Source organism: Halalkalibacillus halophilus DSM 18494 (genome assembly GCF_000423105.1).
GTDB lineage: Bacteria > Bacillota > Bacilli > Bacillales > Alkalibacillaceae > Halalkalibacillus > Halalkalibacillus halophilus.
In genome coordinates this window covers 1-57,671 of record NZ_AUHI01000005.1, presented here as the reverse complement: position 1 = coordinate 57,671, position 57,671 = coordinate 1, and the positions used below count along the sequence as shown (strand labels likewise).

The 57,671-nt window shown below is 36.0% G+C and carries 60 protein-coding genes, 1 tRNA gene and 2 riboswitches (1 of these 63 running past the window's edge); of the genes, 47 read left to right on the top strand and 14 right to left on the bottom strand.

Annotated elements, in window-relative coordinates:
- On the top strand, window positions 1-431 hold the 3' portion of the coding sequence (locus G532_RS0102830; protein WP_027963437.1) for an ABC transporter permease. 352 nt of this gene lie to the left of the window's left edge; 431 of the gene's 783 nt are visible here — the last part of the coding sequence; its start codon lies off the left edge, out of view; it ends in the stop codon at window positions 429-431.
- A gap of 68 nt (window positions 432-499) precedes the next feature.
- Here the strand turns inward: G532_RS0102830 and G532_RS0102825 are convergent, their stop codons facing one another.
- Window positions 500-688 carry a DUF2759 domain-containing protein gene (locus G532_RS0102825; protein WP_027963436.1) on the bottom strand — a complete coding sequence of 63 codons (189 nt, stop codon included), beginning with the start codon at window positions 686-688 and terminating at the stop codon, window positions 500-502.
- Between the two features lie 155 nt (window positions 689-843).
- Between G532_RS0102825 and G532_RS0102820 the strand changes: the two genes are divergently transcribed.
- Complete coding sequence (locus G532_RS0102820; RefSeq protein WP_027963435.1) at window positions 844-1,464, top strand: MBL fold metallo-hydrolase; 621 nt, start codon at window positions 844-846, stop codon at window positions 1,462-1,464.
- A 95-nt stretch (window positions 1,465-1,559) separates the two neighbouring features.
- Here the strand turns inward: G532_RS0102820 and G532_RS0102815 are convergent, their stop codons facing one another.
- The 8 genes from G532_RS0102815 to comGA form a co-directional block, all read right to left on the bottom strand.
- On the bottom strand, window positions 1,560-1,802 hold the full coding sequence (locus G532_RS0102815) for a DUF2626 family protein (RefSeq protein WP_027963434.1): 243 nt from the start codon (window positions 1,800-1,802) through the stop codon (window positions 1,560-1,562).
- Between the two features lie 124 nt (window positions 1,803-1,926).
- A tRNA-Gln gene (locus G532_RS0102810) sits at window positions 1,927-1,998 on the bottom strand.
- A gap of 35 nt (window positions 1,999-2,033) precedes the next feature.
- Window positions 2,034-2,414: a hypothetical protein gene (locus tag G532_RS0102805; protein WP_027963433.1), complete on the bottom strand. Its 381-nt coding sequence runs from the start codon at window positions 2,412-2,414 to the stop codon at window positions 2,034-2,036.
- Entirely contained in the window at window positions 2,386-2,817 is a 432-nt protein-coding gene (locus G532_RS0102800; RefSeq protein WP_027963432.1) for a ComGF family competence protein, read from the bottom strand. The genes G532_RS0102805 and G532_RS0102800 overlap by 29 nt, the downstream gene beginning before the upstream one ends.
- A 296-nt stretch (window positions 2,818-3,113) precedes the next feature.
- Window positions 3,114-3,563, bottom strand: a complete 450-nt coding sequence (gene comGD / locus G532_RS0102790; protein WP_027963430.1) for a competence type IV pilus minor pilin ComGD — start codon at window positions 3,561-3,563, stop codon at window positions 3,114-3,116.
- A complete protein-coding gene (gene comGC, locus G532_RS0102785) occupies window positions 3,553-3,855 on the bottom strand; it encodes a competence type IV pilus major pilin ComGC (RefSeq protein ID WP_027963429.1) in 303 nt (100 codons plus the stop codon). Before comGC ends, comGD begins: the two co-directional genes overlap by 11 nt.
- Before the next feature lie 16 nt (window positions 3,856-3,871).
- Window positions 3,872-4,897, bottom strand: a complete 1,026-nt coding sequence (locus G532_RS0102780; RefSeq protein ID WP_027963428.1) for a type II secretion system F family protein — start codon at window positions 4,895-4,897, stop codon at window positions 3,872-3,874.
- Window positions 4,884-5,891 (bottom strand): competence type IV pilus ATPase ComGA, encoded by a 1,008-nt coding sequence (gene comGA / locus G532_RS0102775; RefSeq protein WP_027963427.1) that lies wholly within the window; start codon window positions 5,889-5,891, stop codon window positions 4,884-4,886. The genes G532_RS0102780 and comGA overlap by 14 nt, the downstream gene beginning before the upstream one ends.
- Before the next feature lie 32 nt (window positions 5,892-5,923).
- Here comGA and G532_RS0102770 point away from each other — a divergent pair, with 32 nt between their 5' ends.
- Window positions 5,924-6,421, top strand: a complete 498-nt coding sequence (locus tag G532_RS0102770) for a shikimate kinase (protein WP_027963426.1) — start codon at window positions 5,924-5,926, stop codon at window positions 6,419-6,421.
- Window positions 6,422-6,545: 124 nt separating this feature from the next.
- Here G532_RS0102770 and G532_RS0102765 read toward each other — a convergent pair whose 3' ends face one another.
- Together G532_RS0102765 and G532_RS0102760 are read right to left on the bottom strand one after the other, a co-directional pair.
- Entirely contained in the window at window positions 6,546-7,349 is an 804-nt protein-coding gene (locus G532_RS0102765) for a YqhG family protein (protein ID WP_027963425.1), read from the bottom strand.
- Window positions 7,336-8,925, bottom strand: coding sequence for a DEAD/DEAH box helicase (locus G532_RS0102760; RefSeq protein ID WP_027963424.1), 1,590 nt, complete (start codon window positions 8,923-8,925; stop codon window positions 7,336-7,338). The genes G532_RS0102765 and G532_RS0102760 overlap by 14 nt, the downstream gene beginning before the upstream one ends.
- A gap of 122 nt (window positions 8,926-9,047) precedes the next feature.
- Window positions 9,048-9,137, top strand: a riboswitch (glycine riboswitch).
- A 3-nt stretch (window positions 9,138-9,140) separates the two neighbouring features.
- A riboswitch (glycine riboswitch) is annotated at window positions 9,141-9,223 on the top strand.
- Window positions 9,224-9,281: 58 nt separating this feature from the next.
- Between G532_RS0102760 and gcvT the strand changes: the two genes are divergently transcribed.
- The 3 genes from gcvT to gcvPB are packed head-to-tail and all read left to right on the top strand — an operon-like array spanning window position 9,282 to window position 13,210.
- Entirely contained in the window at window positions 9,282-10,385 is a 1,104-nt protein-coding gene (gene gcvT, locus G532_RS0102755) for a glycine cleavage system aminomethyltransferase GcvT (RefSeq protein WP_027963423.1), read from the top strand.
- A 13-nt stretch (window positions 10,386-10,398) separates the two neighbouring features.
- Complete coding sequence (gene gcvPA, locus G532_RS0102750) at window positions 10,399-11,748, top strand: aminomethyl-transferring glycine dehydrogenase subunit GcvPA (RefSeq protein ID WP_027963422.1); 1,350 nt, start codon at window positions 10,399-10,401, stop codon at window positions 11,746-11,748.
- On the top strand, window positions 11,741-13,210 hold the full coding sequence (gene gcvPB / locus G532_RS0102745; RefSeq protein WP_027963421.1) for an aminomethyl-transferring glycine dehydrogenase subunit GcvPB: 1,470 nt from the start codon (window positions 11,741-11,743) through the stop codon (window positions 13,208-13,210). Before gcvPA ends, gcvPB begins: the two co-directional genes overlap by 8 nt.
- A gap of 127 nt (window positions 13,211-13,337) precedes the next feature.
- Here the strand turns inward: gcvPB and G532_RS0102740 are convergent, their stop codons facing one another.
- Window positions 13,338-13,730, bottom strand: a complete 393-nt coding sequence (locus G532_RS0102740) for a rhodanese-like domain-containing protein (protein WP_027963420.1) — start codon at window positions 13,728-13,730, stop codon at window positions 13,338-13,340.
- 297 nt (window positions 13,731-14,027) lie between these two features.
- Between G532_RS0102740 and G532_RS15775 the strand changes: the two genes are divergently transcribed.
- Together G532_RS15775 and G532_RS0102730 are read left to right on the top strand one after the other, a co-directional pair.
- Window positions 14,028-17,714 (top strand): vitamin B12-dependent ribonucleotide reductase, encoded by a 3,687-nt coding sequence (locus G532_RS15775; RefSeq protein ID WP_084500507.1) that lies wholly within the window; start codon window positions 14,028-14,030, stop codon window positions 17,712-17,714.
- A gap of 102 nt (window positions 17,715-17,816) precedes the next feature.
- Entirely contained in the window at window positions 17,817-18,722 is a 906-nt protein-coding gene (locus tag G532_RS0102730) for a patatin-like phospholipase family protein (protein ID WP_027963419.1), read from the top strand.
- A 16-nt stretch (window positions 18,723-18,738) separates the two neighbouring features.
- On the opposite strand, the gene G532_RS0102725 is transcribed toward G532_RS0102730, so the two are convergent.
- Entirely contained in the window at window positions 18,739-19,083 is a 345-nt protein-coding gene (locus tag G532_RS0102725; protein WP_027963418.1) for an SA1362 family protein, read from the bottom strand.
- Between the two features lie 193 nt (window positions 19,084-19,276).
- Here G532_RS0102725 and G532_RS14615 point away from each other — a divergent pair, with 193 nt between their 5' ends.
- The 30 genes from G532_RS14615 (at window position 19,277) to G532_RS0102565 (ending at window position 46,281) form a co-directional block, all read left to right on the top strand.
- Window positions 19,277-19,756 (top strand): YqhR family membrane protein, encoded by a 480-nt coding sequence (locus G532_RS14615; protein ID WP_051189029.1) that lies wholly within the window; start codon window positions 19,277-19,279, stop codon window positions 19,754-19,756.
- Window positions 19,757-19,800: 44 nt separating this feature from the next.
- Window positions 19,801-20,256, top strand: a complete 456-nt coding sequence (gene aroQ, locus G532_RS0102715) for a type II 3-dehydroquinate dehydratase (RefSeq protein WP_027963417.1) — start codon at window positions 19,801-19,803, stop codon at window positions 20,254-20,256.
- A gap of 2 nt (window positions 20,257-20,258) precedes the next feature.
- Window positions 20,259-21,320 carry a M24 family metallopeptidase gene (locus G532_RS0102710; protein ID WP_027963416.1) on the top strand — a complete coding sequence of 354 codons (1,062 nt, stop codon included), beginning with the start codon at window positions 20,259-20,261 and terminating at the stop codon, window positions 21,318-21,320.
- Between the two features lie 38 nt (window positions 21,321-21,358).
- Window positions 21,359-21,916, top strand: coding sequence for an elongation factor P (efp, locus tag G532_RS0102705; protein WP_027963415.1), 558 nt, complete (start codon window positions 21,359-21,361; stop codon window positions 21,914-21,916).
- A gap of 100 nt (window positions 21,917-22,016) precedes the next feature.
- Window positions 22,017-23,027: a stage III sporulation protein AA gene (gene spoIIIAA / locus G532_RS14610; protein WP_051189028.1), complete on the top strand. Its 1,011-nt coding sequence runs from the start codon at window positions 22,017-22,019 to the stop codon at window positions 23,025-23,027.
- Complete coding sequence (spoIIIAB, locus tag G532_RS0102695; protein WP_027963414.1) at window positions 22,942-23,454, top strand: stage III sporulation protein SpoIIIAB; 513 nt, start codon at window positions 22,942-22,944, stop codon at window positions 23,452-23,454. Before spoIIIAA ends, spoIIIAB begins: the two co-directional genes overlap by 86 nt.
- A gap of 12 nt (window positions 23,455-23,466) precedes the next feature.
- Window positions 23,467-23,676: a stage III sporulation protein AC gene (spoIIIAC, locus tag G532_RS0102690; protein WP_027963413.1), complete on the top strand. Its 210-nt coding sequence runs from the start codon at window positions 23,467-23,469 to the stop codon at window positions 23,674-23,676.
- Window positions 23,677-23,689: 13 nt separating this feature from the next.
- Window positions 23,690-24,079, top strand: coding sequence for a stage III sporulation protein AD (spoIIIAD, locus tag G532_RS0102685; RefSeq protein WP_027963412.1), 390 nt, complete (start codon window positions 23,690-23,692; stop codon window positions 24,077-24,079).
- 32 nt (window positions 24,080-24,111) lie between these two features.
- Window positions 24,112-25,296: a stage III sporulation protein AE gene (gene spoIIIAE / locus G532_RS0102680; RefSeq protein ID WP_027963411.1), complete on the top strand. Its 1,185-nt coding sequence runs from the start codon at window positions 24,112-24,114 to the stop codon at window positions 25,294-25,296.
- Between the two features lie 12 nt (window positions 25,297-25,308).
- Window positions 25,309-25,899 (top strand): stage III sporulation protein AF, encoded by a 591-nt coding sequence (gene spoIIIAF, locus G532_RS0102675; RefSeq protein ID WP_027963410.1) that lies wholly within the window; start codon window positions 25,309-25,311, stop codon window positions 25,897-25,899.
- Window position 25,900: 1 nt separating this feature from the next.
- Complete coding sequence (gene spoIIIAG, locus G532_RS0102670; protein WP_035512448.1) at window positions 25,901-26,527, top strand: stage III sporulation protein AG; 627 nt, start codon at window positions 25,901-25,903, stop codon at window positions 26,525-26,527.
- A gap of 1 nt (window position 26,528) precedes the next feature.
- Window positions 26,529-27,092 carry a SpoIIIAH-like family protein gene (locus G532_RS0102665; protein ID WP_027963408.1) on the top strand — a complete coding sequence of 188 codons (564 nt, stop codon included), beginning with the start codon at window positions 26,529-26,531 and terminating at the stop codon, window positions 27,090-27,092.
- A 208-nt stretch (window positions 27,093-27,300) separates the two neighbouring features.
- The gene (gene accB / locus G532_RS0102660; protein ID WP_027963407.1) at window positions 27,301-27,807 is read left to right on the top strand and encodes an acetyl-CoA carboxylase biotin carboxyl carrier protein; all 507 of its coding nucleotides are present in this window, start codon (window positions 27,301-27,303) and stop codon (window positions 27,805-27,807) included.
- 12 nt (window positions 27,808-27,819) lie between these two features.
- The gene (accC, locus tag G532_RS0102655; RefSeq protein WP_027963406.1) at window positions 27,820-29,172 is read left to right on the top strand and encodes an acetyl-CoA carboxylase biotin carboxylase subunit; all 1,353 of its coding nucleotides are present in this window, start codon (window positions 27,820-27,822) and stop codon (window positions 29,170-29,172) included.
- Between the two features lie 20 nt (window positions 29,173-29,192).
- On the top strand, window positions 29,193-29,594 hold the full coding sequence (locus G532_RS0102650) for an Asp23/Gls24 family envelope stress response protein (protein WP_027963405.1): 402 nt from the start codon (window positions 29,193-29,195) through the stop codon (window positions 29,592-29,594).
- 165 nt (window positions 29,595-29,759) lie between these two features.
- The gene (gene nusB / locus G532_RS0102645) at window positions 29,760-30,134 is read left to right on the top strand and encodes a transcription antitermination factor NusB (protein ID WP_027963404.1); all 375 of its coding nucleotides are present in this window, start codon (window positions 29,760-29,762) and stop codon (window positions 30,132-30,134) included.
- 19 nt (window positions 30,135-30,153) lie between these two features.
- Entirely contained in the window at window positions 30,154-31,011 is an 858-nt protein-coding gene (locus tag G532_RS0102640; RefSeq protein WP_027963403.1) for a bifunctional 5,10-methylenetetrahydrofolate dehydrogenase/5,10-methenyltetrahydrofolate cyclohydrolase, read from the top strand.
- A gap of 2 nt (window positions 31,012-31,013) precedes the next feature.
- The gene (gene xseA / locus G532_RS0102635; RefSeq protein WP_027963402.1) at window positions 31,014-32,372 is read left to right on the top strand and encodes an exodeoxyribonuclease VII large subunit; all 1,359 of its coding nucleotides are present in this window, start codon (window positions 31,014-31,016) and stop codon (window positions 32,370-32,372) included.
- Entirely contained in the window at window positions 32,359-32,598 is a 240-nt protein-coding gene (gene xseB, locus G532_RS0102630) for an exodeoxyribonuclease VII small subunit (RefSeq protein WP_027963401.1), read from the top strand. The genes xseA and xseB overlap by 14 nt, the downstream gene beginning before the upstream one ends.
- Before the next feature lie 2 nt (window positions 32,599-32,600).
- Window positions 32,601-33,476 (top strand): polyprenyl synthetase family protein, encoded by an 876-nt coding sequence (locus tag G532_RS0102625; protein WP_156882519.1) that lies wholly within the window; start codon window positions 32,601-32,603, stop codon window positions 33,474-33,476.
- A 701-nt stretch (window positions 33,477-34,177) separates the two neighbouring features.
- The gene (locus G532_RS0102615; RefSeq protein ID WP_027963399.1) at window positions 34,178-34,804 is read left to right on the top strand and encodes a hypothetical protein; all 627 of its coding nucleotides are present in this window, start codon (window positions 34,178-34,180) and stop codon (window positions 34,802-34,804) included.
- Window positions 34,805-34,810: 6 nt separating this feature from the next.
- Window positions 34,811-36,703, top strand: coding sequence for a 1-deoxy-D-xylulose-5-phosphate synthase (dxs, locus tag G532_RS0102610; RefSeq protein WP_027963398.1), 1,893 nt, complete (start codon window positions 34,811-34,813; stop codon window positions 36,701-36,703).
- A gap of 2 nt (window positions 36,704-36,705) precedes the next feature.
- Window positions 36,706-37,536: a TlyA family RNA methyltransferase gene (locus tag G532_RS0102605; RefSeq protein ID WP_027963397.1), complete on the top strand. Its 831-nt coding sequence runs from the start codon at window positions 36,706-36,708 to the stop codon at window positions 37,534-37,536.
- 17 nt (window positions 37,537-37,553) lie between these two features.
- Window positions 37,554-38,003, top strand: a complete 450-nt coding sequence (gene ahrC, locus G532_RS0102600; RefSeq protein WP_027963396.1) for a transcriptional regulator AhrC/ArgR — start codon at window positions 37,554-37,556, stop codon at window positions 38,001-38,003.
- Window positions 38,004-38,023: 20 nt separating this feature from the next.
- On the top strand, window positions 38,024-39,742 hold the full coding sequence (gene recN, locus G532_RS0102595) for a DNA repair protein RecN (RefSeq protein WP_027963395.1): 1,719 nt from the start codon (window positions 38,024-38,026) through the stop codon (window positions 39,740-39,742).
- A 186-nt stretch (window positions 39,743-39,928) separates the two neighbouring features.
- Entirely contained in the window at window positions 39,929-40,990 is a 1,062-nt protein-coding gene (gene spoIVB / locus G532_RS14605) for a SpoIVB peptidase (RefSeq protein ID WP_051189025.1), read from the top strand.
- Window positions 40,991-41,173: 183 nt separating this feature from the next.
- Window positions 41,174-41,953 carry a sporulation transcription factor Spo0A gene (spo0A, locus tag G532_RS0102585; RefSeq protein WP_027963394.1) on the top strand — a complete coding sequence of 260 codons (780 nt, stop codon included), beginning with the start codon at window positions 41,174-41,176 and terminating at the stop codon, window positions 41,951-41,953.
- A 101-nt stretch (window positions 41,954-42,054) separates the two neighbouring features.
- Window positions 42,055-43,407 (top strand): aspartate kinase, encoded by a 1,353-nt coding sequence (locus tag G532_RS0102580; protein WP_027963393.1) that lies wholly within the window; start codon window positions 42,055-42,057, stop codon window positions 43,405-43,407.
- Window positions 43,408-43,672: 265 nt separating this feature from the next.
- Entirely contained in the window at window positions 43,673-45,193 is a 1,521-nt protein-coding gene (putP, locus tag G532_RS0102570) for a sodium/proline symporter PutP (protein ID WP_035512446.1), read from the top strand.
- A gap of 137 nt (window positions 45,194-45,330) precedes the next feature.
- Complete coding sequence (locus tag G532_RS0102565) at window positions 45,331-46,281, top strand: agmatinase family protein (protein ID WP_027963391.1); 951 nt, start codon at window positions 45,331-45,333, stop codon at window positions 46,279-46,281.
- Window positions 46,282-46,326: 45 nt separating this feature from the next.
- Here the strand turns inward: G532_RS0102565 and G532_RS0102560 are convergent, their stop codons facing one another.
- A complete protein-coding gene (locus G532_RS0102560; RefSeq protein ID WP_027963390.1) occupies window positions 46,327-46,563 on the bottom strand; it encodes a DUF2627 domain-containing protein in 237 nt (78 codons plus the stop codon).
- Between the two features lie 136 nt (window positions 46,564-46,699).
- Between G532_RS0102560 and G532_RS0102555 the strand changes: the two genes are divergently transcribed.
- The 9 genes from G532_RS0102555 to G532_RS0102515 all read left to right on the top strand — a co-directional run bounded on the left by G532_RS0102555 (window position 46,700) and on the right by G532_RS0102515 (window position 57,247).
- A complete protein-coding gene (locus tag G532_RS0102555; RefSeq protein ID WP_027963389.1) occupies window positions 46,700-48,754 on the top strand; it encodes a sigma-54-dependent Fis family transcriptional regulator in 2,055 nt (684 codons plus the stop codon).
- 38 nt (window positions 48,755-48,792) lie between these two features.
- Window positions 48,793-49,692 (top strand): phosphate butyryltransferase, encoded by a 900-nt coding sequence (yqiS, locus tag G532_RS0102550; protein WP_027963388.1) that lies wholly within the window; start codon window positions 48,793-48,795, stop codon window positions 49,690-49,692.
- Window positions 49,693-49,711: 19 nt separating this feature from the next.
- Window positions 49,712-50,812: a Leu/Phe/Val dehydrogenase gene (locus G532_RS0102545; RefSeq protein ID WP_027963387.1), complete on the top strand. Its 1,101-nt coding sequence runs from the start codon at window positions 49,712-49,714 to the stop codon at window positions 50,810-50,812.
- 15 nt (window positions 50,813-50,827) lie between these two features.
- Window positions 50,828-51,916: a butyrate kinase gene (gene buk, locus G532_RS0102540; RefSeq protein ID WP_027963386.1), complete on the top strand. Its 1,089-nt coding sequence runs from the start codon at window positions 50,828-50,830 to the stop codon at window positions 51,914-51,916.
- A gap of 17 nt (window positions 51,917-51,933) precedes the next feature.
- A complete protein-coding gene (gene lpdA, locus G532_RS0102535) occupies window positions 51,934-53,355 on the top strand; it encodes a dihydrolipoyl dehydrogenase (protein WP_027963385.1) in 1,422 nt (473 codons plus the stop codon).
- An 18-nt stretch (window positions 53,356-53,373) separates the two neighbouring features.
- Complete coding sequence (locus G532_RS0102530) at window positions 53,374-54,384, top strand: thiamine pyrophosphate-dependent dehydrogenase E1 component subunit alpha (protein ID WP_027963384.1); 1,011 nt, start codon at window positions 53,374-53,376, stop codon at window positions 54,382-54,384.
- A gap of 1 nt (window position 54,385) precedes the next feature.
- Window positions 54,386-55,369, top strand: coding sequence for an alpha-ketoacid dehydrogenase subunit beta (locus tag G532_RS0102525; protein ID WP_027963383.1), 984 nt, complete (start codon window positions 54,386-54,388; stop codon window positions 55,367-55,369).
- 29 nt (window positions 55,370-55,398) lie between these two features.
- Entirely contained in the window at window positions 55,399-56,691 is a 1,293-nt protein-coding gene (locus tag G532_RS0102520; protein ID WP_027963382.1) for a dihydrolipoamide acetyltransferase family protein, read from the top strand.
- Window positions 56,692-56,815: 124 nt separating this feature from the next.
- Window positions 56,816-57,247: a BrxA/BrxB family bacilliredoxin gene (locus G532_RS0102515; protein WP_027963381.1), complete on the top strand. Its 432-nt coding sequence runs from the start codon at window positions 56,816-56,818 to the stop codon at window positions 57,245-57,247.
- Window positions 57,248-57,671 lie beyond the last annotated feature (424 nt).

Below are 57,671 nucleotides of genomic sequence, written 5' to 3'. Positions count from 1 at the left end.
CCCCTGAAGAAGTGATCCCCATGAGTGGAATGGTAATAGGTAACAGTATGGTTGCTATGGGGCTTGTGTTAGAACGGATGAAATCTGAGTTTGAACAAAGTAGGGGGAAGATATTGGCTGCTTTATCACTAGGAGCAACACCTAGCCAAGCTTCTCATATTACTGTAAGAAAAACATTGAATGCTGCGCTTATACCGAATATTGATCAGCTAAAAACCATAGGACTAGTTCAGTTACCTGGTATGATGACTGGTTTAATTTTAGGTGGTGTATCACCAATTGTGGCTATTAAATATCAATTAGTGATTTCTATTAGTATCTTTTCAACCGTTTCTTTAAGCGCAATAATAATTTCATTAATAATGTATCGCTATTTTTATAATAACCAAATGCAATTATTAACTTTGGAAGAAATAAAAAAGAGCAGTTAACATTTAACATGTTAACTGCTCTTCTGTTTAGTACGAGAATGAAATAATATGTATCTCGCACTTTTGATTTAGCCCATAAGGTTACCAAATTGGCTTATTATTGTAGCAATAGAAAACCATCCGAATAAAACCAATGATAAACCAGCAAACCCTAAAGAAAAGAAATTGCGCTTTTTTAATTCTCTAGGAATCGCAATTGCACTTAGAATAGCAACTAAAAGCATTAATACTGCGAATATAAACTCTCCGACTACCATTTTGTGTATTCCTCCTTGAATCAAAAAATCACTCTTTGATATGATTACAGTATTGATTTATTATTAAGCATAATGATTTCTTCTATATTTTATAAAAAAAACGTAACAATGTCGAGTCATTTCATTAAAAATAAAAAGAAAAGGTGGAACGTTTTGTGAACATTTATACTTATCCTTTAGGTTTATTAGGTACCAATTGCTATTTAATAGAAGAGAATGGGGCGGTAATAATAGTTGATCCTGGTGGTGAAGCAAGTGAGGTAATACGGTTTATAGAAGAAAGATCCTTTCAAGTGGAAGCAATTTTATTAACACATGCACACTTTGACCATATCGGTGGGGTGGATCAAGTAAGAGGTCATTTCAACGTTCCTGTATATATACACGCTGAAGAAGCAGATTGGCTTACGACACCTGAGTTAAATGGTTCAAAAAAGTTTCAAGTAGGTGAAGTGAAGACGTCAGTGGGGGCAGACCATTATATTCAGGAAGGAAAGACAAGTATTGGCCAATTTTCTTTTGAAGTATTGTATACACCGGGTCATTCACCTGGTAGTATTAGCTTCTTCTTTGAAAATAATTCGACTTTAATTGCAGGGGATACTTTGTTCCAAGGAGGTATTGGTCGTACAGATCTTCCTTTTGGTGATCATCACACATTAATTAGTAGTATTAAAACAAAAATAATGAATTTACCAGAAGATACACAAGTTTACCCTGGTCATGGTCCTAAAACAAGTGTTCAAAAAGAAGTTAACAATCCATTCTTAGTTTAACTACAAAAAGAGGTTGTTCCTTATTGGAACAACCTCTTTGATTTTATATTTAAACACTTCTAAAGAGTTAAATATAAAAGCTTGTTTCTTGATTTCTAGTGTGCAAATGATGGTTCTAATAGGAATGTTACATAGTACGTAAAGCCTACCATAAATACAGTTAAATACGCTCCAAAAATATACATATAAAGACGCTCTGATAGGTTTAAGTAACCAATTCCAAAGAAAAAGATCGTTTGTGCTAAGAATAATAAGGACATTTGATACATTTCACCTACGTAAAACATGACTGAAAAGATTGCTGTCCAAAATGCAATGACACGAAACATACGACCCATGTGATTTCCTCCTTTGTGCAGGAACTTGTCAAAAATTATTATATACGATGGGATACATAATGTAAATGAACATTTTATGTACTTAAAGTATATTTCATGCGTAGGACAAAAATCAACTAAAAAATTGGGTTACCAGGATTCGAACCTGGGCATGACGAGACCAAAACCCGTTGCCTTACCGCTTGGCTATAACCCAAATTACATAACTATTATGAACCAAATAATACTGTTTTATACTTCTAAAAAAGTTAGATACTCATATTTATTTTTTTCCACATGAATAGTCATATGAATATTTAATAGTTCCGGAGATTCTAATGAATAAACTAAAGTCACCGTGCCGGTTTGATAATGATAAGTGACTGTGTCTTGTTCAGAGTTGTGTTCACTATCCTCAAATGCCCTTTTGAGGTCATAAAGTGCCGTCATTTTTAAATTGCTGATCACATTGAGTGTTTCAGTAACTTCTATTTGTTCTTTTAAGTACACCGTATCTTGTACTTTTAACAGGGTGATGGCACTAACTACAATTAATATAAATAAGACGTATGGAAATACCATTCCATGTTGATTTTTATATATTTTAGTTATTATACGGAAGCTGGATTGCAAAGGCCTCACCATCCTCAAACTCTAATCTAAATTCTAGCCATTGTTCAGCGGTCCTTGCTACTTTAAAATACTCCACTCCATAAGCAATCACTTCATGTCCACTGCTATTTACTCTTCTACGAAGAAGGTTATTATATTTTTCATAAGTAATACGATCATTATTGTATCTAATAAAGGTAATACTATCGCCATTTAGTATTACCTCTTTTGCTTTATACAGTTCAAATGACATGTGAAAACCAACCTGATGGTATTCAAGTTTTGACTGATAAGTACTTGGTTCGATTGTTGTAATGGTTTGAATACTTATCGTTAGAAATGGCGTAATCAGGATGATAATGGATAGAGAGAGGAGAGCATTTAATAAGGTAAAACCTTTTTGGTTAGTCAGAAGGATGGACATAACGACAAATTCTCTTTTCTACGGTATTTGAAGGGAGCCAGGTGATACATATAAACCACTTTTGATCAAAATAATCAACTGTGAGATCGTAGGGGCTAGGTAAAGAGTGTATTTGGTTCGAGTGTGAATAATCGATTAATACCTCCATTTGTTCTTGTAAGAATACATAAGCGTCAAGCTGCAACTGCATATCGTAGTTATCATTATAAATTTTTTGAACAACAGGGAGGATAAAAATCCCCAACGTAAGAAGGCAACTCAATGCCAATAAAGTGTCATGAAGAAAAAATCCTTGTTTAGACTTCAGATACATAATACCTACCCTTTCCGAAAGGGAACGTTATTTTATATTGAGTGTTTCCAATCTCAACATGAAAGCTGTGCGGCTGAACAACAGTTCCAGTAGCATTAAAACGAATGGAGTGTTCAATGGAGGCAGTCCTAAATTTCACATCTTGAAAGGAACGATCAATAATTGGAGGCTGTAATGTATTTTCATAAATTCGATACCGGTTTTCATTAGGGACAAAATACAATGTCAAACGCTTTTGTTCCAGCATAGTATGCTGTTGTATGAAAAATACATCTTGATTAAATTGATGAAAAAATAGCTGGGTCTTTCTTTCTGTAATATTCCATTGAAAGAATTGAATCGTTGATAGTGTTACGATGATCAAAATCGATAAAACAATTAATAATTCGATTAAGGTAAATCCACGATCCTTCTGCCAATAATTAAGAACCAACTTCAACTAATCCTTCGTTATTAAGTGTTAACTCTCGGTTGTCAGGACAAGAAGTGTTTTTAATGTAACCTTCTTCAGAAAGATTGGAAATAGATTCTGGATATTCATTATGATCTAGCTTGTACATTTGTACTTGGGATTGAACAAGTTCAATATATGCATCGCATCCTTTTTCATCTACAACTGAATTATGTTTAATGACATTAGGAATAGTTATAAGGAGCAAAACAGAGATGATGAGCAAAACTATTAACATTTCGATTAGAGTGAATCCTCTTTCATTTAACTTCATTTATTATTCCACCTTTTTATAAGTTGTTTATCATTTGAAACATGGGAAAGAGCGTTAGTACATAAATTGTTATGATAATAATTCCTAATAAGCAATAGATAAGAGGTTGAACAAATAGAATCATTTTCTTCGTTTGGCCTTCTAATGATTCCGTAACTAATAAGGCATAAGCGTTTAAATCCTTACGTAAAGTTCCTTGTTCTACACTTCTTAACACAAGTATTTTCATTTCACCTTCAATTAAGACTAGGGGAGCAAAACCTTGAGTTATTGGCTGACCTTTGCTTAAATACTCTAGTATGATTTCTGCATAATGTTTCAATATGGGGAGGTCACTTTGAGATCTAATTATGTCTAATGAGTCTTTAATAGTTCGCCCGTTGCTTAAAAGAGCAGCTAAATGATAGGAAAAGTGTGACGTGGTAGTGAGTCTTAAGAAGCGGTTGTAAATTGGGATTTTATTTAATAATTCAATCCGTCCCTCTATATCTATATTTTTTAATAGGAAGTATAGAGAAATGAAGGTGATTGCAAACAAAATACCTAACCCCAAAATCCCATACTGAATAATGTATATTATAAGTTGGAACCAAAAGACAGATTGGTCATTTCCGAGATTGCTATAGCTATTGTGGTATAAGGGGATAAGGAAAGTACTAATAGAGAAGAAAATAATGATACTAAAAAAGAGTAAAATCATCGGATAACGAAGGACTTCATTTAATTTTTTAACTAAGTTGTGTTTCATTTGTAAGGCGCGAGTACAATTTACAATATGCTCACTGAAATTACCTGATTGTTTTGATACAAAAAGAAAAGCGACAACGATCGAGTGAAACTGATTGTCTCTAAAACAACTTTCAATAGATTTTCCTTGTTTTAAATGAATTACAAATCGCTCAGCTAGCTCATAAAATTCAGGATCGTGTGTCATTAGTTCCAGTGCTCTTTTGAAGGAAAAATTTTGATCTAGCAACTTTCCTAGTCTGTCTAGAAAATCAATTTGTTTTTTTAATGTAAGTTTCTTCTTAAAGTTCTGCATGGATATAACCTAGCGCATGAGCTTTTTTTCTTAATTGATCAAAACTTGTAAAATTTTTAGCTTGATTAATTGGTAAGCCATGTAATGCCCGGTTAAGGTAATCATCAGTCAGGGTTTCGCAAACTGCCGCTCTCCCTTTTAGTCTCTTTTGTTTTTCAGAAGGCAACAGAGTTACTAGTTGTTGAGAAGCTATTCCTATTATGGATTGTTGAAGGTCGACAGTAGACAAACCCATTTCCTTTAGACGGTCTAATGTGCCATAAGCATTTTTTGCATGAACAGTTGAGAGTACTAAGTGACCGGTTAGAGCAGCACGAAAGGCAAATTTTGCAGTGTGATGATCTCTTATTTCACCGACCATAATAATGTCCGGATCATGACGTAAAGCAGCTTTTAACCCTATGTCGTAATCAAAACCAGCTTTTTCATTTACTTGCACTTGTAATATGTGTTCAACAGATTGTTCAACCGGATCTTCAAGTGATATAGTTTGTAAACCGAATTTTTTAGTAGCTTCTCTCATCAGTGCATACATAGTAGTGGACTTGCCACATCCGGTTGAACCGGTAAATAAAATTATACCTGCTGGTTTTTGAATCCAGTTGAGTAATTGATCAGCTTGGTCAGGAAATAAGAATAATTGGTTTAAATCGGGAGCTGCTGTACGTGGAAGCAGTCTTATTACCAAACTTTCACTATATGGAAGCGGTAGTGTAGAGAGTCTTAAATCGTAGTATGTGGAATTCCACACAAACGGTTGTGTACCATCTTGTGGGATGCGTTGTTCTGCAATATCCATGCCAGATGAAAATTTATAGTAGCTGAGTAGTTTATGGTATGCTTGGATTGATATTTTTCGATATAGCAAGCGATAACCGTCTACTCTGAAATGGATGGAAACATCTTTTTCTCCAGGGGAAAAATGAATGTCTGTAGCATCTCTTTTTAACGCCTCTGTTAATGTAGAGAACGAATCTTGTTCCATCTTGTTCATAGTAAACCTCCTAATAGAAAGTGGGAACATTTATGAAGAATATAGTAATTGTAGGTTTTATGGGTTCCGGAAAGTCGGTAATTGGTGAATTAGTGGCGAATGATCTTCATATGCCATTTGTTGATATGGATTTATTAATTGAGAAACAAGAAAAGAAAACAATAAGTGAGATTTTTCGTATTCATGGGGAAGCATATTTTAGAGGGTTAGAGACACAATTGTTAAAGGACTTGAGTGATTCAAAATCTGTCATATCGACTGGTGGTGGAATAGTTGAAAGATCTGAGAATAAAGAGATCTTAACCACATTTGATCAGGTTTGCTTTTTGAAATGCAGTTTTGCAACAATTAAGACACGCTTGCGTTATGATGATTCTAGACCTTTATGGAAAAGATCTGGTAAGGAACAGTTAGCGCTTTTTCAAAAGAGGGAATTGTTATATGAAGAAGTTGCGTCTTTCGTTGTAGAGACGGATAACCTGTCTGCAGAAGAGGTTACAGAGAAAGTGATCAACTATTATCAGTTATAATCTATCTGAATCATCTAGTCAATCCCTTCAAAAATAAGGATTTTTACAGTAATTTATTCTTGTGCGTTTTTTTGTACAAATTGATCTTAATTGCCTTATTAATTTACTTAATAACGATAAAAATTTATACAGAAAGAATTTTTCGAGTAGTAGATTTACTAAGGTATATTAATCCATTGTTAATAAGATTCAAATTTGCTGACGGGTATAGTCGTTCTTCTATTTGTTTGGTTACATGCTGATAAGTGGTATCTGTTTGTTGATCAGATTGATGAAGTCGATTAGATAACTGCATTTCATTTTCATAGAGTTTCAAAGACTCTTTGCTATAGAGTTCATGTCCGTTTATGATTCGTTGTTCTAACTCTGTAATAATCCAATTCTTAGCACGTTCTTTTGAAATGATCGACGGAACAGTATATACATAATTATTTAATTCTTGTTGCAATCTCAAAGAATCGATTGCTTCCATCATTTCAAATCGCATGGAACCAGTGGTTAATAAGATTCCAATACTAAAAGTAATCTCTTTTTGCTGCCAACCTTGAAGTTGAGCGTGAATATTTAGTACATACCAAGGAAGTAATGGGGAATGCACTTCATCTGTATGAATTTTTTCATATAATATTGTATTTCTACCCTCCTGTTGAATAATACGAAAAATGTCTTGTATTATTTTTGACCCGATATGCACAAATTGACCTTCTGAAGCATTATATTCTTTGTTAGTGATAAGGGAGAGAGTAAGAGGCTCACCAGGTATATTCATTGCTTCCCGATATTGCCAGTAGAACGGACGATTCATTAATTGAATATCTAATTCTTTGGTCAATCTTATTTTTATAAAATGATCATTATGTTCTTCTAAGGTTGCATTTCTAGTTGTGAAAAAATCAATCAGGAATGAATGTAAATTAACTTGATTCATGAATATACCCCCTCTTTTGTTCAAGTTCAACAATAGACAATAAGTTATTTATTTTAACTTCTGCTTCCTCATCAGATTTCGATTCCGCTATTATATCAGTGAGTTCTTTTTCCGTATTTGAAATGCCGTACGAACTTAAAATTTGATCAATTTCGCCCATGACGTTTCTGAAGGCATCTAATTTTTTATATAAAATATTCATTATGCGAGTATCGATTGTATCTTCCATGTACAAATAAAATATGGATACGTTTTCTTTTTGTCCGTATCGATCTATTCTTCCAATCCTTTGTTCCAGTTTCATTGGATTCCAAGGTAAATCATAATGTATCATATTGTGACAGAATTGCAGATTTAACCCTTCAGCAAGTGCGTCTGTTGCTATTAGGACATCGCCTTTATTTCTAAAACATTCAATCATCCAACTTTTTTTGCTTTTCTTAAATTTGCCGTTATAAGGAACTGCTATTAAATTGTGTTGTTGACACAACCACTGTAAATATAATTGAGTAGATTTATATTCAGTAAATAAGATAACTTTTTGATTAAGCTGTTTGATCAGTTCGATAGCTTTAAGTGCTTTAGAGTGATCAGGTAGGTTTGCAATGGAGTTGCTTATCTCCTCACAATTAGTTTCATTTAATTTCTTTAATGATACATAACAAGCTTCTCTACTAGAACAAAATTCACGAAGTAAAGTAGTCTGTGTGAATGGGTGTGAGAAATCGGCACCTTCTAGTTCGCGATAGATACACATTTCAGCATCGTTAAAATGAACAGATATTGATTCAATGCTTCTATTCGCATTTGTCCCTTGTATATCTTTCTTTCGATGGCGAACCATTGACTGGTAGAGGAGAGTTTTGATTGAGTCATAAGATTCTTTTTGTACCATTTTCTTAAACTCTATTTGATCACCGAGTAAGCCTGGTCTTACTATTTGCATTAAGTTATAAATCTCTTCAATTTTATTTTGAATAGGCGTGGCAGTTAGTAATAAACAATAGGTGCTCTTAAGTTCTTTAACTAATTGATAGCTAATTGTTTTATCGTTCTTTAGTCGATGTGCTTCGTCCACAATTAGTAAGTCATAGTCTTGTTTAAGTAAGTCTGTCTTATGAGGGTCTTTCTTTGCTAAATCAATAGATGTTACAACAATATCATAGCTTTCCCATGGATAAGATTTGTGTTTCGCCTTTGCAGGAATTAAAAATTTCTCATTTAGTTCTGCCACCCACTGTTGGACTAAAGAAGCGGGAACTAAAATCAAAACCTTTTTAACAACTCCTTTCATCATCCATTCTTTTAATGCAACAGCAGCCTCAATCGTTTTACCAAGACCAACTTCATCAGCTAAAATAGCTCTTCCATGCATTTGAAAAACAATTTTTTCTACAGCTTCAAGTTGGTGCGGCAATAGCTTTAAATCAGGCAAGTATTTAAGAGCAGCCAACTCGCCCACATTAGACAAACTATCTTTCTTCAATCTATAAGCCATAGAAAATATATCCCATGAACAATTTATTTCTCTCGCTTGATCAATCTGTTCCATCAAATAATTGGATTTTACTCTCATTCAGATGTTTCTCTCCTTCCAAATTTAACTATGGGGACGCTTACACAAGATAGGAAATTGTGCTATAATGTCGTATAGATTATAGCTTTATTATGTACATAAATTTGAATACTATAAGGCGAATGAACACAAGGGGAGAGACCACTAGCTGGCGCCGACGGAGCAAATACTTCATGTATGAATCTCTCAGGCAAAAAGACTCTTGTAGGACGCACCTCTGGAGAGAGCTCAGTATTTTAGCGGGCCACCAAAGATGAAAGCAATATTTATTGTGAAACTTTCAGGTGTCAGGACAGAGAATTCCAAAAGATTATTTGGTATTCTCTTTTTTATGCTTAAAATTAGGAGGCGAAAAAATGACTGAAGTGAAACGCACCCCTTTATTTCCGGAATATGAAAAACTAGGAGCAAAAACCGTCGATTTCGGTGGATGGGATTTACCTGTTCAATTTTCAAGTATTAAAGAAGAACATCATGCTACAAGAGAAAGCGCTGGATTATTTGATGTTTCCCATATGGGTGAAATTGATGTCAAAGGTTCAGACAGTGAAGCGTACTTACAAAAAATGATTACGAATGATCTTAGTAAGGTGAAGGTAGGACAAGCTCAATACACTGCTATGTGTTATGAAGATGGTGGCACTGTTGATGACTTTCTTGTATACAAATTGAAAGAAGATCATTTTCTGCTAGTTGTAAATGCTGCAAATACCCAGAAAGATTTTGATTGGCTTCAAGAACATGTGGAGGGAGAGGTTACATTAACCAATATCTCTAATGATCTTGTTCAATTAGCTCTGCAAGGTCCAAAAGCAGAAAAAATACTACAAAAACTCACAGATGATGATCTTTCTAAAATTAAATTTTTCCGCTTTAAAGAAAGAGTTGTCTTTGATGGAATCGAAAACCCAGCTCTCGTTTCACGTACAGGATATACAGGAGAAGATGGTTTTGAAATTTATTTGAATAAAAACTCCGGTAGTGATTTATGGCAAGCGATTTTAGAAACAGGAAAAAATGATGGATTACTTCCTGTTGGTTTAGGTGCTAGAGATACTTTGAGATTTGAAGCAAATTTAGCACTTTATGGACAAGAGCTCACAAAAAACATTACCCCGATTGAAGCTGGGCTGAATTTTGCTGTTAAAGTTAAAAAAGATGTTGAATTCATTGGTAAAGAAGTATTAAAGCAACAAAAAGAAGAGGGACCTTCTAGAAAGTTGATTGGTCTTGAAATGGTTGATAAAGGAATTCCACGAAATGGTTATGAAGTTTTAAAAAATGGTGAGGTAGTAGGGTTTATTACTTCAGGTACACAATCGCCGTCATTAGGTAAGAACCTAGGACTTGCAATTGTTGATACAGCATACACAAATGTTGGTGAAACACTAACTGTACAGGTGAGAAAAAAGCAATTGGAAGCAAAAGTGATTGAACGACCATTTTATAAAAAATCTTAAAGGAGTGAGCTTCATGCAACATCGATATATTCCCATGACTGATTCTGATCAAAAAGAAATGCTTAAAACTATCGGAGTTGAGCATTCAGATGAACTTTTTCAGGATATACCAGAAAAAGTTCGTTTTAAAGGCGACTTAAATATTAAGCCTGCAAAGTCTGAGTATGAATTAACTAAAGAGTTATCAGCTCTTGCAGGTCAAAATAGTAATCTTCAATCACATACATCTTTCTTGGGTGCTGGTGTTTATCACCATTACATACCTTCACTCGTTGATCATGTGATTTCTCGCTCAGAATTTTACACTGCGTACACTCCTTATCAACCTGAAATTTCTCAGGGTGAATTACAAGCGATCTTTGAATTCCAAACAATGATTTGTGAAATTACAGGGATGGAGGTAGCAAATTCCTCCATGTATGATGGTGGAACTGCTTTAGCAGAAGCAGTTAATTTGAGTGCAGGTCAAACGAAACGTAAAAAAATCCTTGTCTCAAAAGCAATTCACCCAGAATCATTAGAAGTGATCTACACCTACGCTAGAGGTTTCAACTTAAACATCGTGGAGATTGATCACGAAGATGGATTAACAGACTTACAACAGCTTCAGTCTGAGTTAGACGAAGATACTGCGAGTGTTGTTATGCAGTACCCTAACTTCTTTGGCCAAGTAGAACCATTAAAGGAAGTAGAGACTATACTTGAGGACCAAAAGAAAACGATGATGATTGTTTCTAGTAATCCCCTTTCTTTAGGATATTTAACACCACCTGGGGAATTTGGTGCGGATATTGTTGTAGGTGATACGCAAGTATTTGGCATACCAGCACAATTCGGTGGTCCACACTGTGGTTATTTTGCTACGACGAAGAAACTAATGCGTAAAGTACCAGGACGGCTAGTTGGTCAAACAGTTGATGAGAATGGCCATAGAGGTTTTGTGTTAACTTTACAAGCTAGAGAACAACATATTAGACGTGACAAAGCTACTTCTAACATTTGTTCAAACCAGGCATTAAATGCTTTAGCTACATCTGTTGCATTAACAACCCTTGGAAAACAAGGGCTTACAGAAATGGCTGAGCTAAATATGAAAAAAGCGCGATATGCAAAGCAAGCATTTGAAAAAGCAGGATTCGAAACAGTATATAGCAATAAATTCTTTAATGAATTTGTTGTTAAGACGAAGCAGAGTGTATCTTCTATAAATGAATCTTTATTATCAAAAGGTTTCATTGGGGGTTATGATCTTGGACAGTTTAACGAAAAACTGAACAATCATATGCTTGTTGCTGTAACAGAGATTCGCTCCAAAGAAGAAATTGATAACTTTGTACAGGAAGTAGGTGCGATTAATGGCTAAACAAACAGATTTTCCGGTAATTTTTGAGTTAAGTCAAGAGGGTAGAAAAGGGTATCAACTTCCTGATCTAGATGTACCTGATGTGGATCTGGACGCGGAATTTGCGTCAGATTATATTCGTACAGAACAAGCGGATCTTCCCGAAGTGAGTGAGCTTCAAATTATGCGTCATTATACTGCTTTGTCTACTAGAAACCACGGTGTAGACTCAGGTTTTTATCCACTTGGCTCTTGTACAATGAAATATAATCCAAAAGTCAATGAAGACGTAGCTCGCTATCCAGGGTTCAGTATGGTTCACCCTTATCAACAAGTTTCATCGATCCAGGGTGCTTTAGGTTTAATGTATGACTTACAAGAATCACTATGTGAAATCACTGGTATGGATGCAGTGACTCTTCAATCTGCAGCTGGAGCACAAGGAGAATGGACGGGATTAATGATGATTCGTGCGTTACATGAAGCGAATGGGGATCATCACCGTACAAAAGTAATTGTTCCAGATTCAGCGCACGGTACTAACCCAGCATCTGCTACAGTTGCAGGATTTGAAGCTGTGACAGTCAAATCAAATAATGAAGGGTTAGTAGACTTAGATGACCTAAGACGTGTGGTGGATGAGAATACAGCGGCTCTCATGTTAACGAATCCAAATACTTTAGGTTTATTCGAAGAGCACATCTTAGAAATGGCAAGTATTATTCATGAGGCAGGTGGACGCTTGTATTATGATGGAGCTAACCTGAATGCGATTATGGGTTATACACGACCGGGAGATATGGGCTTTGATGTTGTTCACTTAAACCTTCATAAGACATTCACCGGCCCTCATGGTGGTGGTGGTCCAGGTTCCGGACCAGTTGGGGTAACAGAAGAGTTAGCTAAATTCTTACCAAAACCATTGATTTCTAAGAATCAAGATGGATTTTATTTTGATAGTGATCGACCATCCTCTATTGGTAGAATCAAACCATATTATGGGAACTTTGGAATTAATGTTCGCGCCTACACTTATATCCGTTCGATGGGTCCAGATGGATTAAAACAAGTAAGTGAAAATGCTGTTGTGAATGCGAATTATATGATGCGTAGATTACAAGAAGAATTCCATTTACCGTTTACACAACACTGTAAGCATGAGTTTGTACTATCAGGAAAAAATCAGAAGAAAATGGGCGTTCGCACATTAGATATCGCAAAACGATTACTTGACTTTGGCTATCACCCACCAACTATTTACTTCCCGATTAATGTGGAAGAAGCGTTAATGGTAGAGCCAACTGAAACAGAATCAAAAGAAACATTAGATGAATTTATTGACGCGATGATTCAAATTTCTGAGGAAGCAAAAGATGATCCAGAAATAGTACAAGAGGCACCTCATAGCACAGTAGTAGGGCGTATGGACGAGACGCAGGCTGCAAGAAAACCAGTGCTAAGGTATTACCGCGAAGAATCGTAAGTTGATAGTTAATAAAAAATAAACAAAGGTCCAGTGCAAATTACATTGCGCTGGACCTTTCTAATCATTATAGGATAGAAGCTACATTCACTGTATTTTAACCGAAAACGATTGATGTACTTAAATTTTAATAACCTTTTTTCTTTACTTTAATCTTGCCATTCCATTTACTGAATCCACCTTTAAGTTGATACAGTTCTTTATATCCCTTTTTACGAAGGAAATTTGCAGCTCTTAATGATCTTGAACCTCTTTGGCAATATAAATATACAGGCTTGTCTTTTCTGATTTCAGCATTTCGCTGTTTCATTTGTGACATAGGTATATTTCTTGCCCCAAGAATATGGCCACGATCGTATTCCTTTGGTTCACGAACATCGATTAGTTCTGCTTTTCTATAACCTTCTTTAAATTGTTCTTCGGATAATGTTTTCAAATATTTTTGTGTGCGCATATTTTTAAATACTGCAAATAGTATAAAACCTGCTAACACAAGTAAGATAATTAACAATACTTCCATTGGGTTCCCCTCTTTCTAGTATAACTTTCCCTATTTCATTATATGTATGATTGCTAGTAGTTTCAAAGGTTTTCTTTAAATAGTTTAACCGAAAATTATGTAGGTCAAAGAAAAATAAGTCTAAGTTCCCTGTTGACTTTTGACATTATTTATGAGTGATAATCTATATATAGATATTTTTTTAAATTATAAATACTATATATTGATTTACTTGTCGGAGTTTGCTATATTGGATTCAGACGAAATACGTAACTAGCATCGTACAACGATTCTATCTTACGCGAAGGAGGTAAGGGAATGCAAGATATTCAAACGAGAGAATTTGTATTAGATACAAAACAGTTAAATGAGGATATTAAACAGTTTCCACAAGTACATCCAATCACCTCTGAAATGGTGTTAACTCACAAAGGTGTATCAAGACTTGTTATGTTAGATCGGTATGCGTTCAAAGACACAGAAAAAAGAACGTTAAAGAAAGGTGACTTTGTCGTCTTAACGATCAAGGAAGACCCTAAATTTCCAGCGAGGGGAACAGGGTTCATAAAGTCGGTTGATATATCCACAGGGAAAGCTATTGTTAAAGTGGAAAATGACTATCAACATGTACTAGAAAATGAAACGGAGCAGGAAACAGGACTAATTGAGCGTAGCATTAGTGTTATAGATAAACCATTAGAAGTGTACTACGAGCAAATTGCAGCTAGAAATGCAACTGGTCTTGCAGCAGTAGAAACTACCCCTGAAAAGAAACAAAAGGCTTATAATGACTTTTATCAAGAGTTATCTAATTTAAATTTTGTACCTGCTGGAAGAGTATTATATGGTGCTGGTTCTAATACAGATGTTACTTACTTTAATTGTTATGTAATGCCATTTGTAAGAGATTCAAGAGAAGGTATTAGTGATCATCGTAAACAAGTGATGGAGATCATGTCACGAGGCGGTGGTGTTGGTACAAATGGATCGACGTTAAGGCCCAAGAATTCTTTAGCGCGTGGGGTCAACGGAAAATCATCTGGTTCTGTAAGTTGGTTAGATGATATTGCCAAGTTGACTCACCTAGTAGAACAAGGTGGTTCTAGACGTGGTGCTCAGATGATCATGTTAAATGACTGGCATCCGGACTTACTTGATTTCATAATTTCGAAAATGCAAAACCCTAGGATCTTAAGATACTTAATTGAAAATATTGAGGATGAAACGGTTCAGCAAATTGCAAAAGATAAATTAAAATTCACACCATTGAGTCTGAATGAAATTCAAATGTATCAAGGGATTGTTAATTATAAGCATATCCCTGGTCAAGGCGGATTTTCAGATGAAAATATTCGTGATGCAGAAAATAAATTAAGAGATGAAGGAACGTATAGTGTTCACAATCCAGACTTCTTAACAGGCGCAAATATTTCTGTATGTATTACGGATGATTTCATGAAAGCAGTAGAAAATGATGAAATGTATGAGTTGAGATTTCCAGATGTTGAAAATTATACTGCAGAAGAGATGGAAGCTTACAACAAAAACTGGCATGAAGTTGGAGACGTTCGAGAATGGGAAAAGCTAGGCTATGGTGTCAAAGTTTATCAGACTATTCCAGCAAATGAACTTTGGAATCTGATCAATATTTGTGCAACCTATTCTGCTGAACCAGGAATTTTCTTTATCGATAATGCAAATAGAGAAACGAATGCGACATCATATGGCCAAAAGGTAGTAGCGACTAACCCATGTTTCCATCCAAATACAAGAATTAGTACAGAATTTGGTCTTATTACGATTGAAGACCTATATAAACAGCAGGGAGATAGAGCTTTTAAAACTGCAACAGACTTGCGCTTAAAAGAGCAAGTGCAAGTGGTAAATGGTCGAACGTATGAGATGCCTGGTGTAGCAATGAGAAATGCAACTGTTTTTCCAACTGGCGAAAGAAAAACATTAAAAATTCAGTTGAAGAACGGAATGCAGTTAAACGTAACTCCAGATCATAGAGTATATACAAATTCTGGTTGGAAAGAAGCTAAAGATCTCACACAAGAGGATGATGTTTACATTCAATCTGGAGCCGGAAACTTCTCCATTCATGATGATCTTTCTGAAGAAAGCGCACTTTTCTTAGGGTGGTTAACTGGAGATGGATGGTTAGCGAAAGATGGAAGAGTTGGACTTGTGTTTGGTCAAGATGATTCAAGTATTATTCCTTCTTTACTTGAAGCTGGTGAAAGTTTATCTGGACTTAAGGCTAAAGTTCACGAGCGTAAAAATGGTACATTCCAAGTAATGTATAACCGAAAATCATTTACAGAGCAATTAGAACAAATGGGTGTAAAACGAACAAAAGCACATTTAAAAAGAGTTCCAGATAAGATATTTACAGCTACGAAAGAAAATGTAGTGACGTTTTTAAGAGCACTTTTTTCTGCAGATGGTACGGTATATACTTCGGATCCAAATCATAGAACTGCAAGGCTAACATCGAGTTCCCAGGAATTATTGCGTGATGTTCAATTGCTGCTATTAAACTTGGGAATTCATGCGAAAATATATGACCGTCATAAGAAAAATCAGGCACAGTTCACTTATACTACTGTGGATGGAGAAGAAAAAACATATGAGAGCCGTCCATTTTATGAATTAATTATTTCAGGAAAGAATTTAAATCTCTTTAAAGAAGATGTCGGTTTCCTATACCATACTGAGAAAGAGGAGAAATTATCTGATCTCAATTCAAATCCGAGAAAAAGAGAGTATTTTATAAGTAAAGTTGACACGATCGAAGAAGGCGAATACACAACAGTATATGATATCACGGAACCAGAAACACATTCGTTAATAGCAAATGGCTTCGTTGCTCATAACTGCGGAGAGCAGCCCTTAGCTCCTTATTCTGTATGTAATCTTGCAGCGGTGAATTTAGCATCTATTGCTGATAAAGATAACAAGAAACCTGACTTTGAAAAGTTAGAGCAAACGGTGGCAACTGGGGTTAGAATGCAAGATAACGTCATCGACTCAACACCTTATTTCCTTGAAGAGAATAGAAAACAAGCATTAGGCGAACGAAGAGTTGGTCTCGGTGTTATGGGTCTACATGACTTATTGATTTATTGTGAAACGGAGTATGGCTCAACTGATGGAGATCAGCTTGTGGATAAGATCTTTGAAACAATTGCAACTACAGCTTATAGGACGAGCATAGAGCTAGCAAAAGAAAAGGGAAGTTTTCCATTTTTAGTGGGGGAAAATGAAGCAGAGACGAAGTTGTTAAGAGAACGCTTTATTGGAACAGGCTACATGCAAAAGATGCCTGAAGATATAAAGCAAGGTGTTCTTGACTATGGCATCCGTAATTCTCACTTACTAACAGTAGCTCCAACAGGTTCAACTGGAACGATGGTGGGTGTATCAACAGGTCTTGAACCATACTTCTCCTTCACTTACTACCGCAGTGGACGATTAGGTAAATTTATTGAAGTGAAAGCGGATATTGTTCAAGAATACTATGATCGTCATCCAGAAGCATCTCAAGAGGAATTACCTGAGTGGTTTGTGACTGCAATGAGTTTATCTCCTGAGGCGCATGCGGATACACAGTGTGTTATCCAAAAATGGGTAGATAGCTCCATATCAAAAACAGTGAATGCTCCAAAAGGCTATAGTGTGGAACAAGTAGAGCAAGTATACAGAAGACTTTATAATGGTGGAGCTAAAGGTGGAACGGTTTATGTAGATGGAAGCCGTGACACGCAAGTTCTCTCCTTGAAAGCAGAAGAAAATGATTTCTCTGAGCAAACGAAACTTTTTGAAGATGAAGAGAAAAAAGTTGTCTTAATGGATACAGTATCAGAATTAGATAAAACAAATGTGAATGTTGGTTCTGAAGTGGGAGATACATGCCCTGTCTGTAGACAAGGAAACATTGAAGACGTAGGTGGTTGTAACACCTGTACAAACTGTGGCGCACAGTTAAAATGTGGATTATAAATGAATATTTTAGAGGCTAAACGGAACTAAGTTTAGCCTCTTTTTTATAGACTTCTACTAAAAAAGGAGTCTCCTCCATACAATTTATAAAGGGGGGAGTCTGTGAATGTAGATGGTGTATTTTCTGGTGGAGGAGTTAAGGCTTATGCCTACTTAGGAGCCCTTTCAATTTGCGAAGAAAAAGGTATTCAATTCAAAAGATTAGCAGGTACGTCTGCAGGTGCCTTAGTAGCCGCATTATTGGCTTCAGGTTATAAAGCAAGTGAATTAGAGAAGATATTTACTGACTTACAACCGAATCAAATTTTGCAAGAAAGCTTTGTAAATAAAAAAATCCCACTAATCAAATGGATGAATGTTTACTTTCGTTTAGGAATATATGGTGGTGATCACTTTGAAGAGTGGTTAACTAATGTCTTAAAGAAAAAAGGAGTATATTCTTTTAATGACTTACCAAAGGATAAACTTCATATCATTTGCACGGATCTTACGAACGCAAGGATCTCCATGTTTCCTAGAGATTTAGAATCCTATTATGATGTTTCTATAGAAGACTTCCCAGTAGCGAAAGCAGTACGTATGAGTATAAGTATTCCATATATTTTTCAACCGGATACAATTCTTACAAAGAGAAGATATAAGAGCTATTTAGTAGATGGAGGGGTTTTAAGTAATTTCCCTTACTGGGTATTCAGTGAAGATGAGAAGCCGTTACGTCCAATAATTGGTATGAAATTAGCTGCTGGCTCCCCTGTATTGCCAAAAAAACCTTTAAATAATGCAGTTCAAATGCTGGAAGCGATTACGCACACGATGATGCAGGCTCATGATGCTAGATACATTTCCGAAGCGGATGCTAAACAGATAATTTTCATACCGACTGAGGGTGTGAGTGCTACTGAATTTGATTTAACGGACTTACAAAAACAATACTTAATTGAAACTGGACGCAGGAAGGCTGCTGCTTTTTTCAAAAGGTGGCAGGGTGATCTAAAAATAACGCAATAGGCGAATTGCCTTTGCGTTATTTTTTATTGCCCTTGATTACTTTTAAATGTTTTGATTGCTTAGATTTTTTACGTTCCAACTTAACAGGTTTTTTAATATGGTTGTTATTACGCAGTTTAGGGTCCGCAGAACCATACCTTTGTTTTGATTGTTTCACAGCTTTTCGGTAATTTGGATTGCCTGCAGTTCGCTTTCGGATTAATAAGAAATAGACAAGTAATCCAATAACTGCTGCTATTCCTATCATCGTGAAAATACTTTGAAGAAATCCTAAAGGATTTGTGATTAGATTACCAAATAGGCCAATTACTGCCAATATACCAATTATAATAATAATCCAACTAATCTTAGAGCTGCGCATTTAAATCCCCTCTCCACATGTTCTATCTTACTTAAGTGTATCTTATTTTTAAAAAAACGTATAGAAGTATGAAAGACATGATTTAGCACATCTTAATTAAAAATACTAAAAAAGTTTGTTGGTTATAAGAGAATATATATTCCTATTGGGGTAGTACTAAACACAAACTTGTTTAACGAAGAGGTGTATGTTTATGGAAAATCATTCTTCCATCATAATGAAAAGTATCATAACTGGTATGTTTGGAGCTTTTATCTTTGGATCGATATTTTCCTTCACGTATTTTTTAACTTTTACAGACTTGTCACATGCTTCATTTACTTTAAGGCCATTTATACAAGATAGTTGGGTAGACCAGTTTTGGGGAGAGATAGTGAGTCTAATTATTATAATATTATTAGGGGCTATACCTGGTTATCTATATTATGCTACTTTGAAAAAGCTTACAGGTTGGCTTCCTGGGTTTGTTTATGGACTAGTTATTTGGGGCATTGTTTATATTGGTATTGGTTTGTTGCTACCTAATATTCCACCTTTAAATGAACTAGGAAGTGATACCATTGTTACATCCGTGTGTTTAGCTGTATTATACGGTGTATTTGTCGGCTATACCATCTCTTACGATTACCATGGAGAAAGATTGGACCGTAAAATGTCACAAAACAATGAATAATTATGATAAACTGTACTAGAAAAGCCTTTAGGTGGTGAATGCATATGACAAAATTTCTTCTGTTAAATGGACCGAACCTTAATTTTTTAGAGAAAAGGGATTCTAGACAATATGGTAGTCATACATTAGATCAGATTGAAAATGATTTAAGAGATTTCTTGATGAATCATGGTTTGTCATTAGAAAGTAAGCAATCAAACCATGAGGGAGAATTGATTGACATACTTCAACAAACCTCCTTGGATCAAGAATTCGCTGGCGTGATTTTTAATCCTGGAGCATACACCCATACAAGTATTGCCTTAAGGGATGCGATTGAAGCTATAAATCTCCCAGTGATCGAAGTGCACATTTCAAACATACATAACCGAGAGTCTTTTCGAAATCAATCCTACATTAGTGCAGTAGCTTCTGGACAAGTTGTAGGATTTGGTGTAGCTGGATATCAGATAGCAGCATACGGACTAATTCAATTAATGAATGAAAAAGGGGAGAGATAAGCATGGAAAAAATAAATAGACTAAGAAACAAAATTGCTTCTGAAGATTTAGACGGATTGCTAATCACGAGTGGTCAGAACCGCCGTTATATGACTGGATTTACAGGCACTGCAGGAGTTGTACTTATTACAGGTGAGGATGCAAAATTTATTACCGATTTTCGCTATACTGTACAAGCTAAAGAACAAGTAGAAGGATTTGAGTTAATTGAACATCGTGGCCCTATTCAAGATGAAGTGGCAGCTCAAGTGGAAGCGCTTGGTATAAAACGATTAGGTTTCGAAAAAGAACACCTAACTTATCAAACTTTCGAAACATATCAAAAAGTATTGAAAGCTGAATTTATACCAGCAGCAGGTATGGTAGAGGAGCTTCGTTTAATTAAGAGCGATCAAGAAATTGCTATCTTAAAAGATGCAGCGAAAATTGCCGATGATACGTTTGAATATATTCAAACGGTTATTAAGCCAGGTGTAAGAGAAATCGACGTCTCCAATGAACTAGAGTTTTTTATGAGAAAACAAGGGGCGGTTTCGTCTTCTTTTGATATTATTGTAGCTTCTGGTTATCGTTCCGCATTACCACATGGCGTAGCTTCAGAAAAAAAGATTGAATCAGGGGAATTAGTAACTCTTGATTTCGGGGCGTTATATAAAGGGTATTGTTCAGACATGACACGTACGTTTGCTGTCGGTGAAATTAGCGATCAGCTAAAAGAAATTTATGACACCGTTTTACAAGCCCAATTACGTGGAATGGAAGGTACAAAAGCCGGGATTACAGGTAAGGAAGCTGATGCATTAACTAGAGATTATATAAAAGAAAAAGGTTACGGGGATTATTTTGGGCATTCTACTGGACACGGACTTGGTATGGATGTTCATGAAGGACCAGCACTCTCGTTCAAAAGTGATAAAGTACTAGAGCCTGGCATGGTAGTAACAGTGGAACCTGGAATTTATGTGCCGAACGTAGGTGGTTGTAGAATAGAGGATGACACAGTCATTACTGAAAATGGAAACCAAAGACTAACCCATTCCACTAAAGAGTTAATAACGTTATAATAAAAAAAGCATCTTCGATTGATTAGAGGAGGAAGATTATGATTTCAGTAAACGACTTTAAGACAGGATTAACGATCGAATTAGATAATTCCATTTGGCAAGTATTAGAATTTCAACATGTGAAACCAGGAAAAGGTGCAGCATTTGTCCGTTCTAAACTTAGAAATCTTGAAAATGGTAGTATTCAAGAAAAAACATTCCGTGGTGGAGAAAAAGTAAACAGAGCGCACTTGGAACGTAATAATATGCAATATTTATATGCGACTGGGCCAGCGCACACTTTTATGGATACACAAACATTTGATCAAATTGAAATTCCCGAAAAAACAATCAAAAATGAACTGAATTACTTGAAAGAAGGCTTGGAAGTTCAAGTTTTAATCTATGATGGAGATACTTTAGGAATTGAACTTCCTAATAACGTTGATTTAGAAGTTGTAGAAACAGAACCAGGCATAAAAGGGGATACAGCAAGCGGAGGTACGAAGCCTGCAACATTAGAAACAGGTTTAATCGTACAAGTTCCATTCTTTATTAATAAAGGTGAAGTTCTAACTATTAGCACTTCAGAAGGTAAATATGTTTCTAGAGCTTAATGAATTAAATACTTAAGAGCATTCGCACTCAAGCGAATGCTCTTTTTTTGGTTATATCAGATACTTAAAATCATAGACTCTAATAAAGGAGTGAATAGTCATGGAGGAAGTCACACAGTACTTACCCTATAAACTTAAATTATGGATGGATCAGCATATTACTCCTAAGGAAGAAAAATCGATTGAAGAAATTAGGCTAAGAGTTGGACAAGCGCCACAAATTATTTTTCATACACATGAACAATTTGTTGAGAAGTATATTTTTTCGAGTATGGATGCCACTGCTTTACTGACTAAAATAAGTGAGCACTCGGTATATCGATTAGAAGAAGAGTTACAGAAAGGTTATATCACGATTCAAGGTGGTCACCGAATAGGCATCAGTGGAAAAGTGACTATTCACAATGGAAGTGTACAAGCGATTACACACGTCTCTTCATTTAATATACGAATAGCCAAGGCTAAAATTGGTATTTCCCAAGCTTTATTACCCAATATTTATGATGGAAAAATAAAAAACACATTATTAGTTGGCCCACCAAAAAGCGGTAAAACAACACTACTTCGTGATTTGATTAGAACATTTAGCGATGGTCACTATTATGTTCATGGTACGCGGGTTGGCTTGGTTGATGAAAGAAGTGAAATAGCAGCGTGCTATCAGGGAGTTCCACAACATGATTTGGGAAGAAGAACGGATGTCCTTTCTGATTGTCCGAAAGCAGAGGGAATGATGATGCTAATTCGTTCTATGTCTCCACAGCTATTGGTAGCTGATGAGATTGGAAATGAGGATGACTGTGAAAGTGTATTAGAAGCCGTGTATGCAGGGGTTAATGTTTTTTGTAGTATTCATGGTTTCTCTTTTGAGGATATACAAAAGCGACCTTCCATGACACAAATTATGAAACGGAAAGCTTTTGACAGAATTGTTATATTAGCTTCTAATCCGAGTCCAGGTCGAGTATTAACGATATATGATAGCGATGGAAATCGAATTCATAAACAAGTAAGGGGAATAAGGAATGAAATGGATCGGGGCAATTCTAATTCTTTTAACGTGCACGTGGGTGGGAATCGATCTGGCCAAACGATATACCCAAAGACCTAAAGAAATTCGAGAATTGATACACGCTCTTCAATTAATGGAATCAGAAATGACATATTCCAAAGAGCCTCTTCATCAAATATTGTTAAATATATCAAAGCAAGTAAATGCACCAATTTCATTTCTTTTTTATGATACTTATGAGGAATTGGTCCATTCAGATCAATCCGTTTCTGAAATCACCTCTCTAACTATAAAAAAAAATCTTCATAAGCTCGCTTTAAAACAAAAAGAAATAGAATTGCTTCTGCAGTTCACTCAAACACTTGGTTCTCACAATTTATCACAACAGCTAAAACAGATCTCATTAGTATTGGTTCACTTACATCATGAGTTATCTGATGCACTTGCGGAAGAGAAACGATTCGCTAGTTTGTTTCGGTCGTTAGGTGTGTTAACTGGGTTGCTCCTCGTGTTAATTCTCATTTAAGGGGGTTAGGTAATGTCAGATATCTATTTACTATTTCAGGTGGCAGGAATAGGCATAGTCGTAGCAATGATTCATACGATTTTAAAGCAAATGGGAAAAGAGGATATGGCGCAGTGGGCAACTTTGTTAGGGTTTATCTTGGTTTTAGTAATTGTAATAGAATATGTGTCCAAACTGTTTCAAGAAATCAGAAGTGTATTTTTATTACAAATGTTAATGTAAAGGGTTCTTCCTAATGGCGTTCTTACAAATAATTTCTGTCATTATTGTAGCGGCAATATTAATTATTTTAGTAAAAGAAAAAAACACCTCTATTGCCTACTTACTTTCTATCCTCACAGGTACTTTCGTATTCTTATTTGTTTTAATGCAATTGAATGAGGTGTTTAACGCTTTTCAACAACTAACTACTCAAATAAATTTATCGCTTTTACACTTGGATACGATTTTCAAAGTTATTGGCGTAGCATACATAACAGAATTTACTTCTCAGTTACTTCGTGACGCAAATCTGAACGCGATCGCTTTAAAAGTTGAGATTGTAGGTAAATTATTTATTCTTCTAATTGCTCTACCGATCTTAATTGCTGTAATGGAAGTATTAATAGCTTTTGTACCTTCATAAGATCAACGTTAATGAGTTGAAGGGGTCCCATAATGAATAAAACAATGTTGCGAATTATGATACTTACAATCTGTATATTAATTTTTCCTAAAACCTTAGTTGCTGAAGAGGAACTTCCAGAACAGGACGAACACGAGGTAGAAGAAACACTCTATGAGTTTGTAAAAGTGGACGAGTTAGAGAATCAATGGAAAGAAACCTTAAATGAGTACAGGAACTACCTCCCATTAGATCATCAAACAACCTGGAGGGATTTCGTAGAAGGCGCGTCCTTGCTTTCATTATCAGATTGGGGAAAAGGATTTGTACTATTTTTCTTAGAGGAATGGGTAAACAACGGGAAAACGATTGGCATTCTAATATTTTTAACTTTATTAAGCGTCTTTTTGAAGTTACTCATTGAGTCATTTGAACGTGATGCAGTAGCTAATGTAAGTTATATGGTTATCTTTGGAGTCTTAATTACGGTGGCGATTGCAAGTTTCAATCAGGCAATCTCATATGCAACAACAACAATAGATACGATGGGGCAATTTATGATTGCTCTATTACCTTTATATTTAAGTTTAATGGCTGCGTTTGGAAACATAACTTCTGTTGGTTTTTTTCAACCATTCTTATTGTTTTTCACTCAATTCAGTAGTCTATTTATTTCAAAATTAATCATTCCTTTATTTTTTCTATCTGCAATTTTACATATCGCAAACGAGATGAATCAAACGCATGACATCTCAAAGCTTGCTTATTTATTTCGTCAGATCGCTTTTTGGTTAATGGGAGGATTTTTATCTATATTTATGTTTGTTATTTCACTTCAAGGTGGCGCAGCAGCTACTGCAGATGGATTAGCAATCAGGGCGGCTAAATTTGTTACTAGCAATTTTATTCCCGTCATAGGAAGGGTATTTACTGAAGCCACAGATACCGTGCTGTCGACATCTATATTATTAAAAAACGCAATTGGACTCGCTAGTGTGGTCATGATTATTATTATAACTATTTTCCCAGCTATAAAAATTCTTGTACTTGGCCTAATGTTCCGTGTAACAGCGGCTTTATTACAACCAGTGGCTGACGGACCTGTAATTGCAGTTATTGATTGGATGGGAAAACATATACTTTATATTTTAGTTGCTTTATTGATTGTGTCTATCATGTTTTTCTTTGCAATTGTCATCTTAATCATTGTAGGAAACGCAACACTAATGATCAGGTAAGGAAGGGTGCGAATGGGATATTTAATTGACTGGGTAACACAAATAGTTATTTTTATGTTCGTAGCCACGATTTTGGCTCTACTAATTCCTCAATCGAAACAAGCTGCTACGTTAAAAGTTGTACTAGGATTAATTATTCTTTTAATATTCCTACACCCGTTAACTAAAATATTTAATGTAAACCCTTCAAATATAATAGCTGAACTCGATTATTTTGAAGGGGCATTTGAATTAGACGAGATGGATCAAATCGTGGAATCTAAAAAAAGTGAAATACAAGAAGGACAAGATGCATATATATTAAAACAGTTAGAAGAACAAACTCACTCAATGCTAGAAAAGGAGTTGATGGATGAATATGGTTTAACGGTTCATTCCATTAAGTTTCAAATGCAATATGAGGAGGGGGCGATGTTAGAGGATATTGAACATATGGAAATTTATATTGGAGAATCAGAAGAAGTGATTAAGGAAGTGAAAACTGTACAAATTCCTAATCATACTGTAAGTCAGACAAGAGATATAGAAGAGGTTAAGGGTTTTATAGCATCACAACTAGAAGTAACTAGTGATAGAATCATGATCGTTTGGGATGGTGAATAACATGCATTGGTTGAAGAAATGGTTATCTTCAGGAAGCGAAGAAAATCGACCCAGTAAACGTTCTTACATCCTATTAATTGGATTAATCGGTTTATTGTTTTTGATTGTGTCCAACATATTTGGAGGACAAGCTGATTCGAATGAAATAGATCCGTCGGAAGAACAAGAGGTATGGTTGAATAAGGATCAAGAGAAACAAGAAGAAGGAATTCAATCGATGGAATCTTTTCAGAACGCACTTCAAGAAGAATTAACTTTTGCGTTAAATCGTATGGATGGTATTTCAAATGTAGAGGTTAACTTGCAATTAGAAGCTTCAGCACTAAAAATTTATGAACAAAATACAATTACTGGCTATCAAAAAACCGACGAAAATGATCAAAGTGGTGGAACGAGACAAGTAGAAGACGAAACAATTGAACATCAAACAGTATTAACTAGAGAAAATAATATAGAAAAACCTTTATTAATACAGACACAAAGTCCGGCTGTAAAAGGCGTACTTGTGATTGCAGAAGGTGTCGATCAAATTCAGAACAAGCAAATGGTTATTGAAGCAGTATCACGTTTATTGGACGTATCAACCCATCGTATTGCAGTAATGCCTAAAAGTAGGGAGGAAGAATAAAATGGTTTTAAAGAAGCAAACAGTTTGGTTAATTACAATGTTAAGTTTATTAATTGTACTCAGTGTGTATTATATTTTATCTCCAGGTGGTGATCAGGTTGCTTTAATACCTGATGACGAAGAAGAAAGGGAGGAACAAGAAGATAGAGAAGATAGTGAGGAGCCTGAAGATTCCTCAGTTGTTGGAGAAGTAGAGTATTCTAATTTATCAAATGATGAATTATTTACAGCTATTCGAATGGATAAAGAGGATCATAGAAGTGAAGTGAAAGAACAGTTATCAGCAATTGTAGCTTCGAGTAACGCTTCAACTGAAGAAAAAAATGAAGCTATAGAAGAGATGACAGCTTTACAAACAGTGGCTCAAAAAGAAACAATTTTAGAAAGAATGATTCAACAAGATAAAGAGTATCGTGATGTTTTAGTAAGACAGGAAGAAGATTTTATTAATATTACTGTCATTGCAAATGAGTTGTCATCTACTGATGCGAATCACTTAATGCAACTAGCAAGGGATGAATTCGGACCAATGGAAGTTCGAGTCAAATTACAATCAGAAGAGTAATAGCAACCCATACCTAGTTATAGGTGTGGGTTATTTTTTTGTGTTAAACGATAAAATCGGTTCATTTACATGCTTGAAAATAGAGAAATTTCTGTTTAAAAGTTCTGTGGATTAAAAGATAAAGTTGAAGATTGTATCAATTTTATCGTACAATGATTAATAGGAAATATTAGTACCTGTTATTAAATGAAGAAGGAGTGCAAAACTCATGTTGAAAGTACAAGAGATCCGCGAACTGATTAAATTAATCGATGATTCATCCATTTCAGAATTCACTTATGAAGCTGATGGTGCTACAGTATCAATGAAAAAACAGGGAGAACAAGTTGTGCAAACTGCTCCTAAACCAACCGAGCAACCAGTTACACCTCAGCCAGTAGAACAAGAACAGTCAGTACCAGAAAAAGTTACTACGGAGCCATCTGCGAAAGAAGAGGAAGAGAATCAATCAAACGCCAGTATGAGTACTGATTATGATACTGAAATCACCTCTCCAATGGTGGGTACCTTTTATGAAGCACCAACTCCAGAAGATCCAGCTTATATTCAGGTAGGAGACCAAGTGAAGAGTCAGTCTGTTGTCTGTATCGTAGAAGCAATGAAACTATTTAATGAGATCGAAGCAGAAGTTGATGGTGAAATTGTTGAAATTCTAGTTCAAAATGGAGAACTAGTAGAGTACGGACAACCATTATTTCGAGTGAAGAATAAATAGGAGGGATTGTCCGTGATTCAAAAAGTACTCGTCGCCAATAGAGGCGAAATCGCCGTAAGAATAATTCGTGCTTGTAAAGAACTAGGTATTGAAACCGTCGCAATATTCTCAGAAGCGGATGAAGAGTCCTTGCATGTTCAATTAGCGGATGAAGCGTATTGTGTTGGGCCAATCTTAAGTAAAGATAGCTATTTGAATAAAACAAATGTAATGAGTTTAGCTAAATTGACCGATTGTGATGCGATTCACCCCGGTTATGGATTTTTATCAGAGAATGCTGACTTTGCGGAAATGTGTGAAGAGTGCAACGTGATTTTCATTGGTCCAAGTGCAGATGCCATTTCAAGAATGGGGACGAAGGACGTAGCACGTGAAACAATGAAAGAAGCGGGTGTACCAATTGTTCCTGGTTCTGAAGGGTTAATTGAAGATGTAGAGGATGGCAAGAAAGTCGCAAAGGAAATAGGATACCCAGTAATTATTAAAGCTACCGCTGGTGGTGGGGGTAAAGGAATCCGTGTCGCTAGAGATGAGGAAGAATTAATAACTGGTATCCGTATGACTCAAAACGAAGCAGAGACTGCTTTTGGTAATCCTGGAGTCTATTTAGAAAGATTTATTGAAGACTTTCGACATGTAGAGATCCAAGTTCTTGGTGATGCTCATGGAAACGTAATCCATCTCGGGGAACGTGATTGTACCATCCAAAGAAGACTTCAAAAACTAATAGAGGAAACTCCATCCCCAGCAATTGATGCTGCCACTCGTGAAGAGATGGGGAATGCAGCAGTTCGAGCTGCGAAAGCGGTAAATTATGTCGGTGCAGGAACAATAGAATTTATTTATGATAAAAATAAAAATGAGTATTATTTCATGGAAATGAATACTCGTATTCAAGTTGAGCATCCTGTAACTGAAATGGTAACTGGAATTGATTTAATAAAAGAACAGATTTTTGTTGCTAGTGGTCAACCACTAAATGTTACACAAGAAGAAGTTACTTTTGAAGGATGGTCTATTGAATGTAGAATTAACGCAGAGGATCCATTTAAAAACTTTATGCCATCTGCAGGTAAAGTAGAAATGTATTTACCTCCAGGAGGGTTTGGAGTAAGAGTGGATTCCGCAGCATATTCTGGCTGGAATATACCACCTTATTATGACTCAATGATCGCTAAATTAATTACTTATGGGAAAACAAGAGAAGAGGCTATTCTGAAGATGAATCGTGCCTTAGACGAATTCATAATTGAAGGAATACATTCAACGATTCCTTTCCATAAGAAAATGATGAACCACCCTGTATTTGTTCAAGGTGATTTTAATACAAACTTCTTAGATGAATATGATGTAATGAAAGAATAGTAAACAAAGGAGTGTTATTCATGTCTGACCATCATTTATTAAATGTAAGTGAAGATTCTTCTTTAGGTCGTGTCGAAATTGCTCCAGAGGTTATTGAAGTGATTGCAGGAATTGCTGCAAATGAAATAAGCGGTGTGGCAAACATGCGAGGGAATATTGCCTCCAATGTTACGGAGCGACTAGGTAAGAAGAAACATGGCAAAGGTGTCAAAGTTGAGCTAAGTGAAGAAGGTATATTAATTGATGTTTATACAGTGCTTGATTATGGTATATCCATTCCCAAAGTTGCTGAAAAAATACAAGATAGTATACGATCCACTTTGAAAAACATGACGGCATTAGAAATAATTGAAATTAATGTTCATGTGGTTGCGATCCAAATTGAAGACAAAACGGTCGAACCAAAAACAGAAACTAAATAATTAAATTGGAAGCCTAACTAATTATAAACTAACTAGTTAGGCTTTTTTCATTCCACTTATTTTCATGGTAAACTTATTGTGAACATGGTAGGATAATAAGGGTTATCTATAAATGAACCAATTAATTTTAAATTATTATATATAGTAAATTAAAGGAGAATTAGGATGAAACGAAGTCACAGCCGTGAAAAAGCATTTCAAGTACTTTATCAAATTGATATAAATGAGAGTCAATCTACAGAGGAATTAGTTATTGCAATGGATGAGGAACTTGATCCTTTTTCCCGTATTTTAATAGATGGAGTTATTGCGCATAAATCAGAACTGGACAAGAAAATTAGTGACAAATTAGAAAAGTGGTCCTTTAACCGCATCGGAACGGTTGAGAAAACGGTACTTAGAATTGCCGTATTTGAAATTTTCCATCAAGATGATACTCCTAATAAAGTTGTAGTCAACGAAGCAATTGATTTATCCAAACGTTTTAATGATGAACAGTCTGGGAAATTTATTAATGGTGTATTATCCAAGTTTTTCTAAGGTTATGGAGGGATAGACGATGGAAACTAGACTACTTTATGGTCAGCCTGTCGCTCAAGAATTAAAAAACAAAATATCAACTGATATTCATTCATTAAAAAAAGTTGGGTCCATACCCAAATTGGTAGTGATTATAATTGGAGAAGACCAAGCTTCTCTTACATATGTATCAATGAAGAAGAAAGCTGCAGATAAGTTAGGTATGTCTTCAGAAATCCTCCGTTTCCCTCCCTCTATTACGGAACAACAATTAAAGGACGAAATCTCAAAGTTAAATAAAGATATGAATGTTCACGGAATTCTTCTACAACTTCCAATTCCGAACCATATAAATGAAAAAAATGTATTGGAATGGATTGATCCAAGGAAAGATGTAGATGGATTTCACCCCACGAATGTAGGGCGTTTGACGGTGGGACAACCAGGTTTTTATCCGTGTACTCCATTAGGAATCATGAGGATTCTTACTTTTTATGAAATACCTATTAAAGGTAAACACGTGGTGATCGTCGGTAGAAGCAATATAGTTGGAAAACCAGTAGGGCAATTACTTTTAAATAAAGATGCGACGGTTACGTTTTGTCACTCCAAAACAGAGGACTTGCAAGAACTAACTTCTCGAGCTGATATACTCATTATCGCAATTGGAAAAGCTCATTTTATAAAACGAAATGCTGTTAAAAAAGGGGCTACAGTAATTGATATTGGAAACACATTTAATGAACAAAAACAGGTTTTTGGAGATGCGGATATGAATGATTTAAAAGGCCATGTCGCAAATATTACCCCAGTCCCAAAAGGTGTAGGGCCGATGACAATTACTATGTTATTATACAATACGGTACAAGCAGCAAAGGAATTGAATAAAGGAGAATGAGAATGGAACAGAAGTATTTGACGGTAACGGCATTAACCAAATATATAAAACGAAAACTTCAAACCGATTCTCATTTACAAAATATACTCCTACAAGGTGAAATTTCTAATTTTAACCATCATAGCAGAGGTCATATGTACTTTAGCCTTAAAGATCAACAAGCTAAAATTAGTGTGGTTATGTTTGCTACTCAAAACAGCTCTTTGAAATTCAAGCCTGAAAACGGTATGAAAGTATTGATTACTGGTGATATAGATGTTTATGAAAGAAATGGCCAGTACCAAGTATATGCTAAACAAATGGAACCAGATGGGATTGGATCGCTATATTTAGCCTATGAAGAACTAAAAAAGAAGCTTCATTCAGAAGGTTTGTTTGATGAAATTCACAAAAAGCAAATCCCTACTTATCCAAACAGAATTGCTATTGTTACATCTTCCACTGGGGCAGCGGTTAGAGATATTATTACAACATTACAAAGAAGATACCCTTCTGCAAAGAGAACTATTATTCCAGTGGCAGTCCAAGGAGAAAAGGCTGCAGGGAGCATAGCAAGCGCTATTAACTTTGTGAATGAGTTAAGTGACTTCGACACAATTATTACAGGTCGTGGTGGAGGTTCGATTGAGGAGCTTTGGGCATTTAATGAAGAGGTTGTAGCCCGTTCTATCTTCAACTCAAAAATTCCTGTAATCTCTGCAGTTGGTCATGAAACTGATTTTACAATTGCTGATTTTGTTGCAGATTTACGTGCGCCTACTCCCACAGCTGCAGCTGAATTAGCCGTACCATCCATAATAGAATTGCATAAACAAATTGAAAACTATAAACATCGTCTTACTCAACAAATCAAGGCTATGGCTCATAATTATAAGAATAATTTATTGAGACTAGAACAATCTTATGCATTTAAATATCCGGAGCAACTTACTAGGCAAAAGGAACAAGATTTTGATCGAACGTTTCAAAACTTAAAACGAATGATGAACCTTCAATTAGAGAGAAGAACAAATGACTTTAAAGTGTTATCAAATAGATTGAGTAGAGTGACACCAATAAATATACTAGAGCAAAGAACGAAAGATTATCTGATACTTCATAAACGTCTTGATCAATTAACAAATGAGATACTAAACCAAAAGAAAAATAACTTTTCGAATCAATTAAATAAGTTGAGTATTTTAAGTCCTCTTGAGACAATGAAAAGAGGCTATTCGATAACATATAAAAATGAAAAGATTACTACTTCTATCTCGGAACACAATAAGGGTGATCAAATCAAAATTGCTCTTACAGATGGAGAATTAGAAGCTGAGATAACAAATATAGGAGAAAGGAATGATCTCCATGGAGAACAGTAACGAAGAGAAAGAGCAGTCGTTTGAGCAAGCTTTAGAAAAGCTAGAGGAAATTGTTCAAAAGTTAGAACAAGGTGATGTTCCATTGGAAGAAGCGATTGAATCATATAAAGAGGGAATGCAGCTTTCAAAAGTTTGTAATAACAAATTACAAAAAGTAGAAACGGAAATAACAGAAATCATGAAGGATAATGGACAAGTAGAAGCATATAACTTGGAGGAAGAATAATTGTGAAAGATACATTGTTTGAATCAAAACGTAATTGGATAAATGAACAACTTGAGAAATCGGTTTCTAATTTGAACCTACCATTAGAACTTAATGAAGCTTTAATCTATACTATTGAAGCAGGTGGAAAAAGACTTCGGCCAATTTTGATGCTCTCTACCTTTCAAGCTTTTGGGGAAGTAAATAACAAAGTCATTGAGCCTGCAATCGCGCTAGAAATGATCCACACATACTCATTAGTTCATGACGATCTTCCTTCAATGGATGACGACGACTTGAGGAGAGGTAATCCAACTATTCATAAAAAATTTGATGAAGCCACTGCAGTATTAATAGGGGATGGATTATTAACCTATGCTTTTCAAATTATTTCTGGTTCTTCCAATTTGGGTGCAGAAGAAAAAGTCTATATTATACATCAATTAAGCAAGGCTAGTGGGTTTGAAGGAATGATTGCAGGTCAATTTATGGATCTAAGAGGGGAAGGGAAAGAGTTAGAAGAAAGTGATTTAACTGCCATTCACCAAAAGAAAACTGGAGAATTGATTAGCGCATCTGTTAAAATTGGAGCCTATTTAGGTGGGGCAAACCCTCCGCAAATTGAGGCGTTAAATGATTATGCAGAACATTTGGGTTTAATATTTCAAATACAAGATGACATTTTAGATGTAAAAGGGAAAGAAGAAGTAATCGGTAAACCTGTAGGAAGTGATGAAGCTCTAAATAAAAGTACATATCCTAAGATAATTGGATTAGCTGGGGCTGAAAAGAAACGTGATGATTGTATGGTAGAAGCAAAAGAAGCTTACAGTCGTGCAAATATTCACCAACCAGAGTTACTTTCCTTCATAGACCTATTTGGAAACCGTATGTTTTAAGGCGTTTAACTAATTGTGGGAATGTATTTAATATGATAAAATAGATGTATTGGGAGGATGGTGCAGTATTCTAGTCGATCTTCCACTTCTGAAGGCGGGCCTAAAAATCCGCCAAAGGGCACATCGATGAAGTTTCTGGTGTTGGCTTGAGGCGCCCAGCCTTGGGTCGATGCTGGGAGTTAAGGTCGCAGGGCGATCCACAATGGCATGTGGGCGTTGACCCTGCTTCCGTGGAGGCCCATTCTTGTTCTTGGTGATACCATTCACCAAGGATGAAATGGGGTATGAACCTGCAAGATAGGGAGTTTGATTCCCCTATCTGCAGCGTAGCCTGCCTTGAGTGATGTCTAGGGGATGGCAATGCACACATGATGCTTTCGGAAGGCCAACGAAGCATTGTGGTAATGTTGCCTGAAATAGACGTTGCAAAAGAGGCTAGGAAGTGGTTAAAGGTTGTTGAGGAAAACTCCTAGACTGTTCTTTAAGACACTTAAAAGGGATTATAGTGCGGACTAAGTGGTAATCCAGTCTAGCTTCCGGAAACGGAGCTAAAGTCGCTTTAAAGGGAAACCGCCGATGTGGCAACACATGGTAGCGACTTGGGAAAACCTACTGGACCTAAGCTGCAATTTTTACCTTTTAAGTGACCATCCTAACCGTACATATGCGTCGGTTAAACAGAACTTGAGGTAATAACGATAATGATCAAAATTATAAAACAATCCATAAAGTTTAGTCTAAGTATAGCCGTTATCACCTTTGTGTTAGCGGCCATTTTTTCAATTGTATCCACATCCATTCTTAATGGAGTTGGTTGGGCCCTCGGAATGGTTATTGTATTTATCATTGTAATGATAGGTGTACTTTCCGACATGATGGGTATTGCGGCGACTGCTGCAAGTGAACGACCTTTTCATTCTATGGCATCTGAAAAAGTGTACGGGGCAAAAAATTCGATTAGAATTATCCGTAATGCTGATAAGTTTGCTACTTTTTGTAACGATGTAATTGGAGATATAGCAGGTGTTATTAGTGGTACTGCATCGGGTATTGTAGTACTAAACTTAGCACTTAGCATAAATAGTGGTAATACGAGCACTCTACAATTTGTTATTGGAGTAATATTCACAAGTTTGGTAGCTGCTGTTACAGTTGGTGGTAAATCATTAGGGAAATCTTTAGCTATTCGATTATCTACAAACTTGATTCTTTTCGCCGGTAAAATAACAGCTTTAATGGAAGACTATTTAAAGATTAAAGTACTTCCAGATAATAAAAAGAAAAAGAAATCCAATAATAAAATGAAAAACAATAATAAAGGTGAGTGATCCGATATGGATCTGAACAACATTCAACATCCATCTGAAATAAAGCATCTAACTATAGATCAACTGCAAGAACTTAGCCAAGAAGTGAGAAATTTCCTTATTGAAAACCTGTCTATTACAGGTGGTCACTTGGGGCCAAATCTTGGTGTTGTAGAATTAACACTCGCTTTACACCATGCGTTTGAGAGTCCTAAAGATAAATTTATATTTGATGTAGGTCATCAGTCTTATGTGCATAAAATGTTAACGGGAAGAATTAATAATTTTAGTACATTGAGAAAATATAAAGGGTTATGTGGTTTTCCAAAACGCAATGAAAGTGAACATGATGTGTGGGAAACTGGGCATAGCTCTACTTCTTTGTCTGCTGCTATGGGTATGGCGATTGCGCGGGACCTTAAAGGGGAGAAACATTCGGTAGTACCTATTATCGGTGATGGTGCTTTAACAGGTGGAATGGCACTAGAAGCATTGAACCATATTGGTCATGAAAAGAAAGATATGATTGTTATACTCAATGACAATGAAATGTCCATCGCTCCTAACGTTGGTGCGGTTCATAATATACTTGGACGCTTAAGAAGTGGACAAAGATATAATTGGGTGAAAGATGAACTGGAAGTATTATTGAAAAAAATCCCATCCGTTGGTGGCAAAATAGCTAATACGGCGGAACGTGTGAAAGATAGTATGAAGTATTTAGTTGTACCTGGTATGTTTTTTGAAGAAATGGGTTTCACTTATTATGGACCTGTCGATGGACATGATTATGAAGCTTTATTTAAGTCAATTAACTATGCGAAGAAAACGGAAGGTCCAATTATTATTCATGTCTTAACAACAAAAGGTAAAGGCTATAAACCAGCTGAAAGTGATAAAATTGGTACTTGGCATGGTGTGGGACCATATAAAATAGAATCTGGTGAATCAACGAAAGGCAGTAGTAGTGGAACTGCATGGAGTAAAGTTGTAAGCGATTCACTTATTCAATTAGCTGAAAATGACCCACGAATAGTAGCTGTAACACCAGCTATGACAGTAGGTTCAAAATTAGAAGATTTCAAGAAAAAATTTCCTGATCGTTTATTTGATGTAGGGATTGCTGAACAACATGCAACCACTGTATCCGGTGGTCTTGCTACCCAAGGAATGAAACCATTTTTATCTATTTATTCAACCTTTTTACAAAGAGGGTTTGACCAAGTAGTTCACGATGTATGTAGGCAAAACTTAAATGTTATGTTCGGAATTGATCGCGCCGGCTTGGTAGGTGCAGATGGGGAAACTCATCAAGGGGTTTTTGACATTTCATTCATGAGACATTTACCAAATATGAAAATTATGATGCCAAAAGATGCACAAGAATGTCAGCACATGATTTATACAGCGCTAAAAAACGACGACGGCCCAATGGCCATTAGATACCCTAGAGGAAATGCTCCGGATCAACCAGTTGAAGGAGATTTTAAACCTATAAAAATCGGTAGTTGGGAAGTTCTTCGTCAAGGAGATGACTTGGTAATCTTAACATTCGGGACAACCATTGATCTTGCTCTAAAGGCTGCAGAAGAATTAAATGAAGATGGTATTTCTGTAAAAATAGTCAATGCTCGCTTTATTAAACCGTTGGATGAAGCTATGCTTTCAGTAATAATCAAGGAGGACCTCCCAATCTTAACGATTGAAGAGCATGCCTTACAAGGTGGATTTGGTAGTGCAGTTTTAGAATTTTTAGAAACAGAAAAATTGAACTTCCCTTATATCCACAGAATGGGGCTGCCAGATCATTTCATTGAGCATGGCAGTGTAGATGAGCTAATGGAAGAAGTAGGATTAACCGTCACTGAAGTGAAGTCGAAAGTGAAAGAGATTGTACCTTCTAAAGAAAGAAGAGCTTAAATATGAGAAAAGTAAGACTAGATTCACTATTAGTTGACTTAGGACATTTTGATTCAAGAGAAAAAGCAAAGCGCTCTATTATGGCTGGTTTAGTATTTTCAGACAGTGAAAGATTAGATAAACCTGGTGTTAAAGTGGATCCTGAAATTAAACTAAGAGTAAAAGGTAAAGCAATCCCTTACGTTAGCCGTGGGGGATTAAAGCTTAAGAAAGCTCTTGATGTGTTTAATGTGACGATGGATGATAAACATATCATTGATATAGGTTCTTCTACTGGAGGCTTTACAGATTGTGCTTTGCAACATGGGGCAAGTAAATCGTACGCAATAGACGTAGGCTATAACCAACTAGATTGGAAACTTCGAAATGACCCTAGAGTGAACGTAATGGAGCGTACAAATTTTAGATATGTAAAACCTGAAGATTTATCAGATGGAAAACCTAATTTTGCGGTGACAGACGTTTCGTTTATCTCCTTACGTCTCATTTTTCCTCCTCTAAAGGCACTGCTTAAAGATGAGTCAGATGTGATTGCGCTAATAAAACCGCAATTTGAGGCTGGAAGAGAGCAAGTTGGTAAAAAGGGAATTATTCGTGATAGAAAAATTCATGAGCAGGTTCTTGAATCGATGATTGAATTTATATTTGCAGAAGGATTTAGCATTTGTGATTTAGATTATTCCCCTATCACTGGTGGAGACGGCAACATTGAGTTTCTGTTACATGCAAAATGGACGGTGAACAAGGCAACTAACAATGTGAATAAAGAAAGACAAGTTCAAGTCGTCGAAGAGGCTCATCAGGCTTTTCATAATGTAAAATCGGAAAAATAGATCGTGAGGAATGGAATGTGAAGAAAGCACAAAGGTTATTAAAAATCAGAGAGATCATATCTAATCAAGCAATAGAAACACAAGATGAATTGGTAAGACAATTTCACCTTCTTGGGTACGATGTGACACAAGCTACAATTTCTAGAGACATTAAAGAACTTCAGTTAGTAAAAGTTCCTACAATGGATGGAGCATATAAGTATAGTGTTCCAAATGATACAAAAGTTAATCCTACAAATAAGCTTCAAAGAACATTATTAGATAGCTTTGTCTCTCTAGATAAAGCAGATCATTTTGTAGTATTAAAAACCGTACCTGGAAATGCTCAAGCAGTAGGTGTTTTAATTGACCAATTAGACTGGTATGAAATTATGGGCAGTATTTGTGGGGATGACACATGCTTGATTATATGTAGAACTCCAGTTGATTCTCAAAAGATTTATGATAACTTCATGGGAATGCTTTAGAATAAGTCGAGGTGAACTACATGTTAGCACAAATATCAATTAAGAATTTTGCTATAATCGATGAAATCACATTGAACTTTAACGATGGTCTTACTGTTTTAACTGGTGAAACAGGTGCAGGAAAATCAATAATAATTGACGCAATTCAATTATTAGCTGGTGCTAGAGCTTCTGTAGAATTTGTGCGCCATGAAGCAGAACAAGCTTCCATAGAAGGAATCTTTTTTATCGATAAAAAAGATCACATTGTATATGACATTATTAAAGAATATGAACTTCCTTTAGATGAAGAAGGAAGTGTTATTATTGAGCGTTTTATTACTTCCAAAGGAAAAAGTATTTGTAGAGTGAATGGAAAATTAGTGACTTTAGCTATACTAAAGGAAGTTGGAAGCAAACTTGTTGATATACATAGTCAACACGAAACGCAATCATTAATGAACCCAGAAAATCACTTGCATTTATTAGACCAATTTCAGTATCAGTTACTGGAAAATACATATAATAACTTTTATGAGCAGTATAAAGAATTACTACGTCTTGAAAAACGTTATCAAGAATTAACAACAAATGAACAAGAGATTGCTCAAAGAGTAGACCTTTTGAAATTTCAATATAATGAATTAGAAGAAGCACAATTGGAACCAGGTGAAGATGAATTACTTGAAAAAGAAAAGAACCAATTGGCTAATTATGAAAAGGTCTTTGAAAATCTTCAAGCTGCTTATGAACCATTAAATGGAGAACAAAGTGGATTGGACTTTATCGGCCATAGTATGAGTTCATTAGAAAATTTAGAAGATGTTGATGCTTCTTATGAAGAATTATCTCAACAAATGAAATCTTATTACTTTGGGTTAGAGGAAATTGCCTCCGAACTGAGAAATAAGATAGAGCAGTTAGAATTTCAACCCAACCGATTAGAGGAAGTAGAAAGTCGTCTTTTTGAAATTAATCGCTTAAAAAGAAAATATGGTAAAGAAGCTGATGAATTATTGTCTCTAATGGCTGAAATGGAAGAAGAGTTAGATAAACTAAATAATAAAGATTCCCATTTGCAGGAGTTAGAGAAAGAAATTGAGGGCATTCAGAAAGACGCTTTAATTGAAGCAGATCAATTGCACCAAATACGTGTAAATATAGCTAAAGAATTAACAACGGCAATTTTAGAAGAGTTAAAGGGCCTTTACTTAGATAAATCTGATTTTGAAATTGATTTTCATTTCTCACCTGGTAAGTACCAGTGGAAAGGCGAAAGTGTTAATCTTACAAAGAATGGATTAGATCAAGTGCAATTTCTAATTAGTACGAATCCTGGAGAACCTGTAAAAGCCCTTCAAAAGGTAGCTTCAGGTGGGGAAATTTCCAGAATCATGCTTGCATTAAAGAGTATATTTTCTAAACATCAACAAGTTACAAGCGTTATTTTTGATGAAGTAGATACTGGTGTTAGTGGCAGAGTTGCGTTATCAATTGCCCAAAAAATTCATGATATCTCTGCCGATTCGCAAGTATTATGTATTACTCACTTGCCTCAAGTCGCAGCTATGGCAGACCATCATTACTTGATTGAAAAGGAATTTTCTGATCAAGACCATACTAGTACTACCGTAAACCGTTTATCGAAAGAGCAGTCAGCTGAAGAAATTGGGAGAATGATTTCCGGGCAAGAGCTAACCGATACAACAAAACAACATGCAGAAGAATTAATTAAACAAGCCCATGCTTTAAAAAAATAATCCTTTTGAAGGATTATTTTTTTATTTAAAGGTATAGCATTAGTCATTTTCAATTGATACAAGCTTTCCACTTGAAGTTAAGGAAATCAAAGGTTTTATTACATTCTTTTTGTTCGTTTAAAATAGGCACTTAAAGTCCAAATTAACATTACAGCAATAAATAAAACTGAAAAAGGAGTGCTATTATTGAACAAGAAAAGTAATAAAATGCTACCGTTAATACTCCTTATTTCATTGATCATACCATTTACCAACTCCTACGCCATCGTTGCTTATGGTTCAGAAACAGTGGAAGAAGTAGTACCAGGTGGGCAATCAATAGGTGTTAAATTACACACTTCAGGTGTTGTGGTTGTAGGATTTAGTAAAGTAAATGATGAATCTCCAGCAGAGTTAGCAGGTCTTGAAATTGGTGACATCATCTTGCAGCATGATGGGAAGGAAATTCAAGATATGCAATCTTTTCAACGTATGTTGGAAACAATTAACGATCATGAAGTGGAACTATTAGTAAAAAGAAAGGAACAAATCTTTCCTCTAACCATTCAACCCGAAGAAGATACGAACCAGAATTTCAAATTAGGATTATTAATTCGAGATGCTACTGCAGGAATTGGTACACTTACCTTTTACGATCCTAAATCATCAAGGTATGGAGCACTGGGTCATATGATTACCGATCAGCAAACGCAAGAGCCCATGGATATTTTTAATGGTAAAGTCGTTCCGTCTGATATAACTTCGATCAATAAAGGTAAAAATGGGATTCCAGGGGAAAAAAGAGCCAAGTTTTCAATGGAAGAAGAGGGTATAGGTACAATTCATAAGAACAGTGACTATGGAATCTTTGGAAAAATGCAGCAATCAAACTTTCTAGACAGTGATTTACATCAACCGATTGAAATTTCAAAAGCAAATGAAGTAAAAGAAGGAAAAGCTCAAATTTATACTGTTATTGAAGATCACGAAGTTCAGGTTTTTGATATAGAGATTGTAACTAGCATGCCATCTAAAAAGCCGGAAACAAAAGGTATGATAATAAAAATTACAGATCCGAAATTACTGGATAAAACAGGTGGGATTGTGCAAGGAATGAGTGGAAGTCCGATCATCCAGAATGGAAAATTAGCAGGTGCTGTAACACATGTTTTTGTTAATGATCCAACTAGTGGTTATGGAGTACATGCGGAGTGGATGTTAAACGAAGCAGGTTTAAGTATTAATAAAGTAGAAAAAGAAGCAAGTTAACGAAAGCCTCGGCAAATTCTGCCGAGGCTTTCGTCTGTCGAAAAATATCAAAAAATGTAGGAAATAATCCTATTAATAAAATAAATTGATATTTAATAAAAAATTTTACAATTTAAAAAGGTATTTTATTATAACTGTCGAAAACCTATATAGAAGACAAGTAAATTATTCGGAGGGATTAGTATGGGAAGTATTAAAGTAGCCATTGCAGATGACAATCGTGAGTTAGTGGCAATGTTGCAAGACCATTTTGAGGAAGAAGGTATGGAAGTTGTAGGAACTGCTTACAATGGAAACGAATGCTTGAGCATGGTAGAAGAACAAGAACCGGAAGTTTTAGTATTAGACGTCATCATGCCTCACATGGATGGATTAGCAGTTTTAGAAAGAATTCAAAAGAACAAAGAAATCAAAAAGCCTAAAGTATTAATGTTAACTGCGTTTGGACATGAATCCGTAACGAAAAAAGCGGTTGAGCTAGGTGCTACATACTACATGCTCAAACCTTTTGATTTAGAAATGCTGTCTGATCAGATAAAAAATATCGCGGACCAAAAGAGTTCTAATAATTCATTTAACCGTCAGATGTTTACTGGAAAACCAGAAAAAATTGACTTAGAATCGAATATTACTTCTATTATTCATGAAGTAGGCGTTCCAGCACATATAAAAGGATATTTATATTTAAGAGAAGCTATTGGTATGGTGTACAATGATATAGAATTATTAGGCTCCATCACTAAAGTTTTATATCCGGATGTGGCTAAGAAATATAATACTACTGCTTCACGCGTAGAACGTGCGATACGCCATGCAATAGAGGTTGCTTGGAACAGAGGTAATATTGATTCCCTTTCCTCTATTTTTGGATATACAGTCAGTGTGACCAAAGCAAAACCTACAAACTCAGAATTTATTGCGATGATTGCGGATAAATTAAGATTAGAGCATAAAGTAAGTTAATGGTTTCAACTTAAAATAACAGGCAAAATGTTGCCTGTTATTTTTTTTTGTCCTTTTACGTGATAAAATGATTTATCATAATATAAAAAGTGGTGAGCAGAATGAAAGTGGCAAAGTTTGGTGGAAGTTCAGTCGCAGACGCTAATATGTTAAAAAAAGTAGCAAATATACTTAAAGAAGATTTAGATAGAAAATTTGTAGTTGTATCTGCTCCTGGAAAGCGCTCAAAAGATGATGTCAAAGTAACTGATTTATTTATACAGCTAGGCAATGAATATAATAGTGGTCAAAATTATGGCGAAACTTTATCAGAAATATCATCCAGATTTTTATCCATTACAACCGAGTTAAATTTAAATTCTGAATTAGTTCATAGAATAAAATCAGAATCAGAACGTCTATTGAAAGAAACTACGAACACTTGGCACTTGATGGATGCATTAAAAGCGATGGGAGAAGATTCTCTTGCTAGGATTCTAAGTGCGTATTTAAATACATTAGGGGTAGAAGCATCTTATGTTAATCCTAAAGATGCAGGGATTATTGTCAGTGATGAGCCAGGCAGTGCTCAAGTTTTAGAAAAAAGTTACCAAGAAATCTATAAGCTGAGAGAACGTAAAGGTGTACAAGTTATCCCAGGATTTTATGGTTATTCAGACTCGGGATTATTAACTACATTTCCCCGAGGAGGCTCAGATATAACTGGTTCCATTATTGCAGCGGGAGTTCAGGCAGATTTATATGAGAACTTCACAGATGTTAGTTCTGTGTATTGTGTTAATCCAACAATTGTTAATCAACCTAAAGAAATCCGCTCTTTAACATATAAAGAAATGCGTGAGCTATCGTATGCTGGGTTTGGTGTGTTTCATGACGAAGCATTAATACCGGCTTTTAAAAAGAACATACCTGTTTGTATTAAAAATACAAATGCACCTAATGCGCCTGGCACAATGATTGTATCAGAGAAAGTAGATAACAACCAACCTGTCGTAGGTATTGCAAGTGACACAGGGTTTTCGAGCATTTATGTACGTAAGTATTTAATGAATCGAGAAATTGGATTTGGTAAAACTTTATTAGGAATTTTAGTTGAAGAGGATATTTCATTTGAGCATGCACCGTCTGGAATAGATGATATGTCGGTCATTGTACGAACGGATCAACTAACATTAGAAAAGAAAAAATGGTTGTCACAACGTATTAAGAGTGAATTACAAGCAGATACGGTCTCTATAATGGACGGCCTTGCTATGATCATGTTAGTTGGGGAAGGTATGAGCAGAAGGTTAAATGTTGCAGCTAAAGCAACTAAAGCTTTTGTTGATGGAGAAGTTAATATTGATATGATAAATCAAGGTTCATCTGAAGTTTCGATGATGTTTGGAATACATGCTGATCAATTACCACAGGCAGTGCAGTCTTTATATAATGAATTTTTTGTGAACGATTAGATTTGACAAAAAAATCTGATAAATATAATATTATAATTGAATAGCATTCATAAAATCGTTACTATTTCCATAAGTTAATAGTAGCGATTTTTTTGTACAAGTTAGAATGATGTATTAATGAGTGCAAATGAAGGAGAGGTGAAATGATGGAACTGCAATTGTTATCACTCACAGCAGGAACATGGTTCTGGTTTCTAGTTCCGATGCCATTATTAGTTGTTTGGGCAATCATAACTTTTATTAAAGAGGGGAGAGAAGAATAGAGATGGTGGAAAATGCTACTTATGTAACGTTTATATTATATTTAGTTGTATTATTAACAGTTGGAATTATAACTTATCGAATGACAAACACATTATCTGATTATATTTTGGGTGGAAGAAATCTTAATAGTTGGGTTGCAGCCTTCTCAGCACAGGCAAGTGACTTTAGTGGTTGGCTATTAATTGGTTTACCAGGTGCTGCGTATGCTGCAGGTTTTGGCCAGTGGAGTTTATGGATCGCAGTTGGTTTAGCAATCGGTGCAATGTTTAACTGGCAATATGTTGCTAAACGATTACGTGTTTATACTCAATTTTCTCAAGATTCCATTACGCTTCCAGAATTCTTGGAAAACCGTTACCATGATAAATCAAGTCTGTTAAGAGTTATTGCAGCAGCTTTTATTTTAATTTTCTTTTTATTCTATACTGCTTCAGGGTTAGTGGCAGGAGCAAAGCTCTTCGAAGGTACTTTTAATTTCGATTATCAAAATGCATTAATTATTGGTGCTATTATTATAGTTGTTTATACTTTCTTAGGAGGATTTTTAGCCGTAAGTTGGACGGACTTTTTCCAAGCAGCTCTGATGTTTATTGCTTTGGTTGTAACTGCCGTCTATGGTACTTATCAAATTGGTGGTTTTGGAGAGTTGTTCAGCCAATTAGCAGATATAAGTCCTAGCCTTGTAGATGGTTTTTCAGGTACAGCTTATGATTTAGAAGAAAGTTCCTCGATGCCGTGGATTTCAGCTGGCGCAATCGGGTTCGCTGGGATTATCTCTGCATTAGCTTGGGGTCTAGGTTATTTCGGTCAACCTCACATATTGGCACGTTTTATGGCTATTCGCAGTAAAAATGAAGTTCGTAAATCCCGATTAATTGCAATTACAATGGGTGTGGTTTTACCGCTTTATGGTGCATTACTTGTAGGTATGGTTGGTATTGTAAATATTGATCAACCATTAGATGATCCGGAACAAGTATTCATTGTTCTAGTGCAAATGACGTATAACCCTTGGATTGCTGGTTTCCTATTAGCTGCAGTATTAGCTGCTATTATGAGTACTGTCGATTCTCAGTTATTGGTATCCTCAAGTGCTTTAACGGAAGACTTCTATGCAAGGTTCTTTAGAAGAAAAGCTTCTCAAAAAGAATTGGTTTGGGTAGGTAGAATTGCCGTGCTTGTTATAGCGTTAGTAGCAGTGGCTATTGCCTGGAATGAAGACAGTTCGGTATTAGAACTCGTGTCTTATGCTTGGGCAGGGTTTGGTGCCACATTTGGTCCAGCCATTTTATTCTCATTATTCTGGCGTAAAACTACTCGAAATGGTGTTTTAGCTGGAATGCTAGTAGGTGGAATCACAGTGTTTGTGTGGGGCTTTAATGATACACTGGCAGGATTCTTATATGAAATGGTACCAGGGTTCATTCTTTCTACGATCGCGATTATTATTTTCAGTTCATTTGGAGGTAAACCTGGTAAAGAAGTTGAAGAAGAATACGATAGAGTTGTCAAAGAAATGTAATAGGTTTACACTAAGAGTAAAAGGTTTGGGAAGTCTCCCAAGCCTTTTATTTTAGAACTTTTTAATCGGCCTTCATATATCAACTTTAAAAAACGATTTATGAGTGCTGTAGATATTCAAACTAGGAGGAATTTCAGATGGGAATGGACTATATTTATGGAAATACACCCTGTTTTTTAGGTGGCAAAAAAGTTGCTTTTGATGACCAAGAAATTGATTTGAAAGATGTCCTAATTTATGGAGTGCCATGGGAAGGTGCCGTCACGTGGGGAGACTATACTGGTGCAGAATTAGGGCCTAAAGTCATTCGTTTAAGTTCTGCGAGGTACAGCGGTTATTTACCAGAATTAGACGAAATAGATGTATTTGAGCATTACAAGTTAGGTGATTTAGGAGATGTAGATGTTGTCCCTGCAAATGTAGAAGAAACAATGCGTCGTATAGAGAATTTTTCAAGTAAAGTTTGGAATACAGGTAAATTCCCCGTTGCCTTCGGTGGCGATCATGGAATCACTTATCCTATTGTGAAAGCGTTAGGGGAAAAAGTAGACGGCAAAGTAGGTATCATTCATCTGGATGCGCATTATGATAATATGCCAAGTCATGAAGGCGATCTGTATGCACGCTCTACTCCTTTTATGCGCTTATACGAAGATGATAACGTTCGAAATGAAAGTATTGTACACATGGGTATTCATGGCCCTAGAAACAAACCTGAGACTGGAAAATATGCAAAAGAAGCTGGAGCTACTACCATTACAAGCCGTGAAATTAGAAAGGCGAACGATATTGAGGCGATGGCAGAAAAGGCATACAACATTGCTAGTGAAGGTACAGAAGCTGTATATCTATCTATTTGTAGTGATGTGCTTGATTTCGCATTTAACCCAGCAGGACCAGTGGATGGAAATGGTTTAACTTCTTTTGAATTAGTTGAACTTGTACATGCCTTTACCAAAAAAGGAGTAAAGGGAATGGATTTAGTTGAAATTTATCCAATTCAAGATGATAATGACTTTTCTTCACACCTTGCTTCAACAATCATTTTATATGCATTAGCAGGTAATATAATAAAAGAACAAAAATAGAAAAAGCTCACCGGTTATGGTGAGCTTTTTTAGTGTGTAATTAGATTAAACTTTAAATCTACCTGAAGTTTTATTTTGCTTGCGATCGCGATGTAAAATAAACCCAGCTATAAAACCGATCCCAATTAGAATAAACAATACACCGGCTACTAACTGAACGAGAACATTATTGAAATATATTGCAGTTACCTCACCAAAAAATGAATCTCGAATTAATTTAATTCCATAGGCAGCCAAAACTCCTGGTAATACGACTATTGCAAGCGCGATTAGACGAACCATAATTCATTCTCCTCTAGTTATGCTTTAAAAAGTATAACAAATTTTATTGAAAATAAAAATGAAAAAAACTTGCATATTAAAAGCGCTTTCATTATGATATAAGTATGCAAAAACTTGCAGGTATAGGAGAATGACCATGCAAAAAGTGTTAATTGTCGGTGCTGGAAACGGTGGAACAGCGATACTTAAACTATTTCAACAAATGGATATGATTAAAGTTTTAGCTGTTGCTGATATTAATGAACAAGCAACAGGGATTCATTATGCAAAAAATAATAATATTAAAACTTACCATTCCTACATAGATGGTTTGCAAGAAGATGTTGATATTATCGTTGAAACAACTGGTCGAGAAGATGTTTTTCAAGATATAAAAAAACATAAGACGAGAAAGTCAGTTGTTATTCCTGGCACAGTTGCTCATATTATTTATGATTTAATGAATGAAAAAGAAATATTGCTGGACCAATTAAAGAAGGAAAAAAGCTCAAAGGAATTATTGCTGGATTCTATTCATGATGGAATGATTGTCATTGATTCAAATGGAATCGTGACGTATTCTAACCCTGCATCCGAAGCAATAACAAATATTGAACAACAAAAAATGATTAATCAACCAATAGAATCAATAATTCCAGACTCTAAATTGCCAGAGATCTTAAAGACGAAAAAGAAAGAATTAAATCAATCTCTTAAATTAGAGAATGGAAAACAAATCATTTCAACACGTATTCCACTGATTTCGGAACAGAAGGAAGTGTTGGGAGCTTTTGCGGTGTTCAAGGACATTACAGAAGTTGTTTCACTTGCTGAAGAAATAACAGATTTAAAAAACATTCAAACCATGCTAGAAGCTATTATTCAGTCGAGTGAAGAGGCAATATCCGTTGTGGATGAAGAAGGTAAAGGGATGATGTTTAACCCTGCTTATACGAATATTACTGGTCTGTCGGAGAGTGAAGTGTTAGGTAAGCATGCTTCTGCAGATATTTCAGAAGGTAAAAGTATGCATATGGAAGTCTTACATACTAAAAAGGCTGTTCGAGGAGCCCGGATGAAAGTAGGTCCTTCTAACCGAGAAGTATTAGTAAATGCTGCGCCAGTAATTGTAGATCAACAATTGAAGGGTAGTGTAGCTATTATCCATGATTTGACGGAGATTGAAAATTTGACTTCTGAACTTAAACAAGCAAGACAAATAATTAGAAATTTGGAAGCAAAATATACTTTTGATGATGTCATTGCTGATTCCCTGGACATGAAGGTTACATTAGAGCAAGCGAAGGTAGCTGCAAATACTCCTGTTAATGTTTTACTTAGAGGAGAGTCAGGAACTGGAAAGGAATTAATTGCTCATTCTATTCATAATGAAAGTGATCGAAGGCATCATAAGTTTATTCGGGTGAATTGCGCCTCGATGGATGAAGCTTCATTAGAAAAATTGTTATTTGGAGACGCATTAGGGCCGCCTAAAAAACAACAAGGTATTTTTGAAGAAGCTAATCATGGAAGTGTGTTTATAGATGAGATTGGGGAGCTTTCATTAGATCTACAAGCAAGATTGCTACATGTGCTAGAACATGATGAAATAGTTCGAGTAGGTGGATCAGAGGCTATCCCAGTTGATGTTAGAATTATAGCTGCTACAAATGTGAATTTAGAGCGAGCAATGATGGAAAAGGAATTCAAAGAAGATTTATTCTTTCGTTTAAATAGGTTACCTATTACGATTGCTCCATTAAGGGAAAGAAAAGAAGATATAAAGCCGTTAGCTGAGCGTTTTTTACTTCGCTTAAATCAAAATTACAGTAGAAATATAAAAATTATTACAGATGAAGCAATTGAAAAACTTAAAAAGTATAACTTTCCTGGTAATGCGCGTGAACTTGAAAATATTTTAGGACGTACCATGATATACATGGACAGTCTAGCAGAAGTGTTAGATCACCAACATCTACCAACTTTAAAGAAGCATTCCATAGCAGAGATCCATCAATTGGAAGGTTATTTAGAAGAAGAGCAAATTCCATTACAAGAAGCAATGGATGAATTCGAAAAACAACTAATCATGGAAACATTAGAAAAAAACAATTATATAAAGTCCAAAACAGCAAAGCAACTTCATATATCTATACGAAATTTGTATTATAAAATGGAGAAGCACAATTTAGGAAAAGATATTCCTGGCTAATAGGATAAACATTTTTGGAAACTTGAAGGTGAGATGAAATGAAATTTGAACAACTAATGAATGGACTACAAGAAATGCAGGAAAAGAAGACGGTTGCTGTAGCCGAAGCGACAAACGCAGAAACATTAAAAGCTATAAAAGATGGTATTGATAAAAATTTAGCCTTATTTAAACTTTTTGGAGATATGGAATCTATCCGTCAATCTGCTTCAGAAATAGGATTGGATTTAAATAATGACCACATTACTTTGCACCATGCAACTTCTGTTGACAACGCAGTGGAAAAAGCTGTTCAGTCTGTATCGGAAGAACGGTCGGATGTGTTAATGAAGGGTAATGTTGCAACTAAAATTGTATTAAAGGCGGTGTTAAAAAAAGGTTCCGGGTTGCGTAATGGGAGAATTTTATCCCACGTAGCGATGTTTGAAATACCAGGGAGGGACCGATTACTTTTTTTAACGGATGCAGGAATGAACATTGCACCAGATTTAGAGGAAAAAGTTCAAATTATTCAAAACGCTGTTGATATTGCTACAGGACTTGGAATAATGATGCCGAAAGTAGCACCGCTTGCTGCGGTAGAAATCGTTAACCCGGCAATGCAGGCTTCGATTGATGCGGCCGTCCTATCGCAAATGCAAAAAAGAGGGCAGATCAAAGACTGTATCGTAGATGGGCCGTTAGCATTTGATAATGCAATATCAATGGAATCTAAAGAAGAAAAACATATTGATTCCGAAGTAGCAGGAAACGCAGATATTCTTGTGTGCCCTTACATTGAAGTAGGGAACACTTTATATAAATCATTTACTTATTTTGCAAATGCTAAAGTAGCAGGGGTTATTAGTGGAGCAAAAGCACCAATTGTATTAACTTCAAGAGCTGATACAGCAGAAACAAGAGTGCATTCATTAGCTTTAGCATTATTGTCATCATAAAAATTGGGAGGAATAGAAAATGGAATTATTTACTTACATGGAAGAATACGATTATGAGCAGGTAGTGTTTTGTCAGGACAAAAATTCAGGGTTAAAAGCAATTATTTCAATTCATGATACAACGTTAGGACCTGCTTTGGGTGGGACTCGTATGTGGACGTATGAATCTGAGGAAGATGCTGTGATTGACTCTCTTCGTTTAGCTAAAGGTATGACATATAAAAACGCAGCAGCTGGACTTAACCTTGGTGGAGGTAAAACAGTAATCATAGGAGATCCTAAAAAAGATAAAAATCCAGAAATGTTCCGCGCATTTGGTCGTTATATACAAGGTTTAAATGGACGTTACATTACAGCAGAAGATGTAGGTACAACTGTATTAGATATGGATACCATTTATATGGAGACGGATTACGTAACGGGGATATCTCCTGAATTTGGTTCATCTGGTAACCCTTCTCCTGCAACGGCATATGGTTGTTACTTAGGAATGAAAGCATCCGCAAAAGAAGCATTCGGTTCTGACTCTTTAGAAGGTAAGGTTGTTACTGTGCAAGGAGTTGGTAACGTTGCATATACGATGTGTAAGCATTTGCATGAAGAAGGTGCGAAGTTGATTGTTACAGATATTCATAAAGAGTCCGTTCAACGTGCTGTTAATGACTTTGGTGCACAAGCGATTGATCCTAATGATATCTATGACGTAGATTGCGATATCTATGCACCATGTGCCTTAGGAGCAACAATTAATGATGAAACAATTCCTCGTATCAAGGCTAAAGTAATTGCTGGTTCAGCAAACAATCAATTAGCAGAACCTAGACATGGAAAGATTTTACATGAAAAAGGTATTGTTTATGCACCAGACTATGTAATAAATTCTGGTGGAGTAATTAACGTGGCTGATGAATTAAATGGTTACAATAGAGATCGAGCATTTAAACAAATTGAAACAATCTATGATAGCTTAACTAAAATCTATGATATTTCAAAACGTGATGATGTAGGTGCTCATGAGGCGGCAGACCGTATGGCCGAAGAAAGAATAGACAGTGTACGTAAATCAAGAAGTACATTCTTGCAAAATGAACATAGTATTATTTCAAGAAAAAGTAGATAAGTAACGGAGGCGCTACTGTTGAAACAAACGTATCGTGTATTAACTATTAACCCAGGATCTACTTCCACAAAGATTGCAGTCTTTGAAGGAGAACATCACTTATTTGACGAAACTATTAAGCATAGTACAGCTGAAATACAAGAATATAGTCATGTAATGGATCAGTATTCATTTAGGTTAGATCATATTTTAAATACACTTGATCATAATGGGTTTAATTTATCAAATCTTGATGCCGTTTGTGGTAGAGGAGGACTACTCTATCCAATAGAAGGTGGCACATATGAAGTAAATGATGCCATGCTAAAAGATTTAAAAGAAGCAAAAAATGGTGAACATGCTTCTAATTTAGGTGCCATTTTGGCATATGAAATTGCTAAGAATATAAATGTTCCTGCATTCATCGTAGACCCTGTAGTTGTGGATGAGCTTGACGATCTTGCTCGTTTGTCTGGTTTACCTCAATTACCTAGAAAGAGTATTTTTCATGCTTTAAATCAAAAAGCTGTTGCTAGGCGTGCAGCTTTTGATTTAGGGAAATCATATGAAGAAAGTCGTCTGGTTGTTTGCCATATGGGTGGCGGTATTACTGTTGGTTCACACGCAAATGGAAAAGTTATTGATGTTAACAATGGTTTAAATGGAGAAGGCCCCTTTTCACCAGAACGAGCTGGGACTATTCCTGCTGGCCAATTGGTAGACTTCTGTTATTCTAATGTTTATTCAAAAGAAGAAGTGCATAAAATGCTAACTGGAAATGGTGGGCTAGTTGCATATCTTGATACGAATGATGCACTTGAAGTGGAGAAGCGTATTAAACAGGGCGAGTCGCACGCTTCCTATGTTTACGATGCGATGATCTACCAAATCGCTAAAGAAATTGGTGCACACGCTACTGTATTAGAAGGTAAAATAGATGCAATTGTTCTTACAGGTGGCCTTGCCCACGGAAAAGAGCTTGTTCAAGCCATTAGTAAGAAAGTAGATTGGGTCAGTAATGTAAAAGTCTATCCTGGAGAAAACGAATTAGAAGCATTAGCATTTGGAGCAATAAGGGTTTTAAAGGAAGAAGAACAAGCGAAACTATACACTTCTACCCCTTAATTGAAAGGAGTTTTAACATGGCAAAGGAATATGATGTAGCTATACTTGGTGGAGGTACTGGAGGTTATGTTGCTGCAATTAGAGCGAGTCAACTTGGCTTAAAAGTTGCTATTATTGAAAAAGGTGACCTAGGAGGTACATGCCTACATAGAGGGTGTATACCATCGAAAGCTTTACTACGTAGTGCAGAAGTATTTAAACAAACAACAGAAGCAGACCAATTTGGTGTAGAGACAGAAAACACAAAGCTAAACTTCTTTAAAGTTCAAGAGAGAAAGCAAAAGATCGTCGACCAATTACACCGGGGTGTACAAGGGTTAATGAAAAAAGGGAAAATTGATGTGTTTGAAGGTCACGGACGCATTTTAGGACCAAGCATTTTTTCTCCAACTGCTGGTACAATCTCTGTTGAAATGAATAATGGGGAAGAGAACGAAATGATCCTTCCTAAAAATGTCATTGTAGCAACGGGATCTAAACCACGTTCTCTACCTGGGTTAGAAATTGATGGTGAATTAGTAATGAGTTCAGATGAAGCACTAAACATGGAGTCACTTCCTAAATCCATTCTTGTAGTTGGTGGTGGTGTGATCGGAATTGAATGGGCATCGATGCTAGCGGACTTTGGGGTAGAAGTCACTGTATTAGAATACATGGATCAGATTCTTCCTACTGAAGACGATGACGTAGCTAAGGAAGCTGAAAAACTTCTTAAGAAAAAAGGAATACAGTTTGTTACAGGTGCTAAGGTTGATGCAGAAACACTAAATACAGAAAACGGTGTACTCATTAAAGCTGATTTAAATGGGGAAGAGAAGACGTTTGAAGCTGAACGCATGCTTGTTTCTGTAGGTAGAGCACCAATCGTAGATAATATTGGTCTTGAAAATACAGATATTCAAGTTGAAAATGGAGCAATTAAAGTTAAAAAAACGTTACAAACGAAAGAATCTCATATATATGCAATTGGGGATGTAATTGGTGGAATGCAATTAGCACATGTTGCTTCACACGAAGGAATCTCTGCAGTAGAACATATTGCTAATAATAATCCCGAGCCAATAAACTATAACCACATAGCTTCTTGTATATATTCGAACCCTGAGATAGCTAGTATTGGTTTAACAGAAAAACAAGCTTCTGAACAAGGTTTCGATGTAAAAGTTGGAAAGTTTCCATTCCAAGCTGTTGGTAAAGCACTTGTTCATGGGGAATCAGAAGGATTTGTAAAAATTATCACGAATAAAGATAATGAGGATCTATTAGGAGTTCATATGATTGGACCACATGTAACAGATATGATTTCTGAGGCAGGATTGGCTATGGTACTTGATGCAACCGCTTGGGAAATTGGTGAAACCATTCACCCACACCCAACTTTATCTGAAGTTGTTGGAGAAGCCGCATTGGCAGTAGAAGGTAAGCAAATTCATGGATAATTTTAAAGGAGGTAAATTATGAGTAAAGTAGATAACCGTCACAAAGAATTGGGTTTATCAGATGATGATGTATTAGACATTTATCGAACGATGCTGCTTGCACGTAAAATTGATGAGCGCATGTGGTTATTAAACCGAGCTGGTAAAATTCCATTTGTGATTTCTTGTCAAGGTCAAGAAGCTGCGCAAGTCGGAGCGTCTTATGCGTTAAATCGTGAAGAAGATTATGCAGCACCATATTATCGTGATTTAGGTGTCGTTTTAGCATTTGGAATGACTACAAAAGAACTTTTCTTAGCAGCATTTGCTAAAGCAGATGATCCAAACTCAGGCGGACGCCAAATGCCTGGTCATTTTGGTCAGAAAAAGAATCGAATTCTAACTGGTTCTTCTCCAGTTACCACACAATTGCCACACGCAGTTGGTATTGCACTAGCTGCAAAAATGGAGAAGAAAAGTATTGCTTCATTCGTAACATTAGGGGAAGGTTCTTCTAATCAGGGAGACTTTCATGAAGGGTTAAATTTTGCTGGTGTGCATAAGTTACCTGTTATTACGATGGTAGAAAATAATAAGTATGCTATTTCCGTTCCGTTAGAAAGACAAGTTGCAGGTAAATCAGTAGCTGATCGTGGTATCGCATATGGAATGCCTGGTCACCAAGTAAATGGAAATGATCCTTTAGAAGTGTATAAAGTTGTTAAAGAAGCACATGAACGTGCACTAAATGGTGAAGGTCCTACCCTTATAGAAGCTATGACTGAACGTTTAACTGCCCATTCTAGTGATGACAATGATAAAGCATATCGTACTAAAGAAGAGCTAGAAGAGATGAAGAAAACGGATAATGTATTAGCCTTCGCAGAATATTTAAAAGAATTAAATATTCTCACAGAAGAAAAAGAAACTGCTTTAATAAAAGAGTTAGATGATGAAATCAATACAGCTACAGATGAAGCTGAAAATGCTCCTTATGCTGAAGCTGAAGATGCGCTTAAATACGTATATGCAGAAGAAGGAGGGGAATAACATGGCTGTAATGTCTTATATACAAGCAGTAACACTTGCTTTAAAAGAAGAAATGGAACGTGATGAGCAAGTATTTGTTCTTGGTGAAGATGTTGGTAAAAAGGGTGGAGTCTTCAAAGCAACTGATGGTCTCTATGACCAGTTTGGTGAAGCAAGAGTTTTAGATACACCTCTTACAGAATCAGCAATTGCTGGTGTTGGTATTGGTGCGGCGATGTATGGTATGCGCCCAGTTGCTGAAATGCAGTTCGCTGACTTTATTATGCCTGCTGTGAACCAAATTATTTCAGAAGCAGCTAAGATTAGATATCGTTCAAATAATGATTGGAGTTGTCCAATGGTTATTCGCGCACCATACGGTGGTGGTGTTCACGGTGCATTATATCATTCACAGTCTGTAGAAGCGGTATTTGCCAATCAACCAGGGCTGAAAATAGTTATGCCATCAACACCTCATGATGTTAAAGGTTTATTAAAAGCTGCAATTCGCGATGAAGATCCCGTGTTATTCTTTGAACATAAACGCGCTTATCGACTTATTAAAGGCGAAGTACCTGACGACGATTACGTGCTTCCAATCGGTAAAGCGGATGTGAAAAAAGAGGGTGATGACATCACTGTTATTACTTATGGTTTGGGCGTACACTTTGCACTAGAGGCCGCAGAACGTCTTGAAGAAGATGGAATTAATGCTCACATCCTTGACCTGCGTACCGTGTATCCATTGGATCAGGAATCAATTATTGAAGCAGCAAAGAAAACTGGAAAAGTTCTGTTAGTTACAGAGGATAATAAAGAGGGAAGCATTATGAGTGAAGTAGCAGCAATTATTTCAGAGAATTGCCTATTTGATCTTGATGCTCCTATACAGAGATTAGCGGGTCCTGATGTCCCGTCTATGCCTTATGCACCAACAATGGAAAAGTATTTCATGATTAATCCGGATAAAGTCGAAAAATCTATGCGTGAACTTGCAGAATTTTAATTTATGTCTGTTAATAGGAGGTCATCAACATGGCTGTTGAAAAAGTAAGTATGCCCCAGTTGGGCGAAAGTGTAACAGAAGGTACTATTAGCACTTGGATGGTAGAACCAGGAGACACGGTTAACAAATACGATCCGATTGCTGAAGTAATGACGGATAAAGTGAATGCGGAAGTTCCATCTTCTTTCACAGGTAAAATTACTGAATTAGTAGCTAATGAAGGAGATACGATCGAAGTTGGTGGTTTGATTTGTTACATCGAAGTCGATGGTGGGGATTCAGAAGAAGAATCTACTGAAGAAACTCCAGAGAAAGAGAAGGAATCACCAGAAGAGACGAAAACATCTAAAGACCAAACGATGAAGAAACGTTACTCTCCAGCAGTACTAACGCTTGCACAAGAACACGATATTGATTTAAATCAAGTCGAAGGTTCAGGCAAAGGCGGGAGAATTACTCGTAAAGATATTGAAAAAGTTGTGTCCTCAGGAAATATTCCTACAGGTGGTTCCAAGGCGCAACAAGAAGCTCCTGACTCACCTGCAGAGGGTATTGCAGAAGAAACAAAACAAGAAACTCCTAAGCAGGATAAAGCAAGTGCTACAACAGCATCTGCCCAACCAGGTGACGTAGAAATTCCTGTAACAGGTGTTCGTAAAGCAATTGCTCAAAACATGGTGAAATCAACTACAGAAATTCCTCATGCGTGGATGGCAGTTGAAGTTGATGTTACAAACTTAGTGAATTACAGAAATCAGAAAAAAGATCAGTTTAAGAAAGATGAAGGTTATTCCTTAACGTTCTTTGCCTTCTTTGTGAAAGCTGTAGCACAAGCACTTAAAGAGTTCCCAGAACTGAATAGCACTTGGGCAGGAGACAAGATTATTCAAAAGAAAGCGATTAACTTATCAATCGCAGTTGCCAGTGACAATCAGTTATTTGTTCCTGTAATAAAGGATGCTGATGATAAGAGCATTAAAGGAATTGCTAAAGAAATCGTAGAATTAGCTGGTAAAGCAAGAAATGGTAAACTAACAAATGACGATATGCAAGGTGGGACTTTTACTGTAAATAACACCGGATCATTTGGTTCCGTACAATCAATGGGTGTAATTAATCATCCTCAAGCTGCAATTTTGCAAGTGGAATCTATTGTGAAAAGACCAGTTTATCTTGATGGTATGTTTGCTCCACGTGACATGGTGAATTTATGTTTATCATTAGATCACAGAGTATTAGACGGTTTAGTTTGTGGAAACTTCTTACAAAGAGTTAAAGAGATTTTAGAAAAGATTTCAGAAGATAACACTCCAATTTATTAAATAGTAAAACTGATAGCATAGAGCTATCAGTTTTATTTGCTTTAAATAGTGCCATCTATTTGAAAATAATAGCTGTTATTGATAGGATTATGATGGGAATATAAAAATAAGGGAGCAATGTCCTATGGATTTTAATATTTATATGCAAGATTTTGTAAATCAAGCTCGTTCAGAAATTGCTGACGCTGGTTATGAAGAATTAAAAACACCAGAAGAAGTAGATGCGGCTTTAAACAGAGAAGGAACAACTTTAGTAGCAGTAAATTCAATTTGTGGTTGTGCTGGTGGAGTAGCTAGACCTGCAGCAGCAAACGCAATTCACTTTGATAAACGTCCTGATCACTTAGTCACTGTATTCGCTGGTCAAGATCGTGAAGCAACAGAACAAGCAAGAAGTTATTTTGAGGGGTACCCACCTTCCTCACCATCATTTGCTCTAATGAAAGATGGAAAGATAGCTACAATGATCGAGCGTCAAGAAATTGAGAGTTCTTCTCCAATGGAAGTAGTACAACAACTACAAGATATTTTCGATAAGCACTGTGAAGAAGTTTAAGCTTCTTTAGATGAAGAGATAACTTTAGTAAGTGGCTTAAGTGTATAGATACTTAAGTCACTTCTTTTATATTATACTCTTATAACCAACCTTAAAATAAAGGCTCTAATATATATGTTGGGGTTTGGATAAAATTCTGACAAGTTTGGGTGGAGGCATTCGAGGCATCGCTTACCGGCGGACGCTTTCCGCGGGCACGGCCTCAGCTAACTTTGGCAAGAAAAGCATTTGCCAAAGTGGATCTTCGGCTCGCGCTGTTCCCGCAGGAGTCGCCGCCTCACGCGATGCCTCGAATGCTAGAAACGGCTAGTGGAAACCCTCATCAAAAGAAAAAAAGACAAAAAAAGCACGCAAGCTCCTGATTTGTTATCCTTGTTTTATACGACTAAAACAAACAAAAGGAGTTGCGTGTCTATGCATCATA

Excerpts from the sequence above, each read along its gene's own strand:
- G532_RS0102800 (WP_027963432.1), bottom strand. The coding sequence starts at position 2,817 with ATGTCCATCCTTCTGACTAACCAAAAAGGTTTTACCTTATTAAATGCT.
- G532_RS0102555 (WP_027963389.1), top strand. The coding sequence starts at position 46,700 with ATGCAAAAAGTGTTAATTGTCGGTGCTGGAAACGGTGGAACAGCGATA.
- comGA (WP_027963427.1), bottom strand. The coding sequence starts at position 5,891 with ATGAACAAGATGGAACAAGATTCGTTCTCTACATTAACAGAGGCGTTA.
- xseA (WP_027963402.1), top strand. The coding sequence starts at position 31,014 with ATGGAACAGAAGTATTTGACGGTAACGGCATTAACCAAATATATAAAA.
- G532_RS0102650 (WP_027963405.1), top strand. The coding sequence starts at position 29,193 with ATGTCTGACCATCATTTATTAAATGTAAGTGAAGATTCTTCTTTAGGT.
- G532_RS15775 (WP_084500507.1), top strand. The coding sequence starts at position 14,028 with ATGCAAGATATTCAAACGAGAGAATTTGTATTAGATACAAAACAGTTA.
- spo0A (WP_027963394.1), top strand. The coding sequence starts at position 41,174 with ATGGGAAGTATTAAAGTAGCCATTGCAGATGACAATCGTGAGTTAGTG.
- G532_RS0102710 (WP_027963416.1), top strand. The coding sequence starts at position 20,259 with ATGGAAAAAATAAATAGACTAAGAAACAAAATTGCTTCTGAAGATTTA.
- spoIIIAB (WP_027963414.1), top strand. The coding sequence starts at position 22,942 with ATGAAATGGATCGGGGCAATTCTAATTCTTTTAACGTGCACGTGGGTG.
- G532_RS0102560 (WP_027963390.1), bottom strand. The coding sequence starts at position 46,563 with ATGGTTCGTCTAATCGCGCTTGCAATAGTCGTATTACCAGGAGTTTTG.
- spoIIIAA (WP_051189028.1), top strand. The coding sequence starts at position 22,017 with ATGGAGGAAGTCACACAGTACTTACCCTATAAACTTAAATTATGGATG.
- G532_RS0102815 (WP_027963434.1), bottom strand. The coding sequence starts at position 1,802 with ATGGGTCGTATGTTTCGTGTCATTGCATTTTGGACAGCAATCTTTTCA.
- G532_RS0102780 (WP_027963428.1), bottom strand. The coding sequence starts at position 4,897 with ATGCAGAACTTTAAGAAGAAACTTACATTAAAAAAACAAATTGATTTT.
- G532_RS0102760 (WP_027963424.1), bottom strand. The coding sequence starts at position 8,925 with ATGAGAGTAAAATCCAATTATTTGATGGAACAGATTGATCAAGCGAGA.
- G532_RS0102530 (WP_027963384.1), top strand. The coding sequence starts at position 53,374 with ATGAGTAAAGTAGATAACCGTCACAAAGAATTGGGTTTATCAGATGAT.
- G532_RS0102525 (WP_027963383.1), top strand. The coding sequence starts at position 54,386 with ATGGCTGTAATGTCTTATATACAAGCAGTAACACTTGCTTTAAAAGAA.
- yqiS (WP_027963388.1), top strand. The coding sequence starts at position 48,793 with ATGAAATTTGAACAACTAATGAATGGACTACAAGAAATGCAGGAAAAG.
- gcvT (WP_027963423.1), top strand. The coding sequence starts at position 9,282 with ATGACTGAAGTGAAACGCACCCCTTTATTTCCGGAATATGAAAAACTA.
- gcvPB (WP_027963421.1), top strand. The coding sequence starts at position 11,741 with ATGGCTAAACAAACAGATTTTCCGGTAATTTTTGAGTTAAGTCAAGAG.
- comGC (WP_027963429.1), bottom strand. The coding sequence starts at position 3,855 with ATGAAGTTAAATGAAAGAGGATTCACTCTAATCGAAATGTTAATAGTT.
- aroQ (WP_027963417.1), top strand. The coding sequence starts at position 19,801 with ATGACAAAATTTCTTCTGTTAAATGGACCGAACCTTAATTTTTTAGAG.
- nusB (WP_027963404.1), top strand. The coding sequence starts at position 29,760 with ATGAAACGAAGTCACAGCCGTGAAAAAGCATTTCAAGTACTTTATCAA.
- spoIIIAF (WP_027963410.1), top strand. The coding sequence starts at position 25,309 with ATGGGATATTTAATTGACTGGGTAACACAAATAGTTATTTTTATGTTC.
- G532_RS0102770 (WP_027963426.1), top strand. The coding sequence starts at position 5,924 with ATGAAGAATATAGTAATTGTAGGTTTTATGGGTTCCGGAAAGTCGGTA.
- spoIIIAD (WP_027963412.1), top strand. The coding sequence starts at position 23,690 with ATGGCGTTCTTACAAATAATTTCTGTCATTATTGTAGCGGCAATATTA.
- G532_RS0102580 (WP_027963393.1), top strand. The coding sequence starts at position 42,055 with ATGAAAGTGGCAAAGTTTGGTGGAAGTTCAGTCGCAGACGCTAATATG.
- G532_RS0102520 (WP_027963382.1), top strand. The coding sequence starts at position 55,399 with ATGGCTGTTGAAAAAGTAAGTATGCCCCAGTTGGGCGAAAGTGTAACA.
- G532_RS0102515 (WP_027963381.1), top strand. The coding sequence starts at position 56,816 with ATGGATTTTAATATTTATATGCAAGATTTTGTAAATCAAGCTCGTTCA.
- spoIIIAG (WP_035512448.1), top strand. The coding sequence starts at position 25,901 with ATGCATTGGTTGAAGAAATGGTTATCTTCAGGAAGCGAAGAAAATCGA.
- spoIIIAC (WP_027963413.1), top strand. The coding sequence starts at position 23,467 with ATGTCAGATATCTATTTACTATTTCAGGTGGCAGGAATAGGCATAGTC.
- lpdA (WP_027963385.1), top strand. The coding sequence starts at position 51,934 with ATGGCAAAGGAATATGATGTAGCTATACTTGGTGGAGGTACTGGAGGT.
- G532_RS0102605 (WP_027963397.1), top strand. The coding sequence starts at position 36,706 with ATGAGAAAAGTAAGACTAGATTCACTATTAGTTGACTTAGGACATTTT.
- putP (WP_035512446.1), top strand. The coding sequence starts at position 43,673 with ATGGTGGAAAATGCTACTTATGTAACGTTTATATTATATTTAGTTGTA.
- G532_RS0102565 (WP_027963391.1), top strand. The coding sequence starts at position 45,331 with ATGGGAATGGACTATATTTATGGAAATACACCCTGTTTTTTAGGTGGC.
- spoIIIAE (WP_027963411.1), top strand. The coding sequence starts at position 24,112 with ATGAATAAAACAATGTTGCGAATTATGATACTTACAATCTGTATATTA.
- dxs (WP_027963398.1), top strand. The coding sequence starts at position 34,811 with ATGGATCTGAACAACATTCAACATCCATCTGAAATAAAGCATCTAACT.
- G532_RS0102725 (WP_027963418.1), bottom strand. The coding sequence starts at position 19,083 with ATGCGCAGCTCTAAGATTAGTTGGATTATTATTATAATTGGTATATTG.
- G532_RS0102665 (WP_027963408.1), top strand. The coding sequence starts at position 26,529 with ATGGTTTTAAAGAAGCAAACAGTTTGGTTAATTACAATGTTAAGTTTA.
- G532_RS14615 (WP_051189029.1), top strand. The coding sequence starts at position 19,277 with ATGGAAAATCATTCTTCCATCATAATGAAAAGTATCATAACTGGTATG.
- xseB (WP_027963401.1), top strand. The coding sequence starts at position 32,359 with ATGGAGAACAGTAACGAAGAGAAAGAGCAGTCGTTTGAGCAAGCTTTA.
- accB (WP_027963407.1), top strand. The coding sequence starts at position 27,301 with ATGTTGAAAGTACAAGAGATCCGCGAACTGATTAAATTAATCGATGAT.
- G532_RS0102740 (WP_027963420.1), bottom strand. The coding sequence starts at position 13,730 with ATGGAAGTATTGTTAATTATCTTACTTGTGTTAGCAGGTTTTATACTA.
- gcvPA (WP_027963422.1), top strand. The coding sequence starts at position 10,399 with ATGCAACATCGATATATTCCCATGACTGATTCTGATCAAAAAGAAATG.
- G532_RS0102825 (WP_027963436.1), bottom strand. The coding sequence starts at position 688 with ATGGTAGTCGGAGAGTTTATATTCGCAGTATTAATGCTTTTAGTTGCT.
- recN (WP_027963395.1), top strand. The coding sequence starts at position 38,024 with ATGTTAGCACAAATATCAATTAAGAATTTTGCTATAATCGATGAAATC.
- G532_RS0102545 (WP_027963387.1), top strand. The coding sequence starts at position 49,712 with ATGGAATTATTTACTTACATGGAAGAATACGATTATGAGCAGGTAGTG.
- efp (WP_027963415.1), top strand. The coding sequence starts at position 21,359 with ATGATTTCAGTAAACGACTTTAAGACAGGATTAACGATCGAATTAGAT.
- G532_RS0102615 (WP_027963399.1), top strand. The coding sequence starts at position 34,178 with ATGATCAAAATTATAAAACAATCCATAAAGTTTAGTCTAAGTATAGCC.
- G532_RS0102640 (WP_027963403.1), top strand. The coding sequence starts at position 30,154 with ATGGAAACTAGACTACTTTATGGTCAGCCTGTCGCTCAAGAATTAAAA.
- G532_RS0102765 (WP_027963425.1), bottom strand. The coding sequence starts at position 7,349 with ATGAATCAAGTTAATTTACATTCATTCCTGATTGATTTTTTCACAACT.